Raw genomic sequence first — 57,671 nt, forward strand, 5'->3', positions numbered from 1 at the left:
CGGAGATATTGAAACAACCTTTCCTTCTATGAAGCCGAACTCTTGTTCCGGAAACGCGGGGAAGCGGATGATTGCCCGTTGTCCTGTTTTTACCTTGCCGATTCCATCCATTGGGAGAAGAGCTTTTCCTATGGGTCTTGTTGCATTTTGAGGAATGACTACGAACATGGTTTCACCACTTTCAACGGTTTGGCTCATTTCCCATGGTTGCATGAAGGCTACCGTACCGTTTACCGGACTTACCAACAGATAGTTCTTTTCCCATTCAGACAATGCTACTTGCAGGGAGGCTATGGTGTTCAGAAGTTCCGTCTCATAGATTCTGTCTTCCTTCATGTGTTGCAGATAATTGTCCCAGGCAAGCATACAGGAAGAATAGGCCGTTTGTGTATCTCCCAACTCAGGGATTCTGTGGAAAAACAGAATGTCCGTCTGCTCAATTTGCGAACCTTGTGCTTTCCATGCTTTCAGGTTTTCCTGTAAGTAGAATATGTCTTCTGTTGTGGCGGTATTTTGTATTACACCGATAATGTCTTTTTCATGGATAGCCTGCTTATTCGTTACATACAGTTGCTCTATCCTTCCTGCTGTTTTGGCGATGATGTATGCAGGCGGTGCTTGCGTGGTAAGTGTCATTTCTGCTTCTACCGAATCCGGATAGTTGAAAAATGTGCTGCCAATCAAGAGTATGAGCAAGATGCCCAGTAAGACGGAAATGCCATAGCGGAGAATAGATGGTGGGATATGATTCATCACTTCCTGCACTTCCTCGCTTCTCAGTTCAATTTCCTTATGTATATTGTCTTCTCCCATACTTTGATATTATGTTAACTGCCAAGTTCCAGTTGATTTTTTACTAATTGGTAATATTTCCCTTTTTGGGCAGTGAGTTCATGATGAGTTCCTTCCTCGGCTATTTTCCCTTTATCCAGTACTACTATCTTGTCGGCATTGCGAACGGTGCTGAGACGATGAGCAACTACAACAACAGTCTTGCCCTGGTAGAACTTGTTTAAATGTTCCATTATCTCTTTCTCATTGTTGGCATCCAGGGCATTGGTTGCTTCATCAAAGAATAGGAAATCAGGATTTTTATATACGGCGCGTGCAATAAGTAACCGCTGTTTTTGTCCTTGGCTGACTCCGTTTCCCTCCATTCCTATCTTAGTGTTGTATCCTAAAGGCAGAGAATCTATAAAGTCGCGGATATTGGCTACAGTTACTGCATGCTTTAGTCTCTCAAGGTCAATCTGCTCTTCGCTGACGGTAATGTTATTGGCTATCGTATCCGAAAAAATGAATCCGTCTTGCATTACGGCTCCACTTTTCGATCGCCATAAATGTGGGTTAATAGTTTCCAGAGAAGTATCTCCTAATCGTATTTCTCCTTTTTGCGGGGAATAGAATCCTAACAACAACTTTACCAGTGTCGTTTTTCCGCTTCCACTGGCACCAACGATGGCAGTCACTTTTTTTTCGGGTATGCTGAGGCAGACATCATCCAGTACATAGTCGCGGTCGGAACCGCTATAGCTGAAAGATACATGAGTGATTGTGATGTTTTTCTGCATCGGAAGTATTTGTTGTTTGGATGCAATATCCTGTTCTTCATCTTTCCTTTCATGTATCTCGTTCAATCTTTCCAAACTGATTTTAGCATCTTGCAGTTGCCGAGCGAATCCGATGAAAGCACCTATAGGGCCGTTAAGCTGGCCAATGATATAGGTGAGAGACATCATCATACCCAATGTCATTTGCCCTTCCACTACTGATTTGGCAGCTATAAATGAAATAATGATATTGGTTGTTTGGTTGAAAAAGACAGAACCTACTTGTTGTACTTGTCCCAAAGCCAGTCCCTTGACACTGATTTTGAATAATTTTACTTGAATACGTTCCCATTGCCACCGCTTCTGTTTCTCACAGTTGTTCAGTTTTATTTCCTGCATGGCTGTTACCAGCTGTATCAGGCTGCTTTGTTCGCTGGATGCTTGTGAGAAACGTCGTATATCCAGTTCCCGGCGATACTTCATAAAACAGAGAATCCATACTACATACAGCGAATTGCCGAGGAGGAAAATACCTAGGATAATCAGGTTGTAATAAGCCAGAATAAAGCCGAAAATGAAGAAATTGACGAATGAGAACAAGGTACTTATGGACGATCCGGTCAGAAATGTTTCTATGCGGTTATGGTCCCCAATACGTTGCATGATGTCACCTATCATTTTGGTATCGAAATAGCGTAAAGGCAACTTCATCAACTTGGCTAAGAAGTCAGATATGAGAGAGATGTTTATACGTGTGTTCATGTGCAGCAATATCCAACTGCGGATAAAGTCTACAGACAGCTGTGAGATGGATATTATCAGTTGAGCTACGAGAATTAAGGTGATGAAATTAAGGTTCCCATCCCGGATGCCGACATCTACCAATGATTGTGTGAGAAACGGGAATATCAATTGCAACAAACTGACGGTCAGCATGCCAAGTATCAATTGCAACAGTTGTTTTTTATAGGGTGTAAGGTATTGCAGGAAAAATGAAAGCTTTCTCTGTTTGCTTTCCGGTTCATCTTCCTGGCTATAAAAATCCGGTGAAGGTTCCAGAGCCAATGCAGCTCCTTTCTCATCTCCATCAACCTTTGTTGATAACCAGCATTTTTTTAATTCTTCTTCATGGTAGGTGACTAGGCCAGTTGCCGGATCAGCAATATGGAAAAAGTGTTTTTTTTTCTTTTTTCGTATCTTATAGCATATTACGAAATGTCTTTGTTGCCAATGTAGAATACATGGAAGTGGCACATCCTCAATTAGCTGTTGAAAAGAAATACGTACGCCTGATGTGCGGAAACCTATAGATTCGGCAGCATCGCTAATACCCAGCATGGACACTCCTTCACGGGTAATGAAAGAGCGGTCGCGCAAAGTTTGTAACGAATAGATTTTTCCGTAATAATGGGAAATCATCCGTAGGCAGGTGGGGCCGCAGTCCATCGCATCAAGTTGGAAATAATGGGGAAATGCAATTTTCATTCTTAATTCCAAGATTTAAAACCTAACCAACGATTTATGTATTTCACTCTTTTATCAAGCAGAGATTGGGCTTTCCAATCGCCAATTCAATATTGGATAGAGATGGACAAAGCCATTGATAAATACAGTCGGAACAAGGTTTTTGTTTACGTACATTAAACCAGGATTGCCCTTTGGTAAACTCTTTATAAACAAGATCTATTGGTAAGTTTTTAATTGTACCCAGTGAGGGATGATTGATATTTGAATAGACACGACCATCAGATAATACCGTTAATCTTCCGAAATCATTAAGGTTTATACTTTGTCTGACAAAAATATCTCGTTTGGTAAGGGGTATCTCAGTAAGTTCTTTTTTATCCAGATATACTAAATTCCTGAAGAAATCAAGATTGTCTTTCACTATGGGAATTATTTGATAATCTAATTTTTTGTTATCCCTTTCTATTGTATCTAAAACATATTCATATTCCGCCTCTGATGCAACAAGGAAGTAGTAACACACATTTATTTTATTATGATTAACCAACAATTCTTCCATACGGTTTATGTTCTTAACCATTACTTGTACAATGGTATCCTCCTGCATTGTCAAATCTGTATATGCTTGCATGTAATGCAAATAATCTATATCAGTAACAGTTATCACTAATTGAATATGCAGTTGATGTAGCTCATTCAGTAATATAGAATAAGAAGGATATGTAAATAGAGAACCAATGAGATAAATGCGCGTTAAATAAGGATTCTTGCTATTGTAGCAGAAGTCTATGATATCACGATAATCTAAACTTTCATTTATCTTTAATGGATATATAATCTGTTTGTATAACTCGTTTTCACCATTGGCAGTCCCATTGATGTAGAAGAAAACTTCATGCAAATTATCAAGTATAGTACCCTGAATGCCTCTATTGTGTTCCCATACATAACGTTGTGTATTATCCTGAACTTTTAAGATAGGCATCAACGAAATAGGACGTTCCTCATAGGTTACTTCTCTTGTAAGGCATCCCATGTTATTAGTTATAATGGAATCAATCCATGCAACTGTCTTTTTATCTTGAAGCTGATTATCAGATACCATTACTGAATACAAATTGTCAGCCTTCAGCAACTCATTACCTATTTTTTTCACTTCCCCTGTATTCACAAAATGGAAAGACGTTGCATTCAATGTATTGTACAGTAATCCTTCCTCTCCTTTAAGCCATAGGAAAGTCTCACTATTAAGTGTTAGCCAATTCTTTTTCATAGTCTATGATCTTATAGATACCTCATTTAAAATCCTTTGATAAGCTCCCGGATGCTTTCGCAAATAAATTAGCTGCTTTGTAGCATTGTGAGTCCATGACTTCATCGGACAGAAACTCAGGCACTTTGTTTCGTTTGTTCTGATATCATCAATTTGATATACACATTGCATGCAGTTCTTGTACAAAGCACAAACACTGCACTGTTTGTTATATTTTTGTACAAAATGGTTATGTCTATCTGCAACATATTCATAATTCAAATCAATATATTCATCGTGTATGAATCCTACAGCGAAATCATGGTCTATACGTTCGCAAGGGATGATTTTCCCGTTTACTGTAATAAACATTTTTTTAGAGAAAGGAGTACATGTTCCTGTAGGAAAAACGGTTAATTTATTTTTATCTAGAAACAATTCGTTATAAGTGTTATATACATTGTTGGTTTCAAAGAAAATATAATTGGCCAACTGATGTATATCAGGAGCGCTTATGAACATTTCAGCTTCTAAAGCCTCGCAGTTATGCGCTTGTTTGAGGCTTTCAGAAACATTTTTATAAGTATTTATAAACTCTTTCTTTTTATCATCTTTAATACCTGAATTGTTTAGAGGGGCAATTCTGGGGGATTTGTTAAAATTGTCTTTAATAAAGCGATAGGTCGCTTCAACGCTGTTCCTATTATGTAAAACAGCGTTGAATTGAACTAACTTATCAAAATAATCCGGATATTTTTCTTGTAATAATTTGATGTTGTGAATAACTCGCGAGAAAGAATTACGACCGGTATGGTCAACCCTGTAACTTTGTCCTTCTTCATCGCCATCCAAACTAATAAGTAAACGAATATCTTTTTCTACAATGAAATCCATATACTTATCAAGCAACATCGCATTTGTAGTCATGTTGTAGAAATACTTTTTTCCTACGAAGTCGAGTGATTCCAAATAAGATATAATCTGTTTGATTAACGGTACATTCAGCAATGGCTCTCCTCCATAAAAGCTAATTGATATGGGAAAAGAAGTTCCTTTTACATAGCTTTTTCTCCATAAATCATGTAAATAATCTATGATTAATTGTGCTTTTTTAAAAGGAAGCATTTTATTTATCCGTTCATCATATCCCTGATAGAAATCTGCATAGCCGCAATATTTGCATCTTAAATTGCAAGCATCGGTAACCTCAAAGACCAATTGCTTCAAGTGTATCAGATTATGTTCTATCTGATTGGCATCAACTAATTGAAACCTATCATTCATTCTTTCTTCTTTCATTTCCCCTTTTGCTTTAGTTTGCCCATAAACAAGATGTTATTGCCTTCTTCATCAATGGATTCCAACATTGTTTCCAACTGTTTGCGATCCTCGGCAGAACAGTCGCTGTCGGCAAGGCGTTTTTCTATTTGAGTAATTAGACGTCCCGGCTCAAACATCTGATAGAACCATCCGTTACTGAAATTGAACATTGGAGCCTCCATGTGCCCGAAAAAGTCATTTATCAGTCGGGCGTAATTTGAAGTTTGCTTTTCTTTATTCACTGCTATAATACCCTTGTCCCATAGCATGGCAGTCAGATAATAGCCGGGCAACTCATTATAAATGTGCAGTGGAGTTTCGGACACTTTACCAAAATCCATCTTGAACTTGGGATAGATTTTGTTAGCATTCTTGTCATAGTGGAAAAGTGTGTCGCAGGAGGACAGCCAGAAGCTGAATTCAGGAACATTATGGTAAGCAAATATATCTTGATTGAAGTTTTCCTGCAAAAAGTTAGGAGTAGGCTTTAGTTCTTGTTTAAATAAACCGTTTTTGTTATATACGGTAGCGAGGAATTTTTCCTTATTGTATGTGAAAGGCATGTGAATAATGGTTATGTCTCCATTGTCATCCACCTCTACTTTCGGTTTGCTCAGTTTTTCTTTGGTGACAATTTCGCGTACAAATTTTCCGTCAGTATTATACACTAAAACCTTGGGTAAAGAAAAGAAAAAGGATAAATATATTTCTCCAGTTTTTTCATTAATAGCTTCATCATAAATAGTTTGTGAATATTCCCCCGGACCATTTCCTATAGCTCCGACTTGGCATTTTAATTTTCCATTGTGGTCAAAAAGTAAGAAAGGCAGACTCTCAGATTGGCGAATACCTATGTAATGATCCGTAATACATAGGTTACAGCTTTTGAAGAAAGCGTTATCTGTATTTTCAAAGCGTATGATTTTGAGATCTTCCACCAATTCGCTTAAGTTAATATTAATGGTATTTTTTACTTGATCAAAGTGACAAACAGTCAGTGCGTTCTCATTAGACTCGACAAATGTCAATGTGCCGTCACCTTTAGGGGAAGTGCTGCAACTTGCCGTTACTAAAACTGTATATAAGGCTACTGCGACTTTAAATCCTTTTATATTCTTCATATTTTCTTATTTATTTAGCTTCATATTGAAGATTTTACATAGCACTGGCATTTATAGGTGCTCCGTATTTAGAACGTACCGGGGTTTCGTTTATCCTGCCTGGAGTAAATTTGGGTAATAATTTAAGTACTCTGATAAATTCTTTATCTATAGCAGGATGTATGCCTTTAACGATTATCACATCTGAAACGGCGCCATCTCTTTCTACGATCAAGTCAACCCTTCCTTTGCCGCTAACAGGCTCTATATCTGGATATTTGAAGTGTTTACTGATAAAATCAAGAAGTTGGGAGTTATTTAAAGAAGGAAATGCTCTTACCACTTCAGACTCTTCGTAGATTTTATTCAAATCTATCTCTTTTGACTCAACTATATTACTTTGGGGGGGCTTGTTCTGTTGAGAATCAGCAGTTACCGGCTTTTTCTCTTTTCTGCTGCTATCAATAGTATAACCTTTTTCTTCAAGAACTGTTGTAGAAGCCTCATCTGTTAACGTGTCTGATAGAACTGTTTTTACATCTGCTTGCTTACTTGATTTTCCGGTACAACCTATTACTGTAATTGTGAGGAAAAACATACAAAAACAATACCGTGCATTCTTAAGTACTAATATTTTCATACAAATATGTTTTATAACAATTTTTTATAGATATACGTTCATATTCATTGAAATGAAGAATCGCATAAATAATTTTTGATTTTCATGTATTGAAAAAATTCTCTGTTGAAAAATCACTCACTAATAAAAATGAGAAAGTATTTTTAACAGAGATTTTTTCATATAGATACCATTTTATTGATAATCCAACAGATCTTATCTGCTAAAAGATAAAGCTGATAAGATGGCAGGTCACTTCATGCATGCGGTTGAAATGTTAAGTAACAAATCAATTGGAGTTGCTAGATGTACTTTGTGAATCATTGGCATTTCCATTAGCATGCGTAGATGATCCTCCATAATAAGAATCATTAGGCCCTTGTTGAGGACCAGCATAGGAGCAGAGACATACGCTAATGCAAGCACAAGCCCCACCTTTAAGCATGTTTTGTTCTCTTTCTGCCATCTCGTCTTGAGCAAGATTCTGCAAAGAAATTTTTTTAAGTTTCTTCATACTTTAGATGTTTTTTAATTGTTAAGATAAGTATCACATGGATTTTCCATGTGATTGTATATATCATGAATTCTCCTGCAGAAAGAATCCAATGAATAACACTCTAAAACCTTATTTCTAGCTTCCTTTGTCATCTGACTGTTCGATTTCTCACTAATTAAATAGCTGATAATCTTTTCTTTCAATGATTTAACATCCCAATTCTCCCCATATTCAAACACAGTACCCAATTCTCCGTTTTCTACTATTTCTTTCAGTCCTGTCGTATTATTGACAATAACCGGAAGCCTGTGCATCATCATCTCAACAGCTACATATCCAAATTCCTCATGTTTAGAAGGTACTACTCCAATATCTGCTATGGCATACAAGTCATATAGCTGCTCCTTAGGGAGGAATCCGGTAAAAACCAATCCTGACCAACATGGAGCGGCAGTACTGAAAGCAAGAGTATAATTTCCACTTCCGGCTATAACCAATTTTGTATTAGGAATCTCTCTCTGTACTAATTTGACGGCTTTTATCAATTCTGCAAAACCTTTTACTAAATCAATTCTACCCGCAAATAATACTATTTTGTCATTATCATTAAATCCGTATTTCTTTCGCAAAGAATTTAGTTCTTCTTTATTTCTTGGTTGATATTCATCTTTTAGAGCATTTGGAACAAAGACTAATTTGTCTTGGGGGATTTCATAAAGTTCTTTCAGCATTCTATAAGAATGGTTAGCTATTGTTACTACATAGTCACAACACTCCATCATAAATGCCTTTTCTCGTTCAAAAGTTTTCTTTACCTGATTATCTTTGTTTCCTATAGGATTGGCTAAAATTTGTTTTAGCCAATCCTGATCTCCCAATAAATCAAAGCTCCAATCAGTATAGTGAAGAGTGAATACAATTTTGGCCTGCAATTTCTTTTTGAATAGCAAAGCTAAATCATGATGGATAGCAAAGTTGAAATGGCAATAGATTTTTTTAGGTAATGTGAGACGTGAAGCTAAATAGTAAAATACCCCTCTATAATATTGTTTTTCATCCAAGGATGAACTGTAATATTGCATTTTGCCCGGCATTGGTATTTCGTAATAGGCAATTCCGTCTTTTATCTTCCACTGTACTTCTTTGGAACGAGCATGCAAAATAATTACATTCAGGTTCCATGCTGAAAGATCAAAGCATTGGGTCAATTGGCTGATATATGTGCCTACTCCATACTTTCCTGCTACACTCTCTTCTGAAATAATGAACAAACATTTCTTTGAAGAGGTACTTAATTCATTTTCGTATAGATTTTGGGCACGTTCGTATAAGGAATCCGCTTGTAATAGAAACGCTTGTTCTGTTTCGTCACATTCTTTACCATTTACCTTTTCTTTTATAAATTCCTTCAATCTTGAATTTATGAAAAAAAGAGACTCGGAACGCCTTATCAGGTTGCGGTCACTATGCATAATAGAGCCTTGCCGTTGGCGGTAGAAATAAAAATCAATATTAATATCAATAACTTTCTTGGCAAAAAATAGTGCATAAGGCATAAAGAATTCATCTTCATGAAAGGCAGCTTCAAAGTGTAATTGATTCTGTCGAATAAATTCCAGTCGGTACAAGTTACTCCATACCATAGGTATATAGCATCCTGTTTTCATTAATAACTTGAAACATTGTTTTCCTTCCATCGTTCCGGGATAGGATTGAAAAACTGCGGATTTATCGCCTACCCGGTGTGAGGTGCCATCTTCATAGGTATATAGAACGCTGCCGAGGACAATGTCAGCCGAATAGGTATCGGCACGTAAAAACAATTGTTCGAAGGCGTCTTTGGACACATAATCGTCACCGTCTACAAAACCAATGTATTTGCCTCGTGCCAGAGATAAACCAACGTTGCGGCTTTGGGTTAATCCTTTGTTTGACTGATGAACAACACGGAAACGCTGATCGGAATGGGCATACATTTCCGCTATCTCACCCGTCTTGTCTGTAGAACCATCATCAATAATAATCACTTCTATCTCTTTTAATGTTTGACATTTTAGAGAATGAAGGCATTCCTCAATGTAGTTTTCTACATTGTAAGCCGGGATTAATATGCTGACTTTAATATTATTCATAAATGGTTCTTAGTTTTACTAATCCTCTTTTCCAACTTTTTTCCTTCGAAAAGGGATGAGTTGCTAATAGATCTAATATCCGATTCCATGTAGAATCTGTATTATATTGCATGGAATACAGCAGAATGTTGTTTCTTTGGCAAGCCTCTTCCAACTCTTTCAGGTAAGAAGAATCAAAAGGTTGGTTATTTTTTATTGTTCTGACACTATCAATGCGGCTTCGCACATATATTGCAATACCTTCCAATCCATATTCAAAAGTCATATCGGACATTCTACGTACATCACGTTCCATTATTTTCCGGTCAATGTCACATAATATATCATCTGTATCTCCTTCTATGAAATTTAGCCTTTTCATTAACTCAATTCCCCAACCAATGCCGCATAATCCATCTGCAAAAGTAATGGGAAGACCTATGTGAAGATTATCGCATATATCATCCAATAATTCTCCGGCAAAATCTTCGTACCAGTTGTTATGGGTATATCGTGCCTGAAAGAAAAAGAATAAGGCTATACCCATTTTTCCTTCAAGAAGACTTGGATTTAGACAGAAACCTCCATTTAGTATCTGGTAATCTGTTATTTGTTTTATGGATGAATTATACGGCATATACAATTGCGAGAAAGAAAGATTTATGGTTTATTTATTTTATATAAAATGTTCCATATAGATTTGTTCCACGAGGCGTTGTAATCGTAATGTGATACATGCCTTGTGAAGGATGATCTATATAAAATGCTTCTGTCTGGAATTCAGTAAAAGAAACCGTACGACTTTCTGTTTCACCTTCAGAACTGGTAAGTGTAATTGTAACATCAGTCATGGCTATGTAGAATTGCACGAATACAGCATTCTCTTCTAGATATGCTTTAAGAGGAAATGATAAAGATTTGGTTTGTGCTAGTTCTATTTCACCTTTTATCTTAATATCTTTTGCTTCATCTGAAACGATACTATAAATCGGAAGACTGAATAATATTAAAATCGATAAAACTACTGTTCTCATAATATTTATTTTTTGGTTTGTGACAAAATTAGATAGAAAAAAGGAACATTATCATAGAAATTGGAAATATTGTGAGATTATATAATTTGTTGTAGATTAATTTGTTACATTAGCTCTTGTGTGGTTTTTGCGACAAAATAAGAACTCTTTTGGTGGAAGTGATATCAAAAACCAGGTAGTTTCTCGTATATAGATATGTATTCTTTTAATATTCTAGAATTTTTTCTTTTGTTTATGGTGAATATGCCTAATGTATCAGCTTGCTCTTCTAATTTTAAAAAGGGACACACAACAAAATAAATAGGGCGGTTAAAAAAATCGTGTATCATGATTCTGGTTTCTGGGGAACAGTGCAGACAAGCTTGTAATATGCATGCTACTCTGAAACGTCCGTCTACCAATACTAAATCGTATGATGTCTTTTCATGAAAGGCTGAGGATGAATATAGTGGCCATTGATTTTGATTACTATTGTCTATGGGATATCCCCATTCACCAGTTGGCCCTATGTTGATTAGTAATGGTTTTATACGTTTGGTATATACACCGCATTTTATGGAGGGTATATTTAAGAGTTTCTCATTCCAGAAAGAGGCATCAGATTCTACTACTGTTATATGCTTAATGGTCTCTATTTCTGTAGCCAACAAAGTGCTGTTCCCGGAACCAAATTCCAGATAGTTTTGAGATTGCATGAGTGCTTTACGTAATAAAGCTAATTCTTTTTCAGTCATTTTCTTTAAGGTTAAATTTATAATATTATGTATGTTTATATCTATTATGTGCATATGCCATTATAAAATCGATAAAGCTTTCTTTACTCCCTTTTGAAAAGCCGAACTTTTCGCATATACGGCTGATGTACCGTTCAATGCTTCGAGGTTGTACATTGAGAAGCTGTGCGACAGTATCAAGAGGTAAGCCTAAAGCTGTCAAGTAACAAATGTCTTTTTCACGTCCGGTGAGTGAGGGGTATTTGTCATTCAAACGGATTGCAAAGTTTTGATGGGTGATATCCAGCCAGTGGTGGAGATTATCTCTATTTGCAGCCGGAGTATATTCTTTTTGTTCCGTAATTCTGAGGAATGTTTGTAACGCTTCGGCATCTGCTGATGAAACGGAGATGTCTTTTGCCCGGAACATGGTTTCCAGCTGCTTTATACGTGTATCTTTTTCTCCTTTTTCATTCTGTAAGTCTATGATTTTATTTAAAGCCTCTTCTCGTTCCAGGCTGTGTAGATTCTCGCTTTCTTCTACCATTGTTTGGAGGACATCTATCCGCTCTTGTAACTTGATAGACCCTTGTTTTTGTTGGGATAACTCTTTTCCTTTTTGTTTCCTATATATTTTCAGACTATAAAAATAGAGGGATATTAATGCTATCACTATTAAGAATCCAATAGCAATAGTGAGATACCAATTCATTCGTATTTCGGCATTTTGCCTGAGGGTAATGGACTTGTCATATTTTAGTTGTAATTCTCTGATTTCCGTACTTTTTAGCTCATCCCGAACGGAATCAATAACTGCAGTGTATTTTTTAAGATACCCAACAGCTTTCTTATATTGTTTATCCTCTTCTGCTTGTTTATATAATGTAGAATAGATATTCACTTTTACAGTTAAATCAGATGTTCCCAAAGCCGCATATAATAAACTGTCAGCTTTTTCTTTATGTCCCATTTTGATATATAGTTCTCCCCATACGGATAGTGCTTTATAACTAAGTTTTCCATTTGAAACTTCTTTCAACTTCTGTAGAAATATCTCTGCTTCAGTATATTTTTCCTTATACATTTTTTGTACCGCTATGTTGTGGAATATTTTGGCTTGGATATTAGAGCCTACTTTTGAGACTATGTTTAGAAGTTCTGAAGTACACCATTCAGCACTATCTTGTTTATTCTGGTAATCAGATGAAATATATATCCCCATTAGATTAATTAAATCGTTGGTGCTATTTGATAAATATTTTTCTGCTTTATTGATAGATAACGATTTCTTATAGTATGTTTTAGCTATATCGTAATTCAATTCCATTTGATTCAAATATCCCAAATCACTATATATCCGTGCAATCAGATGAGTATCCGTCATTTTCGGTATGCACTCTTCTGCCTGTTTGTATGCCTGGATCGCCTTTTCGGATTCGTGCAACTCATTCAATACGCTCCCTTTGTACAGATATGCTGCTCCTTTTCTGTCGGCATTTTCTTTTTCCTTATAATAATTGATTGCAATATTTATCAGAGAATCTGAAGGTGCCAAGATGTTACAGCGGTATTTTGCTTGTGTCAGTAGCAAGGCATAGTCCGCCTGTTCTTTTCCTTTGAGTTTTTCCGGCGAAGAGATTTGTTCCAGTATCTGTAAAGTAGAATCCGGCTTTTCCCATATCTGGGCTTCTGCCAACTCCAATAGTTTGGCAGTATTATCACGCTGACACGAAGAAAGGCATGCACAGCATAATAAGATATATAAGATAGCAGTTTGTCTATTTTTCATAATACTTGATTTGAATGTAAATTCAATAGACAAAGGTGGGAACAATTATTTTATTCTATGTTTAGAAATGGTTCATTTGCCTGCTATAATTATGCCATTTTCCTATTTCTCATCCATAATCTTTGGGGCAAGGCGTGTTTTTTGTTTTTACAGGTTTAAATGCTGCATAAATTACCCATAGGTAGTTGGCGAACTACTAGTAAGTAATCACCCAACTACTAGTAAGTAATTGCTCGACTACTACTAGGTAATTACTTAACTAAGACAAAGCGAATTTGGTGTAAGGATACAAAAAAAACGCAGAGCATGCATATATCTCTGCGTTTTTTTGTTTTCTGGTAAAATACTGTTTACAGTTCAATCACCAATGATTCTCTTGGTCCCATTGTCAGCGATTCACCGAATGCAACTGTCTTTCCACTAAGAATATCTTTTCCTTGTTTGGAATCTTTCAGTATTTCTTTGTAGAATTTCAAAGGAACAGTAGTCTCGGCATCTGTACCATTCAGCATTACGAATACGGTTTTACCTTCGTGCTGGCGGGCATACGCATAAACACCGTTCTGTACCATGAATTGCACCATGCTACCTTTGGCAATGACATCGTTTCCTTTACGCCAGTTCAATAAGGTCTTGTAGAAGTTATAACATTCGTTCTGTATCTTGCTGCGTCCTGCGGCTGTTAATGCGGTTTCTGTATCGCCAGACCATCCACCGGGGAAGTCCTTACGAACGTATCCGTCACTCTTGCTCTTTACACCGTTCATCATGATTTCCGTACCATAGTAGAGTTGCGGAATACGGCGGGTGGTAAGTAGCAAGGTAGAAGCTTGTTTCAGCATTGGCAGATTGTCGCCTTCACCCAGGAAGCGGTCGGTATCATGGTTTTCGATAAATGCCAGTACGGAAGCCGGGTTGGGGTAGAGGAAGTCGTATACGAAGCTATTGTACACGCGATCCAGACCTTTGAACCATGTTTCGGTCTGCTCGTTCTTGGCAGTGTTGATTTTATCGAAGAAGCTGAAGTCCATAACGGTTTTCAGGTTACTGTTCTTCGGGGCAGAGAGTTTGGAATCCATTTGCCACCAGGCTGTATAAGCCGGTTCGGTAACCCAGGTTTCGCCTACGGTGTTGTAGTTGGGGTATTCTTCGTTCAGCTCTTTCATCCAGTTGCTCATGGCGTCATAGTCGGCATACGGATAAGTGTCCATGCGGATACCGTCGATATTGGCGTACTCAATCCACCAGAAGCTGTTCTGTACAAGGTAGCGATATACGTGCGGATTCTTTTGGTTAAGGTCCGGCATAGCGGTAACAAACCAACCGTCGTTCATCTGGTCGAAATCGTATTGTGAAGTATAAGGATCAACGTGCGGAGTCAGTTTGAAAGAAGTCTGCACGAAGTTCTTTTCATGATCGGGATTGTTGAACCAGTCTTTAGACGGCATATCTTTAATCCATGGATGTTCTACACCGCAGTGGTTGAAGATCATATCCATTACAATCTTGATGCCGCGGTCGTGGCATTTGGATATCAGTTGCTGATACTCTTCGTTGGTACCGAAACGCGGATCAACTTTATAGTAATCGGTAGTAGCATAGCCGTGGTACGAACCGCCGGTCATATTGTTTTCCAGTACCGGAGTGAACCAAAGTGCGGTTATACCCAGGTCGGAGAAGTAATCCAGATTTTGCTCGATACCTGCAAGGTCACCACCATGGCGGGCATTCGGATCATTGCGGTCTACTTTGTATTCGGCCATGCCGGGGATTTGGTCATTGTCCGGATTGCCGTTTGCGAAACGGTCGGGCATCAACAGGTAGAGGGCGTCGGAAGCATCAAAACCTTTGTGTTCACAGCTTTTCTTGCCGCGTGCTTTCAGTTCATACTCTTTGACGATTTTCTTTTTGCCTTGTGCAAAAGTGAGAGCTACTTTACCGGGTTTCACATCTTTCTCCAGTCTCAGGTAGACAATCAGGTAGTTCGGGCTTTCCAGCTTGACAGTGCTGCTCAAAGAAACGCCGGGATAGTTGACGGTAACGGAAGAGTTACCGATGTCTTCACCGTAGACCATAAGTTGGAGTTCGGGATTTTGCATTCCGGCGTACCAAAACGGAGGGTCGATTTTGTTTACGTTCATAGCTGCATACGTACTAAGGGAAAGTAAAAACGTTCCCAGGATAAGGAATAATTTTTTCATGATATTAGCTTTTCGTTATTATATCCGTATTTTGGTGCTAATATAAGCAAATAGCGGAGAAAGCTGCCGCTACTCCGCTATTATATACTTTATAATGTTATGCAAACGTTTTCAATGAATTAGCTACGAGCTACAAGTTACAAGCTACAGGCTACAGGCTACGAGTTACGAGTAGCTGCGCTATTACACAGCAAACCACTTGTAGCTCGTAACTTGTAGCTTGTCACTCATTCACTTTCCCCTGAAAGAAGTCATCCACTTTCTTTTTCTCGCGAAGATCTTTCAGCCAAGTTTCGGCTGCACCATAATAAGTACTTAATCCTAATATTACATTTCCTTTATCATCTGTTTCGGGTTGCTCACTGCTGTTTTTGGGACGCGTTTTAAGGAAAGCCTCCAGGCAACGTTCTGTATTCTTTTTATCTTTCAACTGATATTGGTAAACATATGCCATGTCATACAAGAGCTTATGATTTTCTATATCATATTTATCATATCTGTCTTGCATCGTTTTGATTTGCTCTTTAGGCATTAGTGCCATTTTATAGCAGTCTGTGAGGCCAACATAGAGGCGTACCATAGCGCTATCGGGTGGGGTAGCATATGCCACAGCTTCTTCCAGATATGCAACTCCTTGATCCTTCCATGACGTTTTGGAACAGGAGCGTCCTAAATAATATAGCAGATTCACATTACGCTTATCATATTGGCGAGCTACTTCCAGTATATCATGTGCTTCATAAAACTTTTCTACTGCGTAATAACTGACTCCTAAATAGTAGCAGGTGGTAAATGTACTGTCCCCTAGGCTTAGTAACTGTTCGTATCTCTTTATTGCGGTCTGATAATCCTTCATCAGGCAGTATGCCAATGCGTTTTGTTGGTTTACAACAACGTTTGTACTGTCTATTTGGCGGTATTTTTCGGTAGCTTCTATAGCATAATTATAAAATGCTCCTTCGATGTGTAGTCTTGCTGCTTTGGCAGCAGCCAGAAAATCGTTGGGATATTTTTCCTGTATGTTTTCATAGCATCCCAATGCTGCTAAAATGTCATCTACCCCTTCAAAACTTTGAGCTTGTAGATGTAATGCGACAGCCGAGCTATCTGTTTCTGTAAGTAGACTGCTCTCTCCCAATGCTTCATCGAATTTCCGCTGATTCAGTAATAGAGTAATGTATTGAATACGGGTATACTTATTATCCGGATTCAGGTCCACTGCCTTTTGATAATATTTTAATGCCTGTTTGTTTTTTAATAATGACTTACAGCACTCTGCAGCTTCAATATAAGCTCGTGGATTCAGAGAATCTTGCATCACGATTTCTTCATATACCTGAAGCGCTTCCTTGTTGTTGCCAAGACTTTTCAGAGCTTTCCCTTTTTGATAGAGTAGGGGAACAGTCGGCGTCTCCTTATCAATAAGCGTCAATGCCGTCTCATAATCATAGTTTGCCATTGCTTCCTGAATTGGGTTGGTATTTTGTGCCATCAGCAATGAAGAGGCACTGAAAAAGAGTAGAATAAAGAGTTTCCGCATAGTCTTTTTATCTTTAAAGTATTGCTTAATTGGCTGCAAGTTACTAAAAAGATTTACTTTACGAAATATTCGTAGCCTCTTTTAGATAGATTAACGAATAAAAATAGCGCCCCTTCAGACGAAGGAGCGCTAAAATATACCGGATGTTTTGAATGGTAAAGATACCACTCAACGCACATGTCTTTTACATCAGGAATCCCAGCAAGATACCGGCAGCTACTGCAGAACCGATTACACCTGCAACGTTCGGACCCATGGCGTGCATCAGCAGGTAGTTTGTAGGATCATATTCCAGACCTACAACCTGAGAGATACGTGCCGAGTCGGGTACAGCAGATACACCTGCATTACCGATCAACGGGTTGATCTTATTCTCTTTCTTCAGGAAGAGGTTGAATATCTTCACGAAGAGCACACCTGAAGCGGTAGCAATTACGAATGACAATGCACCCAGACCGAAGATCTTGATAGAGTCGAGCGTCAGGAACTCAGAAGCCTGAGTAGAGGCACCTACTGTCAAACCTAATAAGATAGTAATTGTATCAATCAGCGGACCGCGTGCCGTTTCAGCCAAACGACGGGTTACACCACTTTCTTTCAACAGGTTACCGAAGAACAGCATACCTAACAAAGGCAGACCGGACGGAACAAGGAAACAAGTCAGCAACAAACCGATAATCGGGAAGATTACTTTCTCCGTGTGAGAAACTACGCGCGGCGGTTTCATACGGATCAGACGTTCGTGCTTGTTAGTCAACAAGCGCATGATAGGCGGCTGGATTACCGGTACCAACGCCATGTAAGAATAGGCTGATACCGCAATCGCCCCCATCAGGTTAGGAGCCAGCTTGGATGAAAGGAAGATAGCCGTCGGACCGTCAGCACCACCGATGATACCGATTGCACCGGCTTGCATAGGATCGAAACCTATTTCCAAAGCAATCATATAAGCACCGAAGATACCAAACTGAGCAGCAGCACCGATTAGTAACAACTTAGGATTGGATATCAGAGACGAGAAGTCCGTCATGGCACCAATGCCCAAGAAGATGAGCGGCGGATACCAACCGGAGGTTACTCCCTGATACAGGATGTTGAGCACAGAACCTTCCTCATAGATACCGACTTTCAGTCCGGCTTCCATGTTGAAAGGAATATTACCGATCAGCATACCGAATCCGATAGGAATCAGCAGCATCGGTTCAAATTCCTTGGCTACCGCCAAGTATATGAAGAACAAACCTACCAGGATCATAACGACGTGGCCTACCGTTGCATTGGCAAAACCCGTGTACGTCCAGAAGTCGGCAAGGTTGTTTCCTATAAATGTGATAAATTCTCCCATATTATTCAATAATTACAAGGTCATTACCTTCGAGAACGGAATCTCCTTTACTTACGTTGATCGCAGTGATTTTACCGTCTTTGTCGGCATTGATATTGTTCTCCATCTTCATAGCCTCAAGGATAATAATAGTTTGTCCTCTCTTCACTGTATCACCCACATTGACTTTGATGTCGAGGATAACACCAGGAAGCGGTGATTTAACACCTGACTTGCCAGTAGAAGCAGCAGCCGGTTTCACAACAGGAGTTGCCGGAGCCGGAGCCGGAGTGGTAGGACGTGTTACCGGTTTAACAACCACTTTCGGTGCCTTTTCCATTTCTACCTTGTAGGGAGTACCGTTCACTTCTACATGAGCGATATTTTCGTCGATATCTCCAATGGTAACTTTATATGTATTACCGTTGATTTTATATTTATATTCTTTCATCGTTTTATCAATTTATAGGTGATTACTTTTTCAGAGGAGTTTCACGCAATGTGTAAATCTTCGAACTCCATGGTGAATAGCTGCGTTTCACACGGGTGATAGTAAGAACGGTGTCTTCCACATCGTGTACATCGCTTTGCATCTCGTGCATAGCCATGGCAATAGCAGCAAATATCTCTCCCGGAGCTTCGCCCAGTTTCTTTTCTTTAGCTTCCTGTTTGTCAGTAATACCTTTAGCCTTCATAGCATTACGCTTGCTGAGGTTAACAGATACTCTACCGACAATTTTGAATGAAATATAAAGTAGGATCAATCCGCAAAATACTACACTCATGGCAGAAATAGACATACCGATACCATCGCTATCATGCTCTTCGAATTTCTCCATCTTAGCATTGCTGTCGATAGTTTTGTTATTGGTACTCGGAGTTACGTATTTCTCTGCACTACCGTCTTTAACTTCCCATTTTTCGGCCGCATCACTTACGCGGGCATAAGACTGGTTAGCTTGTAATGCGCCTGCCGGTATGGTTATCTGATCCAATAAATTGCGTCCTGAATCATATAAACCAATCCAGTTCTGTGTTTCCGGATTCAGCGTGAAGTTCGTGTGGAATGTACCACGTCTTGCTTCTCCATCGGCCCAAAATAATGAATGTTGACGAGGTTTTACCAAAGTCAGGACATCACCTTTAGGGATAAAATAGCTGGCAGTATCTCCCGGTTGACTACTGGCTTTCAGATAGCAACCTGCTAGGTCGGCGCTGCCGTATGATCTGTTGAATATTTCAATCCATGCGCTGTGCAAGCCGTAGTCGTCCTGATAATTACCTTCGTTGGTAATCAGCACTTCATTCAGCACCAGCTTATTGTTCGATTTCTTCTCTCCGCAGGAAGAGCATACACCTAACACCAGCAGCAAGGTAAAGAATATTCCGATTTTTGTTTTATTCATAATCGTTCTTGTTTTTAGTGTTAAAAGCCTGATTACAAAGGAATATTACCATGCTTCTTAGCCGGGTTAGTCAATTTCTTAGTCTGCAACTGTTGCAAGGCGCGGATAATGCGGAAACGTGTGTTACGCGGTTCAATCACATCATCGATGTAGCCATACTTGGCTGCATTGTAAGGATTAGCAAACAGTTTGGTGTATTCAGCTTCTTTTTCTGCCAGGAATTGAGCAGGATTTTCCTGTTCCTTGGCTTCGCGGGCATACAATACCTCAACGGCACCTGCACCACCCATAACAGCGATTTCAGCAGTAGGCCATGCGTAGTTCATATCACCGCGGAGTTGCTTACAGCTCATTACGATGTGTGAACCACCGTAAGACTTACGCAATGTTACTGTTACCTTAGGTACAGTAGCCTCACCGTAAGCGTACAGCAACTTGGCACCATGCAGGATTACACCATTGTATTCCTGGCCTGTTCCCGGAAGGAATCCCGGAACGTCTACCAATGAAACGATAGGAATATTGAAAGCATCGCAGAAACGAACGAAGCGGCCACCCTTACGGGATGCGTTGCTATCGAGCACACCTGCCAGATACTTCGGCTGGTTGGCAACGATACCTACGGACTGTCCGTTGAAACGTGCGAAACCGATAATGATATTCTTTGAGTAATCTTTCTGAACTTCGAGGAACTCACCGTTGTCAACGATAGCGGCAATTACTTCGTACATGTCGTACGGCTTGTTCGGGCTATCGGGGATGATTTCATTCAGAGAATCTTCCAGACGGTCGATAGGATCGGTACAATCTACGTAAGGAGCTTCTTCCAGGTTGTTCTGAGGAATGTAGCTCAACAGTTTACGCAGCAAAGCCAAACCTTCTTCTTCGGTCTTGGCAGTGAAGTGAGTTACACCTGATTTAGTAGAGTGAACACTTGCGCCACCCAGGTTTTCCTGAGTTACATCTTCACCCGTTACAGTCTTAACCACCTTCGGACCGGTAAGGAACATATAAGAAGTACCTTCCATCATCAACGTGAAGTCAGTCAGTGCAGGAGAGTAAACAGCACCACCGGCACAAGGACCGAAGATACCTGAAATCTGCGGGATAACACCTGATGCCAGGATATTGCGCTGGAAGATTTCAGCATAACCAGCCAAAGCGTTGATACCTTCCTGGATACGTGCACCACCCGAGTCGTTGATACCGATACAAGGAGCACCCATTTTCATAGCCTGATCCATAATCTTACAGATCTTCAGAGACATCGTTTCAGACAAAGAACCGGCAGAAACTGTAAAGTCCTGTGCGAACAGATAAACCAAACGACCGTCGATAGTACCACAACCGGTCACAACACCATCACCGGGATAGTGTTTCTTTTCCATACCGAAGTTGGTACATCTGTGTTCTACAAACATATCCATTTCTTCGAAACTGCCTTCGTCGAGAAGCATGGCTATGCGCTCACGAGCTGTATATTTACCTTTCTCATGCTGTTTGGCAATCGCTTTTTCACCACCACCCAGACGTGCAGCTGTGCGGCGATCTATAAGCTCTTTAATCTTTTCAAGTTGATTACTCATTTTATTAAATATAATGGGTTAATACTATTATTTTATTGTGAATTATGAATTACAAATGACGAACTGCCTGTAAAATAAGTAATCCGTCATTCCTAATTTCGTAATTAATGCATATTATTCCGGCTTTTCACAAAGTTCTGTCAATACGCCCAGTGTTGATTTCGGGTGTAAGAAAGCAATGCTCAGACCTTCAGCACCTTTGCGCGGAGCCTTGTCGATTAAGCGAACGCCTGCAGCTTCTACTTCAGCTAATGCGTTTGCTACACCATCTTCGATAGCAAATGCCACGTGATGAACGCCTGCACCTTTGTTTTCGATGAACTTAGCAATAGTACTTTCGGGAGAGGTCGGTTCGAGAAGTTCGATTTTAGTGTCACCAACTTTCAGGAAAGCGGTTTTAACTTTCTGGTCTTCTACAGTTTCGATGTTGTAGCACTTCAGACCTAATACGTTCTCGTAATACGGCAGGGCTTCTTCAATGCTCTTAACAGCAATGCCCAGATGCTCAATGTGTGAAATCTTCATAACTATATTTATTAATGTTGGTATAATGTCTTAATCAAAGGCATAAAACAGCACAAAGAAAGAGATTTCTTCCTTAATAGAGAAATTTTTCGTCAATTAATTATTGGATATTTGAAGTTTAGAAAGGTTTTTTTAGACTTCTGTTCAGAAGTCGAGCAACAGTCGGACGTTAATCTGACGAGATGTCAGGTAATTGGGTACTGCAAACTGGTTATTTCGGGTATCTGTTACCCAATAATAGGAGTTGACGTTGCTGATATTTAGCAAATTGAAAATATCAACGCCCAACCAGAGGCTGCGGATACCGCGCTGATTTTCGCGTTCACTGCGGTCGATGATACAGCGGGACATGCCTATATCCACACGTCGGTAAGGGGATGTACGGAATACGGCAGCCTCGCGTCCGCTATGTGGAGGGCCGAAGGGAAGACCTCCGGCAAGTGTACCTTTCAGGTTCATTTTCCACTTGCGGCTACCGGGAAAATAGTCCGTAAAATAGAGCGAAAGACGGTAGCGCTGGTCGGTGGGGCGGGGGAGCCATTGTCCGTTTATTTTTTCTTCGGTCTTCATCAGCGAGAAGCTCAGCCAGGAGTCTGTTCCGGGAACAAATTCACCGAACAGTTTCATGTCGATACCGGTGGCGTAACCTTTGGAAAGGTTGCGTCCGTAATAACTGATCCGTACATTATCTATATTGTAAGGGATGAGATTGCTCAACGCTTTGTAATACACTTCCATAGAGAAGCGGAACGGGCGGTCCATGGCACGGAAATTATAGTCGCCGCCTGCCATGAAGTGTAGGGAGCGCTGCGAACGGATGTCACGGTTCAGGGATACGGTAGCTATCCCGTCCACCTGGGTGGTATCCCGGAATTCTTTATAGAACGGTGCCTGGTAATAGACTCCGGCGGCTACTCTCAGGGTGAATTTCTCATTGAATGCCGGAATCAGTGCCAGGGAAGCACGCGGGCTGAAGATGAATTCTTTGTTCCAGTCCCAGTAACTGCCTCGTATGCCGGCGGTCAGGGTGAATAGTCCGGCGGTGGAGCGGAAGCGGTATGTGTCTTGCAGGTAAAATCCGTATCGTTTGCTGTCCGTTTCATTGCGTGAGCGGAGGGTGTAGAATAGTTCCGGCCCTTCGGAGGTCTGTGGCATGGAGTATCCGGCAGAGTCGCGCATTTCCCATTCGCGCATCCGGTCTTTGATGCGCTCCCGTTTGAACTCCGCACCCCATTGCAAGGAGTGGCTTTTCAGTCGGTGGCGGCCTGTGATGGAATAACTTTGCACCTCTGCGGTAAGGTAATTGCGGGCATGTTCCATGTAAGTTCCCACACCGATGGTTTCGGCAGTTTCCTCTTCGTTGGTAGTGCCGTCTACTTGTGTTCCGCTGTCCAGGGAGTTCAGCCAGTATTGTCCGGTGATGTCGTACGTCTCCTGTTCTTTCGTGTGGAAGGCGGAGGCTTGCAGGGTCAGGCTGTTCTGTTCGTTCAGCCGGTAGGTGGCATAAGCGGTTCCAAACAGGGTGCGGAATAAATCTTTCTCCTGTCCTTCAAAATAGACTTTAAACTCGCGTACATTGCTGAGAGTGCCGAAGCGGGTGTAGCGGTCTTCCGGCTGGAAGTTATAGCGGTTTTCTGAAATATTGCCGATGACGCCTACTTCCCAACGCTTCGAAGGTGTCCAGTTCAGATAAGTTTGATAGTCGATATAACGCGGGTCGTATTCTCCTTTTGTATCCAGCGTACCCAGCAGATATTGATTGGTTTTATAACGGATACCGTTTGTCCAGGTTAGCTTTTTGGTGGCGATTCCTACGTATGCCGAGGCTCCCAACAGGCTGACGGAGGCACTTCCTTCTAACCGTTCGGGTTTCTTGTAGGTGATGTCCAGCACGGATGACATCTTGTCCCCGTACTTGGCCTCATAGCCTCCCGTGGAGAAGCCGACGGATTGCACCATATCGGGATTGATGAAACTCAGCCCTTCCTGTTGCCCGGAACGGATCAGCAAGGGGCGGTATATTTCAATGCCGTTGACGTACACCATGTTCTCATCGAAACTACCGCCGCGCACGTTGTATTGCGAACTGAGTTCGTTGTTGCTACTCACTCCGGCCTGTGTGGCTATCACGGCTTCTATGCTTCCGCCCGAAGCGTCAGGGGCCAGGCGGTTTTGTTTGGTTTCTATCTGTTGGATGGTTCCGGTTTGCCGGCGATGCTCTGTTACGCTCACTTCGCCCAATTCAAAATTCATCGGGGGCAAGGTTATGTTCAGACTGATATTCCCCTGTGGCCGTACTAACTTCCGCTTACGGGTTTGGTATCCCAGCATGGAGAAGATAACTGTTACACTGTCCCGGCTTTCGAATTTCAGTGAATACCGTCCTTTCAGGTTGCTGACTGTGCCTATAGCCGTCCCTTCCAATCGTATTGTTGCCAATTCAATCGGATTGCCATTTTCATCCGTAACCGTTCCGCCTATCTTGACCGTTTTCTGGGCAAAGGCGGGAGTGGAGAATAGGATTATAAGAGATGTCAGTAACCAAAAATGTCTCATACCTTTTCTATAACGGAGAAACTTCCCGAAACGTATATCGGGAGGTAAAAAAGAGCTTTTAACTTTGCTTCTTTATTTTTTATAGGTTAGTGTCACAAATGTTACAACTCCAATCCGTGCTTCGTTCTATCTTTGCAGAAAAAATAGATTATGGAACAATTACATGCTCATGAAGTCCTTCACATGATGGAAGGCAACAGTTACTCGGAATCATCATTAAAAGAGGCAATCATCAGGAAATTCGGCGAGCATCAACATTTCTATACTTGCTCGGCAGAAGATATGGATGCGGATGCGCTGATAGAGTTTCTGAAAGCGAAAGGCAAGTTTATGCCTGTTGCTGATGGATTTACGGTGGATATAACGAAGGTTTGCAACCATTGATGCTGATAACTTTAGTCCTATAGCGGTTTCTCGCTGTACCCTTTCACAGTTCTGCGTCCCTTTATTCATCAGTGTTAGCGGGTGGAAGCGTGCTTTTTAAGCTTCTTGATTTATGGCAAGCTTATTTTGGGCAATGGATAGAGCTGTTATATATTGGTTATTAGTAATATGTTACGTTGGTTTGGATAAGGCATTTCAATCGTTTGACTATAGTCGGTAAGTCGTTTGGTTATGGTCGGTAGATTTACTGATTATAATCAAACGACTTGCTGACTGTAGTCAGCACCGGATGATTTGTATAGCAAAACAAATGTATGTCATATCCATTTTATATCTATGTCATATCCACATATTGCCTCTACGCTATCCCCGTTTTATACCCTTCCACCTGTTAAGGCCGATGAATAAAGGGGTATGAGTGTGTGGAAGGGCTATGTATGCAACAAAAAATATTTGAATACACATCTGCAATAAAACAATTTGTACCTTTGTAGCCGAATGCAATATTGAAACTATGGGAATTGTAATAGGAATAGACGTTGGCGGAAGTACTACAAAAATTGTAGGGATCAACGGAGAACAGATACAGTCACCGATGTTTATCACTGCGACTGATCCGGTTACTTCTCTGTTCGGGGCTTTCGGGAAGTATATTTATGATAACGGTATTCAGCTTTCGGATATAGAGCAAGTGATGCTGACAGGTGTGGGCAGTGCATTTGTAGATAGTCCGTTGTATGGTTTACCCACGGATAAGGTCGATGAGTTTATAGCCAATGGGTTGGGTGCACGTCATGCCACGGATATTGACCAGCTGATTGTGGTAAGCATGGGAACGGGCACTTCTTTCGTAAGAATCAACGGAGAAAAGATAGAGCATATTGGTGGTATGGCAATTGGCGGAGGTACTTTGCAGGGGCTTTCCCGCTTATTGCTGAAGACGCATGATTTCCGGCAGATTGCAGCCATTGCCGAGAAAGGGGACGTTACCCGCGTAAACTTACAGATCGGCGATATTTGCAATCGTCCTTTGCCGGATCTTCCGGTGCATGCCACTGCTTCGCTGTTCGGAAAAGCGGATAGCAACGCTTCGCAGGAAGATATTGCCAAAGGGATTATTTATATGGTGCTGCAAACGATAGGTGGTGCAGCGGTGTTGTCTGCGCTGAATGGTCCTATCAAAGATTTTGTCTTGATTGGTAATCTTACTAAATTTCCGCAGTGCCATGAGGTTTTTCCGAATATGGAAAAGATATATGGGGTGCGCTTCCATATTCCACCCTATGCGGAATATAGAACGGCGATAGGGGCGGCGCTGGCGTATATCAGGAAGAATGCTTGATTATCCGGGTTCGTGCGTCTCCGTAGGGCCTTCATGTCATTTCCGTGCTATCTCCGTAATTCGTCCGTATCTGCTCCGTATCAACTCCGTGTCGGCTCCGTATCAGACCTCTTCTATAGGACACGGAGTAGGTACGGAGTTGATACGGAGCAGATACGGTTCCGGTATAGTTTTGAAACATCGCATCTGATTACGTAAATAATAATCTTGTCACTGATTTCCGTGATAAATATTCTTCACTCGGAAAGAAATAAAACTTGAAGTGCTTTTTATTTTTAGAAATTTCTTTCTGATAAAGAAATTTATTCTACATTTGCAGATGAAGTCAGGCCTGTTATAGCGATAAACGGCAAATATGACTTTATGTTTTAAGAAAAAACGCAAGAAGCGAAAAGTTATTATCCCCTTCTCTCGAATCTGGAAAATTCAAATGCCGTGGGATGATAGCAACAGTTTCTTCACGTCTATGTTATATATATAGGCGTGAGGGCTGTTGTCTATTACGGCATTAGGCATTTTCCAGAGCCTGAGAGAAGAATAGACAATAACAGTCCTCACGCTTTCTTTATATAATAACCCCGTTGACAGAGGATAGGCGGATTATTTCTAATATTATGAGACGACTACTATTAATTGTAGCATGGGGCTGTTTCTTGGCGGGAAACGCGAATGCCCAAGTTGAAATTGTACGCTATGTTTCGGAAAATGGAACCGGAGATGGTACTTCCTGGGAAAGTGCTTCTGGAAAATTATGGGATGTGCTGGCCTTATCTTCTCAGGTAGACCGTATGACTATTTATCTGACAGAAGGTACCTATCGTTTGCGGAGTGCCAATGTGAAGAATGTAGTTATCTCCGGTGGCTATTCCAAAGGGGGGGTCAGAAAGGAAGCGCAAGGTGAGCATAAGACAATTATTACTTTTAGTGACAAAACTCAGCAGGATGCCTTTTATTGTGACAACTGTTGGGCGGAAGACGTAGAATTTGACATGCACCTCACACCGTCGTCAGAATTGAGGATGAATAACAGTGTACTGTCACGATGCAAAGTGTATGGCGGACGTCGAATTACCGGAAACGGGCAGTTATATGGCTGTGAAATTTTTAATTGCGGGCGCGAAGGCGTACAGGTAATGGGAGGCAATATCTTTATTGTAGAAAATTGCAATATACATCATAATGAAATAGGGATCGGCGGTGATGGCATTCTGAAAGTAAAGAGATGCGATATTCATGATAATAATAATCCTCGCGGACAGGGAGGAGGCATGTTTACAGGTGCCATTTATCAGCATCATGTGACGGATTGCCGCTTTGCTAATAACCATGCCCGTGAAGGTGGAGGACTTTATGGAGTGAATGTATTCCTGACCAATTGCACATTCGAAGGAAATACTGCCGAAAGGAGTGGAGCAGCTGTTTATCTGCAGGTGAATAGCGAAATGTATAACTGTGTGGTGTGGAAAAACGGATCAGTGAAGGGGGAGAATATCATTGATGTGCAAGATGTCACTATAAAGATTGTGAATGGTACCATCATACAAAATACCGGCACAGCCCTGAACGTTTATGTGAGAGGATATGAACTGTATGGTGAGGGAAAATCTCCCTTGATTGCTAACACGGTGTTATGGGGGAATACGAAAGAAATAGAAAATCAGCAGAATATAAAACTGGACTTGCGCGGATGTGCCATTCAGGGAGGACTGGGTATTCCGGAGCTTGATACGGCATGTGGCATCATCAACCTGTCTGCTTTGAATACAGGAGATAATGCGGGAGAGAATTATCCTTGTTTCATATCGAAAGAGGATGGCGGCTTATTGCCTATGTTATCGGAGAACTCGACTTTGATTGATGCCGGAGATACCGGCTTGTGCTTCACCACCTATGATTTCGCTTATTCCGGAAGGGTATTATTGAAAAGCATCGATGTAGGTGCTTTCGAGTATGTATCTGTTTCTCATCTGTTGGCCGGAACAAAGAAAACATTCCGTTATTCAAAAGATGCGGAGGGAATAGGAATTGCGGTGTTTGAAGCGGAAAGGGAGGGACAGAAATATGGTATACTTGCTTTTGTGCACAACGATGCGGACATAATGTTGCCTTATAGCTTCGGCGGTTGTGAAGAAGGAAAGTATAATTTTTCTTTCCAGTTGATAGATATAAAGAATGATGGAATGAACGAAGTTGTGCTTTATAAGGAATTACCCGGAAAGAAGAGTATTGCCTATTTATTGCAGTATAGGTCGCCCGGCTGGAAGGTAGTGGAACGGATGGAGTATGTGCAAGGCAAGGAACTTCGTCCGGCATTTAATGTGAATCCTAAACAGCCGGATTATTATATTGTTAAACAGGGTGCCAAGATATTATTATCCAAATTATTAATGGACGAATAAACAGAATAAAACTATGTATCGGAATATTAGTTTGAGCTTTTTGCTCATCATTTTGATTGCTTCTTGTGGTGGCAATACTCAGGAACGAGATATTAATGGAATGCACATCTTTCCTGTAAAAGATTTTGATAACGGGAGTTGGCTTGGTAAAAAGTATTATATTGATGAAAAGGGGAATCCCCTGTTCGACAAAGCATTCGATCGGGCAAGTTTGTTTGTAGATGGAATAGCTTGTGTAGAGTGGGACGGCAGGCATTACTTCATAGATGAGAAGGGAAATTTCCTTTTTAATAAAGAGGGATATGCAGAAATCTATGGTATATCTGATGGTGTTGGATGGGTGCGGAAAGAAAGAGCTACTTATAGTCCGCGAACTGCCATTGATATGAAGAACGGGAATGAATTGTTTATAGTTCCACATTCGGACAAATTATTTAAGAGTATGACTTTTTCTGAAGGTTTAGTGATAGGCGAGAAGAAGGGTAAATGTGGCTTTCTAAATAAGCAGGGTGAATGGGTTATACAACCGGAGTGGGATTTGAATGATATTTGCTTTCGAGTTTTTAAGAACGGTATGTTTTGTGTTTATTCAGAACAGAAATATGGCTGTATTAATAGAAAAGGCGAGTTGGTTATTGATTATCTATTTGACCAACCGTTTATGTTTGATTCTAATGGATGTGCTGTGGTTGTGCTGAAAGATAAATCCGGTGAGAAATCATTTGGCTTGATTGATAAAAAAGGAAACTATCTGATTGAACCTTATTTTAAAGATTTGGAATATGACGATGGATGGTATCGCTTTAGTGTTGATGGAAACTTGTACGGCTGGTGTGATAAAAATGGAAAGATAAAGATTGAAGCCGCTTTCAAATCTTCAGGAGGCGTAAATATCAATTTCTTTAATGGTGACAAGTGGACTTTGGTGCTTGGAAGATATATTGATAGAGAAGGGAAAGTAGCGTTGGAGACTGAATATGCTCCTTTAGGTAATTTCATGGGCGATGTCGCTTTTGTGCAAACGAGAGATGGAGTCGCTCTGATGAATCGTAAGGGAGAATTAGTAGGAGAAACTCGATTCCGCAGCCGATTTAATAGTCTCATACAGAGACTTTATAGCTCCGGAGTAAGTCTTGTTGATTATTTAAATTTTTAAGTTATGAAAAATAATAGATTCGTTTTTATGGCAGTCGCCATAGTATGTTTTTGTAGTTGTGGTAATACTCAGTCCAAGAGTGGCGAAGAACAGCAACAGGTTGCGGATTCCCTTGTCGAAGCGGAACGTGCTGCATTCCGCTCTTTGGATTTGGATGGGTATAATTTGATGGGGCATGTAAAAGAGTGCACCATGAAGTCTTATGACAAAGTAGGGAAAGAATGCGATGATTTCCGGAATCTGACTTTTACTAAAGAAGGCTTGATTGAAATAGATGAAGCACCTTACCGAGGAAAACTCTCTTTTGAATACGGTGAGTCGGGAAAGTTTTTGGGCGGCAAAGACTTGACTACCGAAGGTATGCGGGTAATACTAAAGCGTGACAGGGATGGTAGAATTCAGAGTATTCAGAGAAAAGCTGCTACAGGTGCCGAATCGGATACACAATATGAGTTTAAATATTCGTATGATAAGGAAGGTCGGCTGAAAGGTATAGAGTGTGTCTACTGGGAAGCAAGTGAGGATATTGCATTTACTTATAATAAAGGTAATGCTTTCGTTGCAACCGAAAAAAGTAGTTTCAGCGATTATGAAGTAGACGCCGTTACCACTAAGACTTATACGTATACAGAACTGGACCTATATGGAAATTGGTTGACTCGTGAGGTGGCTGCTGTGGAAGAAAAAAGTGTAACGGAAATGGGAGAGGAAACTGCTACTACAACCCAGAAAAATCTGCCTGTAGTGATAGAAAAAAGAGAGATTCAGTATTGGTAAAAGGGAGAATCTGTGCTGTTTTGTCCAATGTACTGGATAAGAGTGACGGAAAGAGGAGAGGCATTACTTCTCCTCTTTTTCATATCCTTAATTTTATTCCCATTCTAAACAGGACGTTTTTGTTTTGTACACAGAACGGTTTTGACCTGTTTTTGTTTTCTATATAAAACATCTAAGGCAAAGTTACCGATTGTTCTATACCGATCGGATGTAAAAATACCAAGAAATTTCGGATGGAACTTTTTGCTCTTCAAGAAAATACTACTATCTTTGCGCCCGAATTTATGAGCTAATATAATGTCTCACTCAATTAATTATTAAACAACTTATTTTATTTAATGGAAAACTTAAAAAATGTAGCGCCTGTTGAAGACTTCAACTGGGATGCTTATGAAAATGGCGAAACCTTCGGTGGTGCCAGCCACGAAGAGTTGGAAAAGGCTTACGACAGTACGCTTAACAAAGTTAACGACCGTGAGGTAGTTGACGGAACTGTAATCGCGATGAACAAACGTGAAGTTGTTGTGAACATCGGTTACAAATCAGACGGTATCATTCCTCTGAATGAATTCCGCTACAATCCTGACTTGAAGATCGGTGATACTGTAGAAGTATACATCGAAAACCAGGAAGACAAAAAAGGACAGTTGGTTCTGTCTCACCGTAAAGCTCGCGCTACTCGCTCTTGGGACCGTGTGAACGCTGCTTTGGAAAACGAAGAAATTATCAAGGGTTACATCAAGTGCCGCACAAAGGGTGGTATGATCGTAGACGTATTCGGTATCGAAGCTTTCTTGCCGGGTTCTCAGATCGACGTGAAACCTATCCGCGACTACGATGTATTCGTTGGCAAAACTATGGAATTCAAGGTTGTTAAGATCAACCAGGAATTCAAGAACGTGGTTGTTTCTCACAAGGCTCTTATCGAAGCTGAACTGGAACAACAGAAGAAAGAAATTATCGGTAAGCTCGAAAAAGGACAAGTTCTTGAGGGTACCGTTAAGAATATCACATCTTATGGTGTATTCATCGACCTGGGTGGCGTAGACGGTCTGATTCACATCACTGACCTGTCTTGGGGCCGCGTAAGCGATCCGAAGGAAGTGGTTGAACTCGACCAGAAGCTCAACGTTGTTATCCTTGATTTCGACGATGAAAAGAAGCGTATCGCTCTCGGTCTGAAGCAACTCACTCCGCATCCTTGGGATGCTCTTAGCGGTGAGCTGAAAGTGGGTGACAAGGTGAAGGGTAAAGTAGTGGTTATGGCTGACTACGGTGCATTCATCGAAATCGCTCCGGGCGTTGAAGGTTTGATCCACGTATCTGAAATGTCTTGGTCACAACACTTGCGTTCTGCACAAGATTTCATGAAGGTAGGTGACGAAGTGGAAGCAGTAGTTCTGACTCTGGACCGCGAAGAACGTAAGATGTCTTTGGGTATCAAACAACTGAAGCAAGATCCATGGGAAACTATCGAAGAGAAGTACCCTGTAGCTTCTAAGCACACTGCAAAAGTTCGTAACTTCACTAACTTCGGTGTATTCGTTGAAATCGAAGAAGGTGTTGACGGCTTGATCCACATCTCTGACCTGTCTTGGACTAAGAAGGTTAAACATCCTTCTGAATTCACTCAGATCGGTGCGGACATCGAAGTTCAGGTACTGGAAATCGACAAAGAAAACCGTCGCTTGAGCCTTGGCCACAAGCAACTCGAAGAAAACCCCTGGGATGTATTCGAAACGGTATTCACTGTAGGTTCTGTACACGAAGGTACTATCATCGAAATGCTGGATAAGGGTGCTGTTGTTGCTCTGCCTTATGGCGTAGAAGGTTTCGCTACTCCGAAACACCTCGTTAAGGAAGATGGCTCTCAGGCTCAGATGGATGAGAAACTGTCATTCAAGGTTATCGAGTTCAACAAAGATGCTAAGCGTATCATCCTTTCTCACAGCCGTATCTTCGAAGATGCTGCAAAGGCAGAAGAAAGAGCTGAAAAGAAGGCTGCTGGTAAGAAGCCGGCTGGCAATAAGAGAGAAGACGCTCCGGCTATTCAAAACCAGGCTGCTTCTACTACTCTGGGCGACATCGACGCTCTGGCTGCTTTGAAAGAGCAAATGGAAGCTGGAAAGAAGTAATAACTTCTATATATAAATAAGGTAAAGGGTGCTTGTTATCACAGGTACCCTTTTCTTTGTTCACCACAGGGGACACGGAGGTCACGGAGTACTTCTTATCAAGCAGAAAAAACTATGTGTTCTCTGTGCCCTCTGTGGTGAATTTCCGTATCTTTGCAGTGTTATGGAGAAATTTGAATTACATATACTGGGCTGCGGTTCTGCGTTGCCTACTACCCGTCATTTTGCCACTTCGCAAGTGGTGAATGTGCGTGACAAACTTTATATGATAGACTGCGGAGAAGGATCGCAATTGCAATTCCGCAAGTCCCGACTGAAGTTTTCCCGCTTGAATCATATTTTTATTTCTCATCTGCATGGAGATCATTGTTTTGGTTTGCTGGGATTGATATCCACGCTCAATCTGCTGGGGCGCACGGCTGAGTTGCATATTCATTCGCCGAAAGGATTGGAAGCCCTGTTTGCTCCGATGCTAAGTTTCTTTTGCCGGCAAATGACGTATAAGGTTCTTTTCCATGAGTTTGAGACGAAAGAACCCGGAATGATCTATGAAGACCGTTCTCTGACAGTGACTACCATTCCATTGCGTCATCGTATGCCTTGTTGCGGCTTTCTGTTTGCAGAGAAGCAGCGGCCCAATCATATTATTCGGGAGATGGTCGACTTTTATGAAGTGCCGGTATATGAGTTGAATAGGATAAAGAATGGGGAAGACTATGTGACTCCGGAAGGCAAAATCATTTCCAATTCCTTACTGACACGTCCGTCTGATCCACCGCGTAGTTATGCCTACTGTTCGGATACCATCTATATGCCTGAGATTGCAGAACAGATAAAAGGAGTAGATTTGCTATTCCATGAGGCCACTTTTGCAAATGCAGACTTGCCTCGTGCCAAAGAAACTTTTCATACTACTGCTGCTCAGGCAGGAGAGATAGCCAAGGCGGCAGGAGTGAATAAATTGGTGATCGGGCATTTTTCTGCCCGTTATGAGGATGAGAATATTTTGCTTAAAGAAGCTTCGGCTGTTTTCCCCGAGACGGTGCTGGCTAAGGAAACGCTGTGTTTGGAGGTATAATTTAGTGCTATGCACTAAATTAGTGACGGGCTACGGGCTACAAGTTACAAGTGCCTTTCGGTATGCTATTTATGGTTAAAACTATTTTAGTTCTCCTTCTCTTGTAAGGAAGGAAATAAAGTTATTTTCACACTGAAAAGTACTTGTTACTTGTAGCCCGTAGCTCGTAACTTAAATTAGTGGCAAAGCCGCTAATTTATCATTTAACCGTCTGTTTTTTGTTTTATCGAACCGAATGCCGTATATTTGTACGGAATAATCTGAAAACATAGGCTTATAGATGAGAAAGTTATTCTACTTTTTTTTCTTTTTGTTGACTTTTTCGTCGCAGTCCGTGGCATGGGCGCAGGACGGTCGGAAGCAGGAAACGGCTCAGAAAGAGCAGCCGTCTTCTACTATTGTGCTGACTGTTTCGGCAGAAAACCGGGTACGTGTGCAGAATGCAGAACCCGGCTCCCAGATGGAAGTCTACAATATTGTAGGCGTGAAACTTACCACGATACGCATTGACTCTACGGATGTCACCGTTCAGGTGAATTTGCCTAAAGGTTATTACATCTTTAAGATTGGGAATGTCGTGCGGAAAGTGGTAATCAAATAAACGAAACGGAATAGATACTTATGAATCCTTCCTATAATGAACGCGAAGTGCTGGAGCTTCTACAAGATGAAAGTACACAAAAGCGAGGGTTTGAGTTGATTGTTGCGCAATATAGCGAACAATTATACTGGCAGATCCGTCGTATGGTGCTTTTGCATGAAGATGCCAATGACTTACTTCAGAACACGTTCATTAAGGCATGGACCAATATCGATTATTTCCGTGGGGATGCGAAGCTTTCTACCTGGCTCTATCGCATCGCTTTGAATGAATGTTTGACTTTCCTAAATAAACAACGCGCTGTAACTACTGTTTCTATCGATGATGAAGATGCTTCTGTACTTCAGAAGCTGGAAAGCGATCCCTATTTCTCCGGCGACCGGGCACAGAAGTCTCTACAGAAAGCATTGCTTACACTGCCGGAAAAGCAACGTATGGTATTCAACTTAAAGTATTACCAGGAAATGAAATACGAGGAGATGTCCGACATCTTCGGCACATCTGTCGGCGCTCTGAAAGCCTCTTATCATCATGCCGTGAAAAAAATCGAGAAGTTTTTGGAGGGAGAGGTTTAAACCTTTACCCCAAAACATAGTCTAACCTAACAGAGAGGAAAAAAGCTTATGAAAGAAGAAGATAACATATTGAAGAAGGTAGGGAAGGAAAATGTTTTCCGTGTTCCTGACGGATACTTTGAGAATCTTACTTCAGAGGTGATGAGCCGGCTTCCCGAAAAGGAAACACCTGCAATTATTAAGAGAGAACCTACGAAGTGGGAGAGAATTAAGCCATGGGTATATATGACTGCCATGTTTGCCGGCGCAGCATTGATTATCCGCGTTGCTTCTACTGACCGTACACCTGTTAACAACCGGATGGCGATGGACGAACCTGAAACCGAAGTTGTTTCTGATGAATATATCAGTGCAGTGCTGGATGATTCCATGCTGGATGATTATTCGCTGTATGTCTATCTCACAGACGCCGGTGCAGAGTGATGTGAGTAACAACTTAACTGTATGAGAAGAAAATGAAAAAGCTGATTGTTTTGTTTATTGTGATGTGCAGTTTCATCCCCTTGTCATGGGCTATGGACGGATGTAATCAACATTTGTCTCCTGATGAATTCCGTGCCAAGCAGAAAGCGTATATCACTGAAAAAGCCGGATTGACTAAGGAAGAAGCCGCTAAATTCTTTCCTGTTTATTTTGAATTACAGGATCGCAAAAAGCAACTGAATGACGAAGCATGGAACTTACTTCGAAAAGGAAAGGATGAAAAGACGACCGAAGCGCAATATAATGAGATTTTAGAAGGCGTATATGATGCCCGTATTGCTACCAACCGTCTGGAGAAAACTTACTATGAGAAGTTCAAGAAGATACTTTCGAACAAAAAGATATATTTAGTACAGCGTGCTGAAATGCGTTTTAACCGTGAGTTGCTGAAGGGGATGCATCATAAAGGTGGAGAACCTCAGAAACCGCAAGGAAAGAAATAATAACAGAATTTTAGGAGCTTCGGCTCCTTTTTTCATCTATTGCCGATACATGCGGCTGCGAAGGCTTACACTCCCGCAAGTGTAAGCCTTCACTTGTATAAATGATGGCCTTCGCAGCCGCAAGTGTGAATCTTCGCAGTCCTATGCATTTGAGTTTTTATTTTTCCAGCTTTTTAGCTTCGTTCCAGAGGACGTCCATCTCTTCCAGAGTCATATCATGCAGGTTTTTGCCTTCCTTGATGGTATGTGCTTCCAGATAATTAAAGCGGTTGATAAACTTCTGGTTGGTGCGTTCTAATGCATTATCCGGATTGATCTTGTAGAGGCGTGCGGCATTGATGAGGCTGAATAGTACATCCCCGAATTCGGCTTCTGCCTTGTCCTTATCCATATTGGCCACTTCTGCCTGAAACTCCTGGATTTCTTCTTTTACCTTATCCCACACTTGTTCCCGTTCTTCCCAGTCGAAGCCGACGTTGCGGGCTTTGTCTTGAATACGGTAAGCTTTGATGAGTGAAGGAAGGGCGGCAGGAACACCACTCAACACACTCTTGTTTCCACCTTTCTCTCTTAACTTCAGTTGTTCCCAGTTTTCGGAAACTTGTCCGGCAGTATCGGCTTTTACGTCACCGAACACATGGGGATGGCGGAAAATTAATTTCTCGCAAAGGTGGTCGCATACATCTTTCATGTCAAAATCGCCTTTCTCGGAACCTATCTTTGCGTAGAAAGCTACGTGTAGCAAGACGTCTCCCAGCTCTTTGCAGATATCATTTTTATCGTCACGTATCAGGGCGTCACAAAGTTCATAAGTTTCTTCAATGGTGTTGGGACGCAGACTTTCGTTAGTCTGCTTGCGGTCCCAGGGACATTTCTCGCGGAGTTCGTCGAGTATGTCCAGGAAGCGTCCGAAGGCTTCCATCTGTTCTTTTCTTGTATGTAACATATCTTTATAGGGTTATTTATTGCAATGTGTATAATAGGATATAAGCAACCCGACTACTTCGGAGTAGTTCTTGCGGCCACTTTGTATCTTGTTTCCTTTCAGGTACAGGTCGTATATCCAGTCTTGTATATCTCCGATGAGTGGACTGTATTTTTCCGTCCAGTATTCCTGATTACTTTTAGCCTGTTCAATGATTTCGGGACGTATCCGGTTGAAGAGCTCTTTGTATTCTTCTTCATCCATCAGTCGGCGGGCATTGGTAAGTACGTGTCCCAGTACTGAAAAGTATCCGCAGAAACGGATACCTCGCGCTTGCGAACGGGTACAGACCTGATAAGCGTAGAAGTTGGCTTCCGCCTCGCTGGAAATGCCCAATAAATGTGCCAGTTCGTGAGCATACGTGGCAGGATACTGTGAAGGGAGCAGATCTCCATTCAAGGTAAATTCACAGAAGAAAGGTCCCATGCTACCGGTGACGCCCACCATGGAAATCAGTGGAGTGAAAAGCATTGTCTTCACTCGTGGTGATTTATGGAAAGGATGATGTACATCCAGCGTATCACTGATCTGATTGTATCCGCGAACTGTTTCCCGGCGGATAAGGTCCTTATTGATGGTAGTTACATCTACATACGAACCATTCAGTTTGTCAACGTAATCATCAACGAAGTTCCGGAAGTTTTCGGGAGTGTATGCAGTGTAGGGAATCTCCGTTCGCTGGTAGAAATTGGGCTGTGAATAATTAAGTCCCCAAGCCAGATAGAACCAGACGTATATCCATAACAGATATTCAATATCATTCAGTAAGATGCGTTTCCATTTTTTCTTCTGAAAGCGGCGGGCATAGACAGGGTAGAGGAGTACGCCCGCAATGCTGAGGGCTATGAATAAGTCGCCTATGGCAAAGGGAATGAGGCGGGAGAAAGACGAAAGAATATAGGCTATGACAGGATATACGCTGTGTGCATATATTTTTCCCATAGCCGGAATGAACTGTGTGGCCCAGACTACTAACAAGAGCGTGCATAGCACGATATAACGAATCTTCAGCTTATATTTCATCGCAAATTTATTTGAAAGGCAAAAATATACATTTATTAAATGTCACGTAAGAAATTTGCTTTATATTTGTCGTTCTCTGCACAGAAAGCGCCGGAGGGTGGCAAGATTTGAATTAAATTTAGTAATTTTGCGCCCGTTATTCGCGATAAAATAAATTATATACAGATTTAAAAGATATGGAATTAGCAAGTAAGTACAACCCTGCTGACGTAGAGGGAAAGTGGTACCAGTATTGGTTGGACCACAAATTATTCAGTTCAAAACCCGATGGTCGTGAGCCTTACACCATCGTCATTCCGCCCCCTAACGTCACCGGCGTGCTCCACATGGGACACATGCTTAATAATACCATTCAAGATATTCTGGTACGCCGTGCCCGTATGGAAGGTAAAAATGCCTGCTGGGTACCGGGTACTGACCACGCTTCTATCGCTACGGAAGCGAAAGTAGTAAATAAGCTGGCTGCACAAGGTATCAAGAAGACAGATCTTACCCGTGACGAATTCCTGAAGCATGCCTGGGAGTGGACAGATGAACATGGTGGCATCATCCTGAAGCAGCTGCGTAAACTCGGTGCTTCTTGTGATTGGGACCGCACCGCTTTCACTATGGACGAAAAGCGTAGTGAAAGTGTATTGAAAGTATTTGTAGACCTCTACAATAAGGGGCTGATTTACCGTGGTGTGCGTATGGTAAACTGGGATCCGAAGGCTTTGACTGCCCTTTCTGATGAAGAAGTTATCTACAAGGAGGAGCATGGCAAACTGTATTATCTGCGCTATAAAGTGGAAGGTGATGCGGAAGGACGTTATGCCGTGGTAGCTACCACCCGTCCTGAAACGATCATGGGTGATACCGCTATGTGTATCAATCCGAACGACCCGAAGAACGAATGGCTGAAAGGTAAGAAAGTGATCGTTCCTTTGGTAAATCGTGTTATCCCGGTAATCGAAGATGATTATGTAGATATTGAGTTCGGTACAGGTTGTCTGAAAGTAACTCCTGCACATGATGTGAATGACTATATGCTGGGTGAAAAGTATAACTTGCCAAGCATCGATATCTTCAACGATAACGGTACATTGAGCGAGGCTGCCGGTCTTTATATCGGTATGGATCGCTTTGATGTTCGTAAACAGATTGAGAAAGACCTGGATGCTGCCGGCCTGTTGGATAAGGTGGAAGCCTATACCAATAAGGTAGGTTATTCCGAGCGTACCAACGTAGTTATAGAGCCGAAGCTTTCTATGCAGTGGTTCCTTAAGATGCAGCATTTTGCAGATATGGCATTGCCTCCTGTAATGAATGACGATCTGAAATTCTACCCTGCCAAGTATAAGAACACCTATCGCTACTGGATGGAGAACATCAAGGACTGGTGTATCAGCCGTCAGTTGTGGTGGGGACATCGCATTCCGGCATACTTCCTTCCGGAAGGTGGATATGTGGTAGCAGCTACTGAAGAAGAAGCTCTGAAGCTGGCAAAAGAGAAGACCGGCAATCCGGCCCTGACTTTGGAAGATCTTCGTCAGGATGAAGATTGTCTGGATACTTGGTTCTCTTCCTGGTTGTGGCCCATCTCTTTGTTTGATGGTATCAACAATCCGGGTAATGAGGAAATCGATTATTACTATCCGACAAGTGACCTGGTAACCGGTCCGGATATCATTTTCTTCTGGGTAGCTCGCATGATTATGGCAGGTTATGAATATGAAGGAAAGATGCCGTTCAAGAATGTGTACTTTACGGGTATCGTTCGTGATAAGTTGGGACGTAAGATGTCCAAGTCCCTCGGTAATTCTCCCGATCCGTTGGAACTGATTGAGAAGTTTGGTGCCGATGGTGTGCGTATGGGTATGATGCTTGCAGCTCCTGCCGGAAATGACATCTTGTTCGATGACGCTCTTTGTGAACAGGGACGTAACTTCTGTAACAAGATATGGAATGCTTACCGCTTGGTAAGTGGCTGGACTATTGATGACAGTCAGCCTGTGCCGGAAGCTGCAAGACTGGCATCGTTTTGGTTTGAATCCAAACAAAATGAGGTTGCTGCTGAGGTAGCTGATTTGTTTAGTAAATACCGTTTGAGCGAAGCTCTTATGGCTGTTTATAAATTATTCTGGGATGAATTCTCTTCCTGGTACCTCGAAATGATAAAGCCGGCTTATGGCCAAGGTATCCACAGTTCAATTCATGGTGCTGCGATTTCTTATTTCGATAATCTGCTTCATTTGCTTCATCCGTTCATGCCGTTCATTACCGAAGAGCTTTGGCAACAGATGTATGAGCGCGAAGAAGGTGAAAGTCTTATGGTATGTCCTTTGACAATAAATACCTATGTGGATGGTGAGACAGTTCGGCAATTCGAAGTAGTGAAAGAGGTGATCAGTAATGTTCGTTCTATCCGTTTGCAGAAAAACATAGCTCAAAAGGAAACGTTGGAATTGCAGGTTGTAGGCGAAAATCCGATTGCAGAATTCAATCCGGTTATCATGAAGATGTGTAATCTCTCGGCAATTGATGTGGTAGATACTAAAACCGAAGGTGCTGCTTCATTCATGGTAGGAACTATGGAATATGCCGTACCTCTGGGGAATATGATTGATGTAGAAGCAGAAATAGCCCGTATGGAAGCAGAATTGAAGCACAAAGAAAGTTTTCTGCAAGGCGTCATGAAGAAGCTGAGCAATGAGAAGTTTGTGAATAATGCTCCTGCCGCTGTCCTTGAACTGGAACGTAAGAAACAGGCGGATGCGGAAAGTATTATCAACTCTCTGAAAGAGAGTATTGCTGCGCTGAAGAAATAAGCCTTTTGGTCCGGGAGTTCTCCCGGACCTTTTACTATAAACGAATTAGCCCTTGCAATATCCGATTACTGCAAGGGCTAATTTATTTTTTATAAATCAAATGCTACTACTTTTCCAGCAGTTCTTTCAGAAAAGAATCCAACTCTTCATCCAGACCTTTCAGCAATTCTTCGTTCACAAGCAACGTGTCATCATCCATCAGCAGTAACTCTGCAATTGTCTCCTTTTCATCATCCACTAATACGAAAGAGTAAGGTTTCAGAATAGCCAGTTTGTCAAAGTCACCTCCGTTCTTCATGTTGTGGAGTAAGGTAGAAAGAATACGTTCTGCATTTTCGTAGAAATCATCTCCGTCATAAGTCATCCATTCTTCGATAGAGACACACGCCAGATATTCGTCTTCGTCATCAAAGATGGACAATTCGCCGGAATTCTGGTTGGCTTGCAGATGGATGTCGGTCACAATGGTTTGCTCACAGCCACAAGTGTATTTGACGACTGCCTGTTTAATGGTCTTTTCCAGAAGTGATAATGATGCTTGACTCAGTTTCATAATAGATATTCTTTCTTAATGGACGTTCAAAGGTATAAAAAAAATAATTACCTCTGCATCATTTCTCTAAAAATCATTTTTAAATCTTTCCATTTGGGCGTTCAGCCGGGTCATTCCCTTCTTTCGCTCCTGCAATTCGTTCAGGTAGCGGGTTACTGCGAAGTAATTGGGGACATCCATGAGGTCCACGCGTTCCTGAGTTTTCTTCTCGTCTATTTTGTCTACATCGTATGCTATTTTCTCCGCTTTCAAGGCCCATTCTTCTGCTGTATGAATGCTGTCCTGCATTTCGTATCCTAAGGCAATGTTATAGGCTGCGTACATTTTCTGCTTTCCTTTTTTCTTTTTCTCATAGGTTTGCTTCCAGAGTTCAATAGCCTTGTCCCAGTTCTCTTCGCGGACAAAGACCGCGGCATCACGCATATTTACGGAACCGCCTGTAAAGAGATAGCGGGAAGCTGTTTTCCAATGTGGCAGCATGTGGCTCACGGGGATAGTGCCGGCAAATTCGGAAGCCTCTCTCAGCATCTCTTTTTCGCTGATGAGTCCTGCACCTGCCTGTGCCATACTGGGAGCCGCATGATCCCAGAAGATGCTGTCGCTGGCATTGATTGTTACCATCGGACCGTTGCGTTGGGGCAGATACACCTTTACGGTAGGATATACTTTCAGGTCAAGCGTACCTGCATATACTCCCCATTCCGGTAAATATTCGATTTTGCGGATGGAGCGCATCTGTACGTTCTCCAAGGCTATCAGTAAGTCCGCACCCAGACTTTGGGTGAGCTTTTCCACTTCCTCTTTGCTAAGGGTGCTTTCGCGCGGAATCATATCATGGGCACGCAAGGCAGAGTCGCAAATAATCACTTCATCGAAATAATTCTCATTGGCAAGTGCCTCCGCCAGTGATTCCGTGGCGATTTTGCCATCCCCATTGAAATACTTTGTCTTGCGTGCTATTTCTGTCTCATCTTTTTTCTTCTCATCGTTTTCCTCCAGAATTAGCTTGTTATCCGGGATAGGAGGCATATTATTTACCACAGCTACGCGCCTGAGGGCGGACGGAAAGCTGACTTCCGCCGGCAACATATAGTCGATGGAGAGTTGCTCTATGCTTTGGCAACCGCTAAACAGCAGAACACAGCACACCAATAGTGAGTACGAATATTTAGTCATAAGCTTATTCTTTATCTAGGAATAACAAAAATACACTTTTGTATGGATATAGAAAAGCCTCCAACAGTTTTTAACCGTTGAAGGCTTTTATTAGTGATTGGAGAGGGAGGTAAAGTCCCTATCACCCTATCACTCTAATCAATCACCTTACCACTCCTCGCATTACATATTCTTCCCGTGGCAATTCTTGTACTTCTTACCACTTCCGCAAGGACAAGGATCATTACGTCCTACCGTCTTTTCCGCACGAATCGGTTCACGCTTCACTTGTTCGCGTGTGTCCTGTTGGGCGGCGGCCTGTTGGTTCGGATCGTTCAGATCTTGTTTCTGTTCGCGGTATTTGCTCATATCCTGCTTCTGTTCGGGAGCGGCCTGCTGAATTTCCTGCGGTTCCTGTACCGGGATTTGTCCGCGCATCAGGATAGAAACAGTCTGGCTATTGATCTTATCCACCATTGTATCGAACAGGTTTACAGACTCCAGCTTATAAATCAATAACGGGTCTTTCTGTTCGTAGCTTGCGTTCTGTACAGAGTGCTTCAGTTCATCCAGTTCACGGAGGTTCTCTTTCCATGCCTCGTCGATAACGTGCAGCAGGATAGACTTTTCAAACGCTTTTACCACTTCCTTACACTCGCTGTCGTAAGCGGCTTTCAGGCTGCAAGAGATGTTGTACATGCGCTTACCGTCCGTGATGGGGATAAGGATATTCTCGTACATGTGTCCCTGGGTTTCGTATACCTGCTTGATTACCGGATAAGCAACCTGTGCCATGCGGTCCGTCTTGCGCTTGAACTGTTCCATTGCTACATTGAAGGCTTCTTCAGCAAGCTTTTCCTTCTTTTCGTTACGGAACTGTTCTTCGTTGAAAGGCACTTCCATGGCAAGAGTCTGCAAGAAGTCCATTTTGCAGTTTTCGTAATCGGGAGCTTCAACGGCTGCGGCAACACGGTCCCAGATCATATTTACGATATCCATTCCGATACGTTCACCCATCAAGGCGTGGCGACGCTTGGTATAGACAACTGTACGTTGCTTATTCATCACGTCATCATATTCCAGCAAACGCTTACGGATACCGAAGTTGTTTTCTTCCACCTTCTTCTGTGCACGCTCAATGGAGTTGGAGATCATCTTGTGCTCAATCATTTCACCTTCCTTGAAGCCGAGACGGTCCATTACACCGGCGATGCGGTCGGAAGAGAACAGACGCATCAGGTCGTCTTCCAGTGACACGAAGAATACGGAAGAACCCGGGTCACCCTGACGTCCGGCACGTCCGCGCAACTGGCGGTCTACACGACGGGATTCATGGCGTTCGGTACCGATGATGGCCAAACCGCCCGCAGCTTTTACTTCCGGGCTCAACTTGATGTCCGTACCACGACCGGCCATGTTGGTAGCGATGGTTACTGTTCCGCTCAAACCGGCTTTGGCTACGATGTCCGCTTCCTTTTGGTGCAACTTGGCATTCAATACGCTGTGCTCGATCTTGCGCATGGTCAACATCTTGCTCAGCATTTCGGAGATTTCTACGGATGTGGTACCCACCAGGACAGGGCGTCCGGCTTGTACCAGCTGTTCGATTTCTTCGATGACAGCTTTATATTTCTCGCGTTTCGTCTTGTAAACGCGGTCGTTCATGTCTTTACGGGAAATGGGGCGGTTGGTGGGGATCACCACTACATCCAGTTTGTAGATGTCCCAAAGTTCGCCTGCTTCCGTTTCGGCGGTACCGGTCATACCCGAGAGTTTGTGATACATACGGAAGTAATTCTGCAACGTAATGGTGGCGAATGTCTGTGTGGCAGCTTCCACTTTTACGTTTTCCTTGGCTTCGATGGCCTGGTGCAGACCGTCGGAGTAGCGGCGGCCTTCCATGATACGGCCTGTCTGCTCATCCACAATCTTCACTTGACCGTCGATCACAACGTATTCGTCATCTTTCTCGAACATGGTGTAAGCCTTCAGCAACTGGTTGATGGTGTGTACACGTTCGGACTTGATGGCATAGTTGGTCATTAGTTCATCTTTCTTTGCCAGACGTTGTTCGTCTGTCAGGCTGGTTTCGTTTTCCAGTTCGGAAAGCTGTGCGGCGATGTCGGGTAATACGAAGAGGGTAGGATCTTCCGAGTTACCGGTGATCAGATCCACACCTTTATCTGTCAGATCCACACTGTTCAGCTTTTCTTCGATGACGAAGTACAACGGGTCGGTAGCTTCGTGCATACGCTTGTTGTTCTGCTCCATGTAGATCTCTTCGGTCTTCAGCATACCTGCCTTGATACCTTGCTCACTCAGATATTTAATCAATGCCTTGTTCTTGGGCAGTGCCTTGTGGCTGCGGAACAAAGCAAGGAAACCTTCTTCCTGATCTTTCTTGTCACCGGAAGCAATCAGGCGCTTGGCATCGGCAAGATACTGGGTGGCCAGTTTCTTCTGTGCTTCCACCAGACGTTCTACGAGCGGACGCAATTGCTCGAACAGCTGGTCTTCACCTTTGGGGACGGGACCGGAAATAATCAATGGAGTACGGGCATCGTCAATCAATACAGAGTCCACCTCATCGACGATGGCATAGTTGTGCTGGCGTTGTACCAGGTCTTTCGGGCTGATGGCCATATTATCACGCAAGTAGTCGAAACCGAATTCGTTATTCGTACCGAAGGTGATGTCTGCCAGATAAGCCTGACGGCGTGCGTCGGAGTTGGGCTGATGTCTGTCGATGCAGTCCACACTTAAACCGTGGAACATATAGAGCGGGCCCATCCATTCAGAGTCACGTTTGGCCAGATAGTCGTTTACGGTCACCACATGTACACCGTTTCCGGTCAGTGCGTTGAGGAATACGGGGAGGGTAGCCACCAATGTCTTACCTTCACCCGTTGCCATTTCGGCAATCTTACCTTTATGCAATACGACGCCACCGAACAACTGTACATCGTAGTGTACCATGTTCCAGACAATTTCCGTACCGCCTGCTTGCCAGTGGTTTTGCCAGATGGCTTTGTCGCCTTCAATGCGTACGAAGTCTTTCGTGGCAGCCAGGTGACGGTCGAATTCGGTAGCCGTAACTACGATTTCTTCATTTTCGGATAAACGTTTGGCGGTTTCTTTCACAATGGAGAAAGCTACCGGCAGTACTTCTTCAAGAGCTTTTTCGTAAGTTTCCAGTATATCCTTTTCTATCTTATCTATCTGTGCGAAAACTTCTTCACGGTTTTCCAGTTCGATTTCTTCGATACCAGCTTTGAGCTCTTCCACCTTGGCGCGTTGGTCGGCGGCAGAATTGCGGATATATTCTTTCAGTTCTTCTGTCTTGGCGCGTAAGGCGTCGTTATCGAGTTTGGCAACTTCCGGGTAAGCGGCTTTGATCTTGTTCACCCACGGCTGAATTTCTTTCATGTCGCGTGTGGATTTGTTGCCGAAAATCGAGCTTAAAATTTCATTAAATCCCATTTTATATCTATTTTTATTATTATTTACTAAGTTGATTGAGTGCGCAAAGTTACTGATTTTTATACAGATTGCACATTTTTGCGCCGTTTATTTGATGCGGACTTTCACCACAGAGGGCACAGAGTTTCACTGAGTTTTCTTTCTTCAATTAATGAAGGAAGTCTATTGGTCATTAGAGGTATAAAAACTCTGTGAAACTCTGTGTGCTCTGTGGTGAATAAACCTCAGAAATTCAGTGGAGTCTCTGTGCAAGCATTCGGAGCGCGGATGCGCATCACACTTGACAGGGTGGGGGCTACGCGGGTGATATTGACGGGAACCCGGATCGTTTCGGGCTTCACTCCACCGCCCAGGAAGATGAGCGGAGCAGGAACATTGGCATGGCGTACCACGCGGTTATCGGTGGCATTTTCTTCCATGATAGTCCAGCCTGGCAATACGTCTATCAGCAAATCGCCCGAACGTTTGCGATGAAAGCTGTTCCGGGCAAGTTCTATCTGGGGGGACCAGGGGCCTAGCAGCAGGCGGTGGGCTGAATATGCCTCGTTCACTCCGCTGAATTGTATCAGGAAGTCGGCGGATTTGTCTTGTATTTCCGCCAGATTCAGCTGTTTGTTCTCTATTAATTTATGGTTGAGATAAATTTGCTGGTTGTGATAAGTCTCTACGTACTGTCCTTCGCCATACGTGGCCATGAGATACATGTTCAGCAGGGTGGCGCAGCGGTTCAGGTAGAATTCCCCGCCGGGGATGCGGTACAGGCCGAGATCGGGAGCTTCCGGATCGGCATAGCCCGTAGAGGTGATGCAGAAGACGACGTTGTGCAGGCCAACTTTGCGGTCGATGAGGTCGAGCAGTGCGGCAATGCTGCGGTCGAGGCGTACATACGTATCCTGCATTTCCATGGCACATTCCTGCGTACTCTTATGGTTGTAGTTTCCGGCGTAATAGGTCAGTGCCAGCAGGTCGGGTATCTCATCTTTGGCGATGGTGCTCTTTTCCAGAAGTTCTTCTGTCAGCAGGTTCACTTCGTCGTTGATGAACGGGCTGGTGAGCAGTCGGCGGAATTTATTGCGTCGTTCGCTGTCGAACTTATATTTGAAGGGCTGGTCCCGCCATTCGGGCAGGAAAGTATATTTGTTGATGGGGTGTGCCGGTTCCCATACCATGTCGCGGATGCGGAAGTCGGGTGATTTCCGTTCGTTGTACTGGCTTACCCACCATGGGAACTCGCTGTAATATGTAGTGCTGCACCATTTGCCTGTGTTCTCATTCAGCCAGAAAGCACCGTTTCCGGTATGTCCGGCAGCCAGTACGGCTGCGTCCCGCGAGGGGGCGATGGCATATACCAGGCCTTTGTTGCGGGTGGCAACTTTCAGTTCGTCGGCAATGGTAGAGGTCAGTAATTGGGAGGGAGAAGAGCTTTCATCGGTGAAGTTGCCCATAAAGGCGCTATCGTCCACGCAATTCACGGGGCGCAGGGTGCTTGCATCCATCCAATATTGGGATATGATGCCGTTCATCGAAGGCGTCGTTCCACTGTAGATGGCAGCGATGGCAGAAGCGCGGTCTGTTCCGTTGAAAGGGAATTCGGTCTGGTAGAACACTTTCCCTTCGCGCATCAGTCTTTTGAAACCTTTCTCGCCGTAGAGGGTTGAGAATGCTTCCATATAGTCGGTGCGCAGTTGGTCAATCGTCAGCGTAACCACTAATTTAGGTGTGGCAGGCAGCGGTTGTGCTTGCAGACCGGTGAAAGTCAGTGCGAGTATGGAAGTAATCAGTCCCTTTTTCATTTATCTCTTTTTCAATGTCAAAATAAGATTGCTTGCTGAACGTATCAGCAAACAAAGTGCCAAAGGTAATACAGCTAAGTCAATTCTTTGCGGTATTATCGCCCAAAGCAGTATAAAAAGTGTTAAAACAGCGCAATTTGCCATCATGTACCAGCTTTTCTGCCGTTTTCTCACCTTGTTTATCATCCACGGGAGGCAAAATAAGTGCAGGGGATGGAATACGAACAGCAGGTAATTGGGGCTTACTGCGGGGTGTTGTGAGAACAGGGCGAGGAAGGCGAGGATGCACCCGGCTATTCCGGCACAGAAGAACAGGATTAGGTCGAGTCCCCAGAGAGTTTTCCCGCGGCGGATGCCGTAGATGGTAGCGGCTGCCACCAGCACAAACAGCAGCAGGGCCGATTGCATCGGGGTGATTCCTCCGGAGCGGTGGTCGGCATCAGTCAGTCCGGTTACCACTATTTTCTCTTCGGAGGATACGAGGGGACGTGCCTGACCTTCGTTGTCTACGATCCGGGCTGTGTTGAAGAAGTCCTGCACATAGAAGGGGACGAACATCATCAGTCTTCGGTTGATGGATTGATCGGCTTTGCTGCCCATGCACAGGTCCATGCCGAAGCGTGACCACGGATGACCTTCACTATATTTATGCAGCAAATCGCGGAAAGTGACTCCCGTGTCGGCATCGGTCATATTGTCAGCATACTGCAAGGTGCCGTCGATGGCGGCTTCTATCTGGTCGCGTGGACGGGTGGCGCAGTTGTCGTAGAAGAAGTTATAGCGATATACGCGGTTTTCGGGCCGGTAGTTTTCCTGAAGCAGGTTGAAGAGGTGTTCTTTTTCAGCTTGGGTGAGGTTCAGTGTCTGTTGCCAGACATCCCGTCCCAGGTAGTTGTACTCGGAGGCGAAATGCTCGTAATTGGTTACGCCCAGTTGATAGTCCGTCTCTCCCAGGGCGAAGCGGAAGATGAAGTTGGGGGCGTTGAAATTGAACATGCCGTAGTTGAAGACGGCGTCAATGCCCCGGGTGAAGTTTTCGTAACGGATGGCGGTGTGGCCGAACAGGGAATAGATTTCCCCGCCCGAGGCGCAGGTCAGCAGGCTGATGCGGATGGAGTCGGGGGTAGCTTCTTGCGGCGTTTGCGGCTGGGCGGAGGCCGTGGACGGGCAGAGGAGGCAGAGGAGGAAATATATGAGAATGAGTAAGTTTCTTTTCATGCTGCAAATTTAAGTAAAATACCGGATTTCAGTGCAAGGGGAAGGGGAAATAATAATAGAATTATAAACTTGAAAATTCTGAATAGGTGAGAATACGGGTCTGTAAATGAGCTTCTAAAACTAATAAGTCCTTGTCCCCGGTCAGAATATAGTCGGCGTGTACTGTTTCGGCTAAAGAAAGTAGGTATAAATCTTTGGCATCTCTGATAGATGATTGGGCCTTGGCTTTTATCGATACGAAATGGCAATATGCATCCATTATTTTTAAAGTGTCCCAAATGTCTTGTTCGGATATGTATTTACGTATTTTCCCTCGCTGAGATACATCTTTAAATTCCTGTATCAATTCATCACACACATATACAGTAATGTCAGGGTTAGTCAGTAACTTTTTTAATAAGGATAGCCTTTTGCCTATTAAAAAAGAAATCCAAAGATTAGTATCGACAATTATTTTCATTTACGATATCTTACTGCATTTACCTCTTCCATAATATCTTCATCAGACAATTCTACTTTAGTGGGACGTTTTGATATGTAGTTTTTCAATAAACTTTCTTTGGTTTCAATAGACCATCCCATTTTTTTTGCCAATTCCTTAACGAATTTCATGTCTGCTTTCGGAATGTTAAGATAAACACTTTGTATTGTAGTTTCCATATCCTTCTGCTTTTTAGTTTTCACAAAAGTAGATCTTTTTAAGTTAGGAAACAATGAAAAGAGAGTTAATTCTTACCGTAATCTGTCCTCTCTTTACTTTTCTTTAGTAAAAATCAACCATCCATACTGAAAAACCTACAAAATGTCGGCATTTAAAAATGATTAACGTAAGGTAATTGCATATTTATTAACAGTTTACTACATTTGCAACACTCTCTTCTCATGCAACCTATAAGAACGATTGGGGTCATTCCTATATTGATGAGTATCTGGAGAAAGGCAGAACTACTGATTATTAACCTGTTAAACTAAAATGAAGAGCCTCAAAATCGTATCTTATGTTTATTCCTTTGACCATCGCCATCTTCAGTGGTGCATTGTCCCCTTCCTGTTTGGAGGGGCAGCATTACATTTCTGCGCGGCTTCAGCAAGCCACGTGGAAGCTGGAAGACTTGCCGGGGGAGTCGGGCGAGTTGACGGGGCGGTTGAGGGAAATATTATCCGATTGGCACGTTGACCTGCCTTGCCCTTCTTTTGATTTCCTACCGTCGGCATCCCATTTTCCTGACTTTAATGCCACTGCTGCTCTCTGCCGCCTGAGGGTGGAAGAGATGGAGTATACCCTGAATGTACTTTATTGCGAGGAGCAACCTACTGTCCGCTATCTTTTTTACAGTGCCCTTCTTCGTGCCGAGGCCCGGTGGTTGAAATTGTTGCTGAAAGAGAGAATCAGCCGGTTGCATTCCGACATTGATGCACGCCTGCTGCTGTGCGAAGTGCTTGAAGAGGTGTACGACACCGGGGTGTTGGTGGACGAAGCCTCTCGCAGAGGGCTTTCGGCTGAGTTGTGCGGACAGTTGAAGGGGGCATTGGCTTCACTATATCTGGAACTGACTATAAATTTCGGGCATTTGTTGCAGAGTGCTGATTATATGGGTTATCGGTATCTGTTCAACGATGCCCGTTACTTTCATCCTGTCCGTGAGTGTGAGGTGCTGAAGTATGATATTCTGCAAGCTGGAAATCGGGTGAAGCGTTTGGTCAGTATGGATCTCACAGAAAGGTGTGAGGCAGATGCCATGCGACTTTATGCTGATTTGGTGGCACTGCTTGCCGGGATCAAGTTGTATTCGCATACCGAAGCCTGTCTGTGGCAGGGTGTTGTGGCGCTTGAGAATTTCCTTTTCATTCTTTGCAGCAGTCGCTGGTCCGATAAGAGGATTCCTTATAGTCAGCTTGTTGACGAGCAATGGATGAGGACTTGCCTGAACGACCTGTGCAACGATCAGTATGCCGGTCATTTGCATTACAACGAGGGTCGGGGTGCTTCGGAGTGGGCTATCAGAAAGCTGAATGAGCCCTGTCTGGGATTCCTGAGTCCACTTGTTGAGTGCGAGGCAAGTCTTCCCCGCATGCTGCGCAGCTACCTGCAGAGCCGGCAGGAGCTTTACGAACAGAACTATTCGCGTCCGTTCATATCTATTTCGTCCGGTGAGAAACTTTCAATTCCGCTTTCGCGTCCGTTGGCAGTCCAGCTGCCCGATATGGGCGAAGTACATACACTCCTGGCATTTCTGCCCAAAGTACCCGGCACCAGAGGGGGCTATCTGATGAGTTCCGAACATGTTCAGTGGCTGGAAGATGATTTTCTGTTTTTTTTGCAGAGCGGCCAGATTCCACTGGCTCACAAGAACAGGGTGAAAATCCTGAAAGGGTATGTAGAGGTGCTTTACGGTCTTTTCTTTCATTATCAGAAGCACAGGGGTGGCGATAAGAAGGACTATGCGATTTTCCTTGCCTCGATGCTGGATGTGGATGCACAGCCCGAAAATCTGGTGAGTAACTATAAGAGGTATATAGAAGCCTATGAAGCATTTGTCAGTAAAGAGAATCTTCGCCTCATTTCCTGACGAGTCGTTGACGAAATCAGTTCGTCAACGATTTTTTTTACCGTAAAGTAACACGGGGGAGGAGTTCATTCAAAACTGTGCAGAAATGAGTTTTCACCACAGAGTAACACTGAGTATCACGGAGTTCTATTCTTTTGATTTCAAACTGATTAAACTCTGTGATACTCTGTGTTACTCTGTGGTGAAAAGATTCGTAACTGATTCAACTCTGACGATATTTTTCGTCAAGCTCACGTCATTTCAAACTCTTTTTCCTTTGCATCCGAACCAAAGGAAAAAAGAAATGATACAGAATCTACTATTTTCAGAGCAACTGGAGCAGGTGCGCGATCATCTGCTCAGTCTGGCGCGTTTGCTGGAGCGTGCCGGAGTGAAAGCCCGTCCCGAGATTGCCCGGGGCTGGGTGGACGGACAAGAGGTGATGGACGCGTTGCACATCAGTCAGCGTACCCTGCAAAACTTGCGTGACAACGGGACCCTGGGGTACACCGTTTTGGGTAAGAAATACTTCTATCGCATTCAGGAGATTGATGACCTGTTGCGAAACAACTATGTGATGTACAAGCTCAGTACATTGGGCAAGGAGGACGAACGTCCTGCCACCGATGACAGGGAAGGGGGTGACAGATGAAACGCTTCAGCTTTTTTCGGGCTCCCGTCAGTAATGTCGTACCCCATAAGACGGTGGGGATAGAGCAAATCTACAATGTCATCCGGGGCGACTATTATCGTGCCGCTACCGAAGAGCTGCGCCGCCTGATACAGGAAGAACGGGTCACGCAGCGCGATGTGCAGCGCTTCAAGTCGAGAAACTTCGATTATGCCACCTTCAGCGGAGAGTTCAGCCGTCGGCGCGAAGACGCCCTGTTGGCGCATAGCGGGCTGCTCTGCCTTGACTTCGACCATATCAGTCAGTGGCAGGGCGGCGGGCATTTGCAAGGTGTCTATGGGTTGCGCTATGCTTTGATGCACGATGCCTCGGTAGATACGGCCCTGCTTTTCCGGAGTCCGGGTGGTGACGGCCTGAAGTGGGTGGTTCCCATCGACCTGGAGCAGGGCACGCATGCCGACTGGTTTGAGGTCTTGTCCTACTACGTATCACGCAATTATGGGGTGGAACCCGACCCCTCAGGGCGCGACATTGCACGTGCCTGTTATCTGCCTTGGGATCCGGATGCTGTGATTTATGATTTATGATTTGTTGCGCTGTGTGCTCTGTTGTTATGCCGACATTTCAGCTTCACAAAAATCATAAATCATCTCATAAATCCTTTCAAAAATCATAAATCAAAAATTATAAATCCTTTCATGTCAAAACAGAAATTTAACCTGGGTGAGTGGCGTCGTGACACCACCCTTACTCCCCGTGACGAGGTGGAAATCGTCATTTCACGCATTGAAACTGCAAGTCTCGATCTCACTTCAACTTATAATGACTGGCGCGACCTGGGCTTTGCGCTGGCTCAGGGGCTGGGCGAGGAGGGGCGTACCTTCTATCATCGCCTGAGCCGTTTCTATAGCGGATACCAGTCCGCTGAAACCGACAAGCAGTACACGGCTTGCCTGCACTCGCGCGGACACGGCATCACGCTGAACACCCTCTTCCACCGGGCAAAGCTGGCGGGAGTGGATATCAATACCCGTCCGTTGCCAAATTGCCATATTGCCACATTGCTAAAAGCGAAGGACGTGGCAATATCCCCTGTTGCCGGAGCGGATCGGACGCCTCCGGGCGATGATTTCCCCACTTTCCCCGACGAAATCTACGCCTCCATGCCCCGCCTGCTCTCCGATGTCTGCTCTTACGGCATTTCGGCCGAAGACACGGATATGCTGTTGCTGGGTGCCCTCACGGTGCTTTCCTCTTGCCTGACGCAAATTTCGGGCATCTATGGGCAGCGGCAAGTCTACCCGAACCTCTACCTGTTTGTCGGGGCACAGGCCTCGGCGGGTAAGGGGCGGCTGACGCTGTGCCGTCATCTGGTGGATGTGGTGCATGCCGACCTGCGCCGGCAGAACGTCCGCGAGTGGGAGGAATATCGCCGTGAGAAGTCCCTCTACGAAAAGAGCAAACGCAAGGAGGGCGGCGACGAACCCTGCCAACCGCCCGTCAGGATGCTTTTTATTCCTGCCAACAGTAGTGCCACAGCCCTCTTCCAGACGTTGAACGACAACGAAGGACAGGCCCTGATGTTCGAGACTGAAGGCGACACGCTGACCACCACTTTCCGCAGCGAGCACGGCAACTACAGTGACGGTCTGCGCAAGGCTTTCCACCACGAGACCATCGCCTACAACCGCCGGAAGGATCGTGAATATGTGGAAATCTCCATGCCCCGCCTTTCGGTGCTGCTCAGCGGAACGCCCCGCCAGATAGGGGCGCTCATCCCTGATGCCGAGAACGGGCTTTTTTCCCGCTTCCTCTTCTACAACCTGCCCCTGCGTCCGGTATGGAACGATGTGTTTGCCTGCAACGGGGAGGATACGCTGGACGGTTGTTTTCTTCGGTTGGGAGGACGTTTCTTCCAATTCTATTCACGCCTGAAGAAAACGGCCCCCCTGCGCTTCACGCTCACCGCCGCACAGCAGGTGGAGTTCAACCGTTTTTTCAACTCGATGCAGCAGCAGGGACTCCAGTGCTTTGGTTCCGATATGCTGGCTTCTGTACGTCGCCTGGGGCTGACGGCCTACCGCATCTGCATGGTGTTCTCTTCATTGCGGCTGATGGACTATGAGGGAGATGCCCCGCTGCCGGGCATCCTTTGTTGCCGTGATGATGATTTTCACACCACGCTCCTGATGATGGAGGTGTTGCTGCATCATACGGGACTGGCATATGAAGGATTGCAGGCCGATACCAAGTCTGCGCCCCGCCGGGCCACCGTCGCCGAAAGCGATCAGCGCGAACGTCGGTTGCTTCAGTTATTTGAGGGATTGCCGGAGTCTTTCAATCGTGCGGGTTACCAGGATGTGGCGCGTGCCGAGGGAATCCCAGCCCGTACGGCCGACCGCTACATCATTGAACTGTGCAATCAGGGGCGTTTGCAGAAGCTGGACCATGATGCGTATGGAAAAACGGGAAAGTGATTCGGGCTGAATAGTGTCCGCTCCGTATCTGAACCGTGTCTGCTCCGTACCAGGTCCGTAGTATCTCCGTAGTCTATAGGAATGGAATAACTACGGAGATGGTACGGAGCAGATACGGAGTTGGTACGGAGATGCTACGGAGATACTATGGAGGCGTTACGAAGATACTATGAAGATACAATGAATAATTCCCCCGAAATATAACTGATTATAAAGCCGATATGTTATCTTTGCAATGATTTAGTGCAAGAAACAATAAAAAAAAGATTATTATGACACTGATAGCGAATCCCATTTACGACTCCGTCTTCAAATACCTGATGGAGGACGACCGTGTGGCGAAAATCCTTCTCTCCGCCCTGCTGAAAAAAGAAATCGTGGAACTGCAAATGCGGCGCCAGGAATACTCTGCCATGCAGCAGACGCGCATCTCCATGTTCCGGATGGACTTCACCGCCCGTATCCGTGAGGCAAATGGAGAAGAGCATCTGGTAATGATTGAACTCCAAAAGACGTGGCTTGCCACCGAAACCCTGCGCTTCCGCCAGTACCTGGGCACGCAATACCTCAACAAGGAGAACATGCGCGAAGAAGACAACGGTATCTACGGTCTGCCTATCATTTCAATCTACATTCTTGGGCATAAACTGGGCGAACTGCACGAACCTGTGGTCTACGTCCGCCGCCGGTACCTGAACTATGACGACTGCGTGATAGAGCATAGGGACAAGTTCATCGAAAGCCTGACGCACGACAGCATCATCGTTCAAATTCCATATCTGAAAGGCCGTACCCGAAATCACCTGGAGCGTCTGCTGAATCTCTTCGACCAGGATTACATCTACCACGCCGATGACCATTTGCTGGAAATCGACGAGAATAAATTCACCGGAAAGGATGAACAACTACTTATGAACAGGTTGCTGAAAGCGGGCGTGGCACCGGAAATCAGACGAGCCATGGATGTGGAGGATGAGATTCTCTCGGAGATTGAAAAGAGGGATACGATCATTATGCGGAAGGAAGAGGAGATCGTCAAGAAGGATGAGGAGATCGTCAAGAAGGAAGAGGAAATCGTCAAGAAGGATGAGGAGATCGTAAAGAAGAAAGAGGAACTTGAGAAGCAGCATGAGGAACTTGCGAAACAGCATGAGGAACTTGAGAAACAGCACGAGGAGCTTGAGAAGCAGCACGAAATTATTCGCGAAGCTGTCCGTATGTTCAGTCAAGCCGGACTTTCGGTTGATGAAATAGCCCGAAAGTTCTCTTTATCACCCGAAAGCGTAAATCACTTGCTTAATGAATAAAGGTTCAATGAGTGAAGGCGGGCGTTTATAAAAATAATGTTCTTACCTTTGTCTGTTAATATTGGGGTTTTTCAGACAAATAATACTATGAAGGAACTGCTATTACAAGCTATGCTTGATTCCGGTCATTCCGACGCTACTCCGTCCGATCTCTGCCGGTGGCTGGTATCCCTTACGGGGGAGCTTGCCACAGAACCGGGGAGTTTTGCCCCGCTGCTCTATCATACGCCCTGTCCCGGAGTACTTGAAGTGTGGCTGAGAGATGCTCCGGAGCAAACGGAAAGAAACGTGCTTCGTTACAGGCGTCTCTCTTTCCGTCCGCTTCCCCCGGTGTCCGCCCCTTCTCCTTCCGCCTCTGCCGACTGTAGGATTGCGGTGGAAGTGCTGCCTGCGAAACAAATATACATCGGTTTTCCTGTGTCCGAAATGGGGCTTGTGGGTGTTTCACCCGTTCTGGTAACTACAGGCGGATGGGTGATACCCTATGAGGCGCTCAGTCCGGTGCAGATAGGTCATTTGGACGCTGTTTATGCAGTGCTTACCCCTGCTTTGTCTGCCCGCCTGGATGGTGCCGGCTGTGTGGAACGGCACATGTCCGCCCCGTCTGGCCCTTATGAAGCTTTGTGGCAGGAGGTGGAAGGGCTGTTGGCGCGTTGCTTCCCTTCGGGTGGGGTAGTCTCCGGCTGTCCCCTTCACTTGTCACTCCGGCTGGCCGATGTACCTGCTCACCGTTTGCGGTGTATCGGGGCGGAACATAGCCAGATGCAGTTTGGCAGGTCGGCCGTAGAAACCGATCCCCGCACCGGCCTTTGCCGTTACGGTGCCTGTCTGCCCGGGCGGTGTCGTTCTCTTACCCTCACCATGCTTTATCCGAGGGGACAACTGGATGCTGCCCGCCACCTCTTCAGTCTTTTCTCCCCACTGGCTTCTCTTATAGCCGTGATGCCTGTGGGCAACATGGACCGGTGGATAGCTTATGATGCGGATGAGCGTGCCGCAGACCAACTGACGCAGGCGCTCTACACGCAGCCCGTCACGGATGTTCCTGCCGCTTTCAGGCTCTATTGCCTGGTGGTTCCTTCGGGAGAGGCAGCCGCTGCACTGATGGGGCGGCAACTATCGGTTCGCCTGCGCAGACTGGTGCTTTCCCTGGGATCTCTTTATGTGGGAGCCATTCCGTTGCATGCCGTCAGCTCCGGGGGCTTCGGCAGATACTTGCCTTCTGTGGCCTCGCGCTTGCTGGTGCAGATGGGTGGCATGCCGTGGATGCCCCGCCGTTTTGCTTCGCAGGACACCGACCTCATTGCCGGATTCTCTTGCTCACGTCCCTCGCAATGTTTCGAGTCTTTCAGTGCGGTCACTTTCTACAACCATCCTGCCCGGGGGGGCTGCTTCGACCTCTGTAAGGCTGAGGGGAAGTTCTCTCTGTTCTTTTCTTCGCGCTTCAGGAGGGCTTACGAACAGTTCCTGACCGACCACCGTGATAGCCCTCCCCGGCGTTTGGTGGTTTATTGCCACCGGGATCTTCCGACGGCGGCTCTGCTGTCTTTGGTACGCTGGATGGTGCCGTATTCGGAAGCTGTGCCGGTGGTGCTGGCGCAAGTGCGGCGCACGTCGAGGGCTATGCTCCGTCACTATGCCCCCGATGCTCCCGGCTGTATGCCGCCTGCGGGAACTGTTCTGGGCCGCACCGATGATACTTTTCTTCTTTTCTGCCGTGATTTCAGACCG

Annotated in this window: 49 protein-coding genes (2 of these 49 running past the window's edge); 20 read left to right on the forward strand and 29 right to left on the reverse strand. The window is 43.9% G+C overall.

Annotated elements, in window-relative coordinates; genetic code table 11:
• The 20 genes from K6V21_RS13140 to K6V21_RS13235 form a co-directional block, all read right to left on the reverse strand.
• Nucleotides 1-813, reverse strand: the 5' portion of a protein-coding gene (locus K6V21_RS13140; protein ID WP_224318888.1) for an HlyD family efflux transporter periplasmic adaptor subunit. The gene continues 165 nt to the left of window position 1, outside the view; only the first 813 of its 978 coding nucleotides appear in the window; the start codon lies at nucleotides 811-813; the stop codon falls past the left edge of the window.
• Nucleotides 814-827: 14 nt separating this feature from the next.
• Nucleotides 828-3,035 (reverse strand): peptidase domain-containing ABC transporter, encoded by a 2,208-nt coding sequence (locus tag K6V21_RS13145; protein WP_224318889.1) that lies wholly within the window; start codon nucleotides 3,033-3,035, stop codon nucleotides 828-830.
• A 43-nt stretch (nucleotides 3,036-3,078) separates the two neighbouring features.
• Nucleotides 3,079-4,290 (reverse strand): TIGR04150 pseudo-rSAM protein, encoded by a 1,212-nt coding sequence (locus K6V21_RS13150; RefSeq protein ID WP_224318890.1) that lies wholly within the window; start codon nucleotides 4,288-4,290, stop codon nucleotides 3,079-3,081.
• A 3-nt stretch (nucleotides 4,291-4,293) separates the two neighbouring features.
• Nucleotides 4,294-5,568 (reverse strand): radical SAM peptide maturase, encoded by a 1,275-nt coding sequence (locus tag K6V21_RS13155; protein ID WP_224318891.1) that lies wholly within the window; start codon nucleotides 5,566-5,568, stop codon nucleotides 4,294-4,296.
• Complete coding sequence (locus tag K6V21_RS13160) at nucleotides 5,565-6,710, reverse strand: 6-bladed beta-propeller (RefSeq protein WP_224318892.1); 1,146 nt, start codon at nucleotides 6,708-6,710, stop codon at nucleotides 5,565-5,567. The genes K6V21_RS13155 and K6V21_RS13160 overlap by 4 nt, the downstream gene beginning before the upstream one ends.
• Nucleotides 6,711-6,744: 34 nt before the next feature.
• On the reverse strand, nucleotides 6,745-7,329 hold the full coding sequence (locus K6V21_RS13165) for an energy transducer TonB (protein ID WP_224318893.1): 585 nt from the start codon (nucleotides 7,327-7,329) through the stop codon (nucleotides 6,745-6,747).
• Nucleotides 7,330-7,597: 268 nt separating this feature from the next.
• Complete coding sequence (locus tag K6V21_RS13170) at nucleotides 7,598-7,822, reverse strand: TIGR04149 family rSAM-modified RiPP (RefSeq protein WP_224318894.1); 225 nt, start codon at nucleotides 7,820-7,822, stop codon at nucleotides 7,598-7,600.
• 14 nt (nucleotides 7,823-7,836) lie between these two features.
• Nucleotides 7,837-9,936 (reverse strand): glycosyltransferase, encoded by a 2,100-nt coding sequence (locus K6V21_RS13175; RefSeq protein WP_224318895.1) that lies wholly within the window; start codon nucleotides 9,934-9,936, stop codon nucleotides 7,837-7,839.
• Nucleotides 9,929-10,462 (reverse strand): hypothetical protein, encoded by a 534-nt coding sequence (locus K6V21_RS13180; protein WP_224318896.1) that lies wholly within the window; start codon nucleotides 10,460-10,462, stop codon nucleotides 9,929-9,931. Before K6V21_RS13180 ends, K6V21_RS13175 begins: the two co-directional genes overlap by 8 nt.
• A 124-nt stretch (nucleotides 10,463-10,586) precedes the next feature.
• A complete protein-coding gene (locus K6V21_RS13185; protein ID WP_224318897.1) occupies nucleotides 10,587-10,949 on the reverse strand; it encodes a DUF3244 domain-containing protein in 363 nt (120 codons plus the stop codon).
• A 164-nt stretch (nucleotides 10,950-11,113) separates the two neighbouring features.
• Nucleotides 11,114-11,683 carry a hypothetical protein gene (locus K6V21_RS13190; protein WP_217715944.1) on the reverse strand — a complete coding sequence of 190 codons (570 nt, stop codon included), beginning with the start codon at nucleotides 11,681-11,683 and terminating at the stop codon, nucleotides 11,114-11,116.
• Between the two features lie 25 nt (nucleotides 11,684-11,708).
• Nucleotides 11,709-13,451: a hypothetical protein gene (locus K6V21_RS13195; RefSeq protein ID WP_224318898.1), complete on the reverse strand. Its 1,743-nt coding sequence runs from the start codon at nucleotides 13,449-13,451 to the stop codon at nucleotides 11,709-11,711.
• Nucleotides 13,452-13,801: 350 nt separating this feature from the next.
• Nucleotides 13,802-15,652 (reverse strand): glycoside hydrolase family 13 protein, encoded by a 1,851-nt coding sequence (locus tag K6V21_RS13200; protein WP_224318899.1) that lies wholly within the window; start codon nucleotides 15,650-15,652, stop codon nucleotides 13,802-13,804.
• A 223-nt stretch (nucleotides 15,653-15,875) separates the two neighbouring features.
• Complete coding sequence (locus K6V21_RS13205) at nucleotides 15,876-17,192, reverse strand: tetratricopeptide repeat protein (RefSeq protein ID WP_224318900.1); 1,317 nt, start codon at nucleotides 17,190-17,192, stop codon at nucleotides 15,876-15,878.
• A gap of 184 nt (nucleotides 17,193-17,376) precedes the next feature.
• The gene (locus tag K6V21_RS13210) at nucleotides 17,377-18,537 is read right to left on the reverse strand and encodes a sodium ion-translocating decarboxylase subunit beta (RefSeq protein WP_217715946.1); all 1,161 of its coding nucleotides are present in this window, start codon (nucleotides 18,535-18,537) and stop codon (nucleotides 17,377-17,379) included.
• A gap of 1 nt (nucleotide 18,538) precedes the next feature.
• The gene (locus K6V21_RS13215) at nucleotides 18,539-18,967 is read right to left on the reverse strand and encodes an acetyl-CoA carboxylase biotin carboxyl carrier protein (protein ID WP_009128929.1); all 429 of its coding nucleotides are present in this window, start codon (nucleotides 18,965-18,967) and stop codon (nucleotides 18,539-18,541) included.
• Between the two features lie 22 nt (nucleotides 18,968-18,989).
• A complete protein-coding gene (locus K6V21_RS13220; RefSeq protein ID WP_224318901.1) occupies nucleotides 18,990-19,922 on the reverse strand; it encodes an OadG family transporter subunit in 933 nt (310 codons plus the stop codon).
• A gap of 32 nt (nucleotides 19,923-19,954) precedes the next feature.
• Nucleotides 19,955-21,508 (reverse strand): acyl-CoA carboxylase subunit beta, encoded by a 1,554-nt coding sequence (locus tag K6V21_RS13225; protein ID WP_009128927.1) that lies wholly within the window; start codon nucleotides 21,506-21,508, stop codon nucleotides 19,955-19,957.
• 114 nt (nucleotides 21,509-21,622) lie between these two features.
• A complete protein-coding gene (mce, locus tag K6V21_RS13230) occupies nucleotides 21,623-22,033 on the reverse strand; it encodes a methylmalonyl-CoA epimerase (protein ID WP_115502471.1) in 411 nt (136 codons plus the stop codon).
• A gap of 144 nt (nucleotides 22,034-22,177) precedes the next feature.
• Nucleotides 22,178-24,589 carry a TonB-dependent receptor gene (locus tag K6V21_RS13235; RefSeq protein ID WP_224318902.1) on the reverse strand — a complete coding sequence of 804 codons (2,412 nt, stop codon included), beginning with the start codon at nucleotides 24,587-24,589 and terminating at the stop codon, nucleotides 22,178-22,180.
• A gap of 150 nt (nucleotides 24,590-24,739) precedes the next feature.
• Here K6V21_RS13235 and K6V21_RS13240 point away from each other — a divergent pair, with 150 nt between their 5' ends.
• The 12 genes from K6V21_RS13240 (at nucleotide 24,740) to K6V21_RS13295 (ending at nucleotide 35,962) form a co-directional block, all read left to right on the forward strand.
• Complete coding sequence (locus K6V21_RS13240; RefSeq protein WP_217715949.1) at nucleotides 24,740-24,973, forward strand: YecH family metal-binding protein; 234 nt, start codon at nucleotides 24,740-24,742, stop codon at nucleotides 24,971-24,973.
• 514 nt (nucleotides 24,974-25,487) lie between these two features.
• Nucleotides 25,488-26,315 carry a type II pantothenate kinase gene (gene coaW / locus K6V21_RS13245; RefSeq protein WP_044264678.1) on the forward strand — a complete coding sequence of 276 codons (828 nt, stop codon included), beginning with the start codon at nucleotides 25,488-25,490 and terminating at the stop codon, nucleotides 26,313-26,315.
• Nucleotides 26,308-26,505, forward strand: a complete 198-nt coding sequence (locus K6V21_RS13250) for a hypothetical protein (protein ID WP_217715950.1) — start codon at nucleotides 26,308-26,310, stop codon at nucleotides 26,503-26,505. The genes coaW and K6V21_RS13250 overlap by 8 nt, the downstream gene beginning before the upstream one ends.
• Before the next feature lie 424 nt (nucleotides 26,506-26,929).
• Nucleotides 26,930-28,714 (forward strand): right-handed parallel beta-helix repeat-containing protein, encoded by a 1,785-nt coding sequence (locus K6V21_RS13255; RefSeq protein ID WP_224318903.1) that lies wholly within the window; start codon nucleotides 26,930-26,932, stop codon nucleotides 28,712-28,714.
• A gap of 13 nt (nucleotides 28,715-28,727) precedes the next feature.
• A complete protein-coding gene (locus K6V21_RS13260) occupies nucleotides 28,728-29,870 on the forward strand; it encodes a WG repeat-containing protein (protein ID WP_224318904.1) in 1,143 nt (380 codons plus the stop codon).
• Between the two features lie 3 nt (nucleotides 29,871-29,873).
• Nucleotides 29,874-30,647, forward strand: a complete 774-nt coding sequence (locus K6V21_RS13265; protein ID WP_224318905.1) for a hypothetical protein — start codon at nucleotides 29,874-29,876, stop codon at nucleotides 30,645-30,647.
• Between the two features lie 338 nt (nucleotides 30,648-30,985).
• A complete protein-coding gene (rpsA, locus tag K6V21_RS13270) occupies nucleotides 30,986-32,782 on the forward strand; it encodes a 30S ribosomal protein S1 (protein ID WP_217715954.1) in 1,797 nt (598 codons plus the stop codon).
• A gap of 163 nt (nucleotides 32,783-32,945) precedes the next feature.
• Nucleotides 32,946-33,860, forward strand: coding sequence for a ribonuclease Z (locus K6V21_RS13275; RefSeq protein WP_224318906.1), 915 nt, complete (start codon nucleotides 32,946-32,948; stop codon nucleotides 33,858-33,860).
• Nucleotides 33,861-34,140: 280 nt separating this feature from the next.
• On the forward strand, nucleotides 34,141-34,461 hold the full coding sequence (locus tag K6V21_RS13280; RefSeq protein WP_217715956.1) for a T9SS type A sorting domain-containing protein: 321 nt from the start codon (nucleotides 34,141-34,143) through the stop codon (nucleotides 34,459-34,461).
• Nucleotides 34,462-34,481: 20 nt separating this feature from the next.
• Entirely contained in the window at nucleotides 34,482-35,036 is a 555-nt protein-coding gene (locus K6V21_RS13285; RefSeq protein ID WP_007212919.1) for an RNA polymerase sigma factor, read from the forward strand.
• Between the two features lie 48 nt (nucleotides 35,037-35,084).
• Complete coding sequence (locus K6V21_RS13290; RefSeq protein ID WP_044264690.1) at nucleotides 35,085-35,459, forward strand: hypothetical protein; 375 nt, start codon at nucleotides 35,085-35,087, stop codon at nucleotides 35,457-35,459.
• Nucleotides 35,460-35,491: 32 nt separating this feature from the next.
• Complete coding sequence (locus K6V21_RS13295) at nucleotides 35,492-35,962, forward strand: hypothetical protein (RefSeq protein ID WP_217715957.1); 471 nt, start codon at nucleotides 35,492-35,494, stop codon at nucleotides 35,960-35,962.
• Between the two features lie 157 nt (nucleotides 35,963-36,119).
• On the opposite strand, the gene mazG is transcribed toward K6V21_RS13295, so the two are convergent.
• Complete coding sequence (mazG, locus tag K6V21_RS13300; RefSeq protein ID WP_044264695.1) at nucleotides 36,120-36,908, reverse strand: nucleoside triphosphate pyrophosphohydrolase; 789 nt, start codon at nucleotides 36,906-36,908, stop codon at nucleotides 36,120-36,122.
• A gap of 12 nt (nucleotides 36,909-36,920) precedes the next feature.
• Nucleotides 36,921-37,970 (reverse strand): DUF3810 domain-containing protein, encoded by a 1,050-nt coding sequence (locus K6V21_RS13305; protein ID WP_224318907.1) that lies wholly within the window; start codon nucleotides 37,968-37,970, stop codon nucleotides 36,921-36,923.
• Nucleotides 37,971-38,146: 176 nt separating this feature from the next.
• Here K6V21_RS13305 and K6V21_RS13310 point away from each other — a divergent pair, with 176 nt between their 5' ends.
• Entirely contained in the window at nucleotides 38,147-40,777 is a 2,631-nt protein-coding gene (locus tag K6V21_RS13310) for a valine--tRNA ligase (protein WP_224318908.1), read from the forward strand.
• A gap of 106 nt (nucleotides 40,778-40,883) precedes the next feature.
• Here the strand turns inward: K6V21_RS13310 and K6V21_RS13315 are convergent, their stop codons facing one another.
• The 5 genes from K6V21_RS13315 to K6V21_RS13335 form a co-directional block, all read right to left on the reverse strand.
• The gene (locus tag K6V21_RS13315) at nucleotides 40,884-41,330 is read right to left on the reverse strand and encodes a hypothetical protein (protein ID WP_217715960.1); all 447 of its coding nucleotides are present in this window, start codon (nucleotides 41,328-41,330) and stop codon (nucleotides 40,884-40,886) included.
• A 66-nt stretch (nucleotides 41,331-41,396) separates the two neighbouring features.
• Entirely contained in the window at nucleotides 41,397-42,506 is a 1,110-nt protein-coding gene (locus K6V21_RS13320; protein ID WP_224318909.1) for a DUF6340 family protein, read from the reverse strand.
• 162 nt (nucleotides 42,507-42,668) lie between these two features.
• Nucleotides 42,669-45,965, reverse strand: coding sequence for a preprotein translocase subunit SecA (secA, locus tag K6V21_RS13325; RefSeq protein ID WP_224318910.1), 3,297 nt, complete (start codon nucleotides 45,963-45,965; stop codon nucleotides 42,669-42,671).
• Between the two features lie 224 nt (nucleotides 45,966-46,189).
• Nucleotides 46,190-47,758, reverse strand: coding sequence for an alkaline phosphatase family protein (locus K6V21_RS13330; RefSeq protein ID WP_224318911.1), 1,569 nt, complete (start codon nucleotides 47,756-47,758; stop codon nucleotides 46,190-46,192).
• The gene (locus K6V21_RS13335; protein WP_224322041.1) at nucleotides 47,759-48,871 is read right to left on the reverse strand and encodes a DUF4105 domain-containing protein; all 1,113 of its coding nucleotides are present in this window, start codon (nucleotides 48,869-48,871) and stop codon (nucleotides 47,759-47,761) included.
• Between K6V21_RS13335 and K6V21_RS13340 the strand changes: the two genes are divergently transcribed.
• Nucleotides 48,812-48,964 (forward strand): hypothetical protein, encoded by a 153-nt coding sequence (locus K6V21_RS13340; RefSeq protein ID WP_224322112.1) that lies wholly within the window; start codon nucleotides 48,812-48,814, stop codon nucleotides 48,962-48,964. The genes K6V21_RS13335 and K6V21_RS13340 overlap by 60 nt on opposite strands.
• Before the next feature lie 73 nt (nucleotides 48,965-49,037).
• Here the strand turns inward: K6V21_RS13340 and K6V21_RS13345 are convergent, their stop codons facing one another.
• Entirely contained in the window at nucleotides 49,038-49,436 is a 399-nt protein-coding gene (locus K6V21_RS13345; RefSeq protein WP_224318912.1) for a putative toxin-antitoxin system toxin component, PIN family, read from the reverse strand.
• Nucleotides 49,433-49,636 carry a hypothetical protein gene (locus K6V21_RS13350; protein ID WP_224318913.1) on the reverse strand — a complete coding sequence of 68 codons (204 nt, stop codon included), beginning with the start codon at nucleotides 49,634-49,636 and terminating at the stop codon, nucleotides 49,433-49,435. The genes K6V21_RS13345 and K6V21_RS13350 overlap by 4 nt, the downstream gene beginning before the upstream one ends.
• A gap of 338 nt (nucleotides 49,637-49,974) precedes the next feature.
• Here K6V21_RS13350 and K6V21_RS13355 point away from each other — a divergent pair, with 338 nt between their 5' ends.
• The 6 genes from K6V21_RS13355 to K6V21_RS13380 form a co-directional block, all read left to right on the forward strand.
• Entirely contained in the window at nucleotides 49,975-51,546 is a 1,572-nt protein-coding gene (locus tag K6V21_RS13355; protein WP_224318914.1) for a hypothetical protein, read from the forward strand.
• A gap of 283 nt (nucleotides 51,547-51,829) precedes the next feature.
• Nucleotides 51,830-52,177 carry a helix-turn-helix domain-containing protein gene (locus K6V21_RS13360; RefSeq protein WP_217715966.1) on the forward strand — a complete coding sequence of 116 codons (348 nt, stop codon included), beginning with the start codon at nucleotides 51,830-51,832 and terminating at the stop codon, nucleotides 52,175-52,177.
• Nucleotides 52,174-52,743, forward strand: a complete 570-nt coding sequence (locus K6V21_RS13365; RefSeq protein ID WP_224318915.1) for a BT4734/BF3469 family protein — start codon at nucleotides 52,174-52,176, stop codon at nucleotides 52,741-52,743. The genes K6V21_RS13360 and K6V21_RS13365 overlap by 4 nt, the downstream gene beginning before the upstream one ends.
• 111 nt (nucleotides 52,744-52,854) lie before the next feature.
• Entirely contained in the window at nucleotides 52,855-54,633 is a 1,779-nt protein-coding gene (locus tag K6V21_RS13370; RefSeq protein WP_224318916.1) for a DUF3987 domain-containing protein, read from the forward strand.
• A 272-nt stretch (nucleotides 54,634-54,905) separates the two neighbouring features.
• Nucleotides 54,906-55,940 carry a hypothetical protein gene (locus K6V21_RS13375; RefSeq protein WP_224318917.1) on the forward strand — a complete coding sequence of 345 codons (1,035 nt, stop codon included), beginning with the start codon at nucleotides 54,906-54,908 and terminating at the stop codon, nucleotides 55,938-55,940.
• Between the two features lie 87 nt (nucleotides 55,941-56,027).
• Nucleotides 56,028-57,671 carry the 5' portion of a hypothetical protein gene (locus tag K6V21_RS13380; protein ID WP_224318918.1) on the forward strand. The gene runs 261 nt beyond the window's last position, so only the first 1,644 of its 1,905 coding nucleotides appear in the window; its start codon is at nucleotides 56,028-56,030; the stop codon falls past the right edge of the window.

This window comes from Bacteroides cellulosilyticus, from assembly GCF_020091405.1.
Taxonomy (GTDB): domain Bacteria; phylum Bacteroidota; class Bacteroidia; order Bacteroidales; family Bacteroidaceae; genus Bacteroides.

What these genes read in the sequence shown, in the direction of transcription:
- K6V21_RS13145 (WP_224318889.1), bottom strand. Translation starts at nt 3,035, where the DNA reads ATGAAAATTGCATTTCCCCATTATTTCCAACTTGATGCGATGGACTGC.
- K6V21_RS13150 (WP_224318890.1), bottom strand. Translation starts at nt 4,290, where the DNA reads ATGAAAAAGAATTGGCTAACACTTAATAGTGAGACTTTCCTATGGCTT.
- K6V21_RS13155 (WP_224318891.1), bottom strand. Translation starts at nt 5,568, where the DNA reads ATGAAAGAAGAAAGAATGAATGATAGGTTTCAATTAGTTGATGCCAAT.
- K6V21_RS13160 (WP_224318892.1), bottom strand. Translation starts at nt 6,710, where the DNA reads ATGAAGAATATAAAAGGATTTAAAGTCGCAGTAGCCTTATATACAGTT.
- K6V21_RS13165 (WP_224318893.1), bottom strand. Translation starts at nt 7,329, where the DNA reads ATGAAAATATTAGTACTTAAGAATGCACGGTATTGTTTTTGTATGTTT.
- K6V21_RS13170 (WP_224318894.1), bottom strand. Translation starts at nt 7,822, where the DNA reads ATGAAGAAACTTAAAAAAATTTCTTTGCAGAATCTTGCTCAAGACGAG.
- K6V21_RS13175 (WP_224318895.1), bottom strand. Translation starts at nt 9,936, where the DNA reads ATGAATAATATTAAAGTCAGCATATTAATCCCGGCTTACAATGTAGAA.
- K6V21_RS13180 (WP_224318896.1), bottom strand. Translation starts at nt 10,462, where the DNA reads ATGGGTATAGCCTTATTCTTTTTCTTTCAGGCACGATATACCCATAAC.
- K6V21_RS13185 (WP_224318897.1), bottom strand. Translation starts at nt 10,949, where the DNA reads ATGAGAACAGTAGTTTTATCGATTTTAATATTATTCAGTCTTCCGATT.
- K6V21_RS13190 (WP_217715944.1), bottom strand. Translation starts at nt 11,683, where the DNA reads ATGACTGAAAAAGAATTAGCTTTATTACGTAAAGCACTCATGCAATCT.
- K6V21_RS13195 (WP_224318898.1), bottom strand. Translation starts at nt 13,451, where the DNA reads ATGAAAAATAGACAAACTGCTATCTTATATATCTTATTATGCTGTGCA.
- K6V21_RS13200 (WP_224318899.1), bottom strand. Translation starts at nt 15,652, where the DNA reads ATGAAAAAATTATTCCTTATCCTGGGAACGTTTTTACTTTCCCTTAGT.
- K6V21_RS13205 (WP_224318900.1), bottom strand. Translation starts at nt 17,192, where the DNA reads ATGCGGAAACTCTTTATTCTACTCTTTTTCAGTGCCTCTTCATTGCTG.
- K6V21_RS13210 (WP_217715946.1), bottom strand. Translation starts at nt 18,537, where the DNA reads ATGGGAGAATTTATCACATTTATAGGAAACAACCTTGCCGACTTCTGG.
- K6V21_RS13215 (WP_009128929.1), bottom strand. Translation starts at nt 18,967, where the DNA reads ATGAAAGAATATAAATATAAAATCAACGGTAATACATATAAAGTTACC.
- K6V21_RS13220 (WP_224318901.1), bottom strand. Translation starts at nt 19,922, where the DNA reads ATGAATAAAACAAAAATCGGAATATTCTTTACCTTGCTGCTGGTGTTA.
- K6V21_RS13225 (WP_009128927.1), bottom strand. Translation starts at nt 21,508, where the DNA reads ATGAGTAATCAACTTGAAAAGATTAAAGAGCTTATAGATCGCCGCACA.
- mce (WP_115502471.1), bottom strand. Translation starts at nt 22,033, where the DNA reads ATGAAGATTTCACACATTGAGCATCTGGGCATTGCTGTTAAGAGCATT.
- K6V21_RS13235 (WP_224318902.1), bottom strand. Translation starts at nt 24,589, where the DNA reads ATGAGACATTTTTGGTTACTGACATCTCTTATAATCCTATTCTCCACT.
- K6V21_RS13240 (WP_217715949.1), top strand. Translation starts at nt 24,740, where the DNA reads ATGGAACAATTACATGCTCATGAAGTCCTTCACATGATGGAAGGCAAC.
- coaW (WP_044264678.1), top strand. Translation starts at nt 25,488, where the DNA reads ATGGGAATTGTAATAGGAATAGACGTTGGCGGAAGTACTACAAAAATT.
- K6V21_RS13250 (WP_217715950.1), top strand. Translation starts at nt 26,308, where the DNA reads ATGCTTGATTATCCGGGTTCGTGCGTCTCCGTAGGGCCTTCATGTCAT.
- K6V21_RS13255 (WP_224318903.1), top strand. Translation starts at nt 26,930, where the DNA reads ATGAGACGACTACTATTAATTGTAGCATGGGGCTGTTTCTTGGCGGGA.
- K6V21_RS13260 (WP_224318904.1), top strand. Translation starts at nt 28,728, where the DNA reads ATGTATCGGAATATTAGTTTGAGCTTTTTGCTCATCATTTTGATTGCT.
- K6V21_RS13265 (WP_224318905.1), top strand. Translation starts at nt 29,874, where the DNA reads ATGAAAAATAATAGATTCGTTTTTATGGCAGTCGCCATAGTATGTTTT.
- rpsA (WP_217715954.1), top strand. Translation starts at nt 30,986, where the DNA reads ATGGAAAACTTAAAAAATGTAGCGCCTGTTGAAGACTTCAACTGGGAT.
- K6V21_RS13275 (WP_224318906.1), top strand. Translation starts at nt 32,946, where the DNA reads ATGGAGAAATTTGAATTACATATACTGGGCTGCGGTTCTGCGTTGCCT.
- K6V21_RS13280 (WP_217715956.1), top strand. Translation starts at nt 34,141, where the DNA reads ATGAGAAAGTTATTCTACTTTTTTTTCTTTTTGTTGACTTTTTCGTCG.
- K6V21_RS13285 (WP_007212919.1), top strand. Translation starts at nt 34,482, where the DNA reads ATGAATCCTTCCTATAATGAACGCGAAGTGCTGGAGCTTCTACAAGAT.
- K6V21_RS13290 (WP_044264690.1), top strand. Translation starts at nt 35,085, where the DNA reads ATGAAAGAAGAAGATAACATATTGAAGAAGGTAGGGAAGGAAAATGTT.
- K6V21_RS13295 (WP_217715957.1), top strand. Translation starts at nt 35,492, where the DNA reads ATGAAAAAGCTGATTGTTTTGTTTATTGTGATGTGCAGTTTCATCCCC.
- mazG (WP_044264695.1), bottom strand. Translation starts at nt 36,908, where the DNA reads ATGTTACATACAAGAAAAGAACAGATGGAAGCCTTCGGACGCTTCCTG.
- K6V21_RS13305 (WP_224318907.1), bottom strand. Translation starts at nt 37,970, where the DNA reads ATGAAATATAAGCTGAAGATTCGTTATATCGTGCTATGCACGCTCTTG.
- K6V21_RS13310 (WP_224318908.1), top strand. Translation starts at nt 38,147, where the DNA reads ATGGAATTAGCAAGTAAGTACAACCCTGCTGACGTAGAGGGAAAGTGG.
- K6V21_RS13315 (WP_217715960.1), bottom strand. Translation starts at nt 41,330, where the DNA reads ATGAAACTGAGTCAAGCATCATTATCACTTCTGGAAAAGACCATTAAA.
- K6V21_RS13320 (WP_224318909.1), bottom strand. Translation starts at nt 42,506, where the DNA reads ATGACTAAATATTCGTACTCACTATTGGTGTGCTGTGTTCTGCTGTTT.
- secA (WP_224318910.1), bottom strand. Translation starts at nt 45,965, where the DNA reads ATGGGATTTAATGAAATTTTAAGCTCGATTTTCGGCAACAAATCCACA.
- K6V21_RS13330 (WP_224318911.1), bottom strand. Translation starts at nt 47,758, where the DNA reads ATGAAAAAGGGACTGATTACTTCCATACTCGCACTGACTTTCACCGGT.
- K6V21_RS13345 (WP_224318912.1), bottom strand. Translation starts at nt 49,436, where the DNA reads ATGAAAATAATTGTCGATACTAATCTTTGGATTTCTTTTTTAATAGGC.
- K6V21_RS13350 (WP_224318913.1), bottom strand. Translation starts at nt 49,636, where the DNA reads ATGGAAACTACAATACAAAGTGTTTATCTTAACATTCCGAAAGCAGAC.
- K6V21_RS13355 (WP_224318914.1), top strand. Translation starts at nt 49,975, where the DNA reads ATGTTTATTCCTTTGACCATCGCCATCTTCAGTGGTGCATTGTCCCCT.
- K6V21_RS13360 (WP_217715966.1), top strand. Translation starts at nt 51,830, where the DNA reads ATGATACAGAATCTACTATTTTCAGAGCAACTGGAGCAGGTGCGCGAT.
- K6V21_RS13365 (WP_224318915.1), top strand. Translation starts at nt 52,174, where the DNA reads ATGAAACGCTTCAGCTTTTTTCGGGCTCCCGTCAGTAATGTCGTACCC.
- K6V21_RS13370 (WP_224318916.1), top strand. Translation starts at nt 52,855, where the DNA reads ATGTCAAAACAGAAATTTAACCTGGGTGAGTGGCGTCGTGACACCACC.
- K6V21_RS13375 (WP_224318917.1), top strand. Translation starts at nt 54,906, where the DNA reads ATGACACTGATAGCGAATCCCATTTACGACTCCGTCTTCAAATACCTG.